The following is a 56,620-nucleotide window of genomic DNA, read 5'->3' as shown; positions in this document are numbered from 1 at the left end:
GGATGCCTGCTCGCGCAGGCGGCGCTGATCGAACGCGCGTGGCGCGACCTGAAAGCAGACTGGCACGCCGATGTCCGGCTCGTGCTCGGCGGCGGCGCGGCAAATGAAATCGCGGGCGCACTCGACGTGCCGTACACGCGACACGATTCCCTCGTGCTGTCCGGCCTCGCGCTCATCGCGCGCGACGCGACGGCGCGCCAGTCGTCTGACTGACCGATTCGATTGATGGACGGAGCAAAAGAATGCTGCGCTGGCTGATCGCCCTTCTGATTCTCGGCAACCTGCTGATGTTCGCGGTCATGCGCGGCATGTTCGGCCCGCTTCCCGCCGCGGGCGCGCGCGAGCCGCATCATCTGTTGCAGCAGGTTCATCCCGAAGCGCTCGCTACGCGACCGCTGAGCCCCGAAGAAGCGTTCGATCAGCCGCGCGTCGGCGGACCGGCGCCTGCCGCCAACGTGCAGTCCGCGCCGCTTGGGCAATAATCCCGCGAGCGCGAATCAGGACTGCGCGCGGACCTTTTTGAGCAGCGCGGTCGTCGATCGATCGTGCTCGAACGCGATGGCGAGCGCCTTGCCGCCCCAGCCGCGCACCAGCGCCGATTCGGCCAGCTTGTCCATGTCGTAGTCGCCGCCCTTCACGAGGACGTCGGGGCGCAACGCATCGATCAACTCCAGCGGCGTGGTTTCCTCGAACTTTACGACCCAGTCGACGCTTTCCAGCGCCGCGAGCAGCGCCATGCGATCGTCTTCGCGATTGATCGGCCGATCGTCGCCCTTGCCGAGCGTGCGCACGGACGCATCGCTGTTTACGCCGACGATGAGCGTCGCACCGAGCGCTTTCGCATCGGCGAGATAGCTCACGTGACCGCGATGAAGAATGTCGAAGACGCCGTTGGTAAACACGACGGGACCGGCAAGGGCCGGACGGCGCGCGGCGAGCGCTTCGCGCGTGATGATCTTGCGTTCGAAAATGGCGGACATGTCGGCGCTCGTTGCGATGTGCTGAAAGCGCGCATTGTGCCACGGCGCTTTAGACGCGAATCGAATCGATGCGGCCAGAAATGCAAACGGCCCGCCGGTTCTACCCGGCGGGCCGTTTCGTCGTCAAGGCGTGAAGGACTGAACGCTCAGGCCGGTTGCTCGGCCGCGCCGCCCGGCGCGGCTTGCAGACGCAGCGTCACTTCCTTGCGATAGCGATTCAATTCCTGCGCGGTCACGAACGAACGCTCGAACAAAATGGACAGGTTGTGCAGAATGCGCTCGACGACCTTCTTCTCCCAGCTGTCGTCGAAGCGGATCTGGTCGTCCAGCCAGCGTTCGAGCCATTCCGGATCGGGCAGGCGGGACTGCACGGTGTCGCGCGGGAAGAGCGCCTGATTCACATGCAGGTTGGTCGGATGCAGCGGCTTTTCCGTGCGGCGCGCCGACGCCATCAGCACGCCGATCTTCGCGAACGCCGCGCGCGCGGTGTCGCCCGCATTCGCGAGCGCCTTCTTCATGTAGCGCAGATAAGCGCCGCCGTGACGGGCTTCGTCGCGCGAAATGGTTTCGTAGATGTGCTTGATGACTGGTTCGGTGTGCCACTCGGCCGCGCGTCGATACCAGTGATTCAGACGGATTTCGCCGCAGAAATGCAGCATCAGCGTTTCGAGCGGCGGCGCCGGATCGAATTCGAAGCGCACCGCGTGCAGCTCTTCTTCGCTCGGGACCATGTCCGGCTTGAAGCGCCGCAGATATTCCATCAGCACCAACGAATGCTTCTGTTCTTCGAAGAACCACACGCTCATGAAAGCGGAGAAGTCGCTGTCATGGTGGTTGTCACGCAGGAACATTTCGGTTGCGGGAAGAGCGGACCATTCGGTGATCGCGTTCATCTTGATCGTCCTGGCCTGCTCGTCGGTGAGCAGGGACGCATCGAATTTGTCCCAGGGAATGTCCTTCTCCATATCCCAGCGGACGGATTCCAGCGATTTATAAAGTTCCGGATAAAGCATGGTGTTCATTGTCCACCCCTGATGCCACGTATGCGACGTTATATCTAATGACTTCGGCCGAGACGCGCGGAAAACCTGCACGCAAGCAGCCAAGCTTTCAATTTTACGCGGGATTCGGTCGGCCTAAGACTAAAAGCGACAACGAGCGCTCAAATTCGGCGCTGCGGCGACGCGTCGCGCCGCGAAAACACTGCACTTCCTTGTGCAAATGTTGCTGTTGTGCGTCTTGTTCTACCGTGGGTGAGGAGCGAAACCTGTGCCTGAGGTATGGTCGAATGGCGCCGATCCTGCCGCCGGAACTGCGCCGGCCGTGCAGTATGACGGACTCACATGACAGCGAAGCGCATGCCACGCGAATTCCGCGCCAATGCTCGCCGCAGCGAGCGCTTTTGATCATAGCATGGCCGATTGGCGCCAATCCGCGACAGTTTCATCGATCGGGGTCAACCCTGCGACGTAATGCACGCCGTCGTTGAACTTGCGGCGCAGCGCGGGGCTGCTTCCACCGACCCAGATGCGCACGTGCGGCGGCAGCAGGTTGCGCAGATCGGTCAGGCCGTTCGCGATGGACTGCGCCGGCAGCACCGCCGTGAACGACAGCGCGACGATATCGACCTTATGCGCCGCCACTGCATCGACGATATCGTGCAGCGGCGTCTGCAGGCCGAGCTGGACGCAATCGCAGTCGGAGAGCGTGAACATCGCCTCGGCCATCAGGATGCCGAGGCCGTGGCCTTCACCCGAGAGCGTCGTGAGCAGCACGCGCGGACGGCCGCCGCGCCCACGAACGGCGTCGGAAAGCGGGCGCATCAGCGTGCGCATCGCGGACTGGATCGCCTCGCTGAACAAATGTTCGTGATAGACCTGCAACGTGCCCGCCGCCCACGCATTGCCGACCCGCGCCGACAGCGGCGCCGCCACGTCCAGCACAAAGCGCTCGAGCCCGTCGCGCGTCGCGCGCTTCAGCAGCCCGAAGCGGAATTCATCGTAGGCGCTCGCGCGCAGCAACGAGATCAGATGATCGAGCTCCGCATCCGGCGCGTCCTGACCGACGCCCGAACTCTCGGCCAGTTGCTGCAACAGTTCGATCGATTGTCCAAGCACCTTGCTCGGCCGGTGGCCTGCATCGAGCAACCGCTTCACGAGCCGCAGCTTCGTGACCTGCTCCTGCGGATAGAGCCGCTCGCCGCCGGGCGAACGCATCGGCTGCGGAAAGCCGTATCGGCGCTCCCAGACACGCAGTGTGTCCTTCGTCAGACCAATCTCCTGAGCGATCGCGCCAATGCCGATTCCCGTGCTGCCTGACGGCGCAGCGCGCGGCGGGACGGGTTCCGGCAGTTCGGCGCCATCGGAAGCCGAGTCAGAGTCGAAGTCCTGTTCTGATGTATTTGTCATAGACAGATCGATTTTAAGACACGCGCTTCACTCGATGCAGGTTACGTGCCCGACCCGCATGGTGGACAAATTTATACGCCGTCGATGTTTCATCATAGACAAATTCGAAACGGACGTCGGTGCTGAGATACATTTCCGCACCACTGTGGATGCGGATGACACGAGACGCGGTTCGATGCAAATTTACGCATCGAAGGAAACGAAGGGCGTGCCCGACGGCGCGTTGCACGCCGCCGGGCAAAAAGATCAGACGGGTTTCTTGCGCGGCGCGGCCTTGCGCGCGGGCGCTTTCTTCGCGGCAGCCTCGGACTTGTCCGTGGCGTCGTTCGCCGCCTGGCCGGCGTCGGTTTCATCGGCGGCGGGTTGCTCGCCTTCCCCGCCCATCGCGTTGAGCGGGCCGGTCATGCCGGGCTGGAGCATGGCGAGATGCGCGAGCTGATTGAACTGCGATTGCAGCACGTTCCACCAGCCGGTCGGATCGAAGCCGGGCGGCGTTGCGGCGTCGCCTGGCGCGCCCTCGCCTTCAGCCGATGTCGCGCTCGCCGGCGCTTCACGCGCGGGCTCCTGCTTCGGCGCGTCCGCTTTCGCCGCGCCGCCCATCGGCCAGCCGGCGGCAACGGTCTTCTTGTTTTCCGCCGCCGCGCCCTGCGCGCTCTCGACCGACGATTGCGCATACGCGCCAAACGCCCGCAGCGTCGCGAGCGTCGCGCGCTGCACTTCCAGCGCCTGAATCGCCGATTGCAGCATGTTGAGATTGAGCTTCAGCCAGTGCTCGACGGCCCGCATGTCCGTCACGCGCTTGTCGAGTTCTTCGATATTGGTGAGCGGAGCGAGCATGTCGGACATCATCGAGAGCGAGGGACCCATGCCCTGCCCGCCGCCCGGCATCGCGGCGGCGAACGGATTCAGGCGCATCAGCTCCCACATCTTGCCCATCATGTCGGCCTGGCCGAATCCGGGAAAACCGGGAATCGTGTAGGGCGGCGTGCCGCCGGCGTTATCGGTCATTCGACTCTCCTTGTTTTCTTGCGTGTGAGGTTCGCGTGGCTCAGAACGGCGCGCCGCCCGGAAAGTCCGGCGCGCGCCGCTCGCGCAGCGAGCGCATGCCTTCGTGCACGTCCGGCCCGGCGAAACCCATGAATTCGAGCGCGAGCGAGGTATCGAATGTCGGCCCCGCCGAGCGCAGCCAGTTGTTCAGCGCGTACTTGGTCCAGCGGATCGCGGTTTGCGAGCCTTGCGCGAGACGATTCGCCACTTCGATCGCCTTCGGCATGAGTTCGTTCTCGTCGACGGCGAGCGACACGAGGCCGATGCGCTCCGCCTCCTCGCCGCTGACCGGCTCGCACAGCAGCAGATAGTACTTGGCCTTCGCCATGCCGCACAGCAGCGGCCACACGATCGCCGCGTGATCGCCCGCCGCGACGCCGAGCCGCGTGTGCCCGTCGATGATGCGCGCCGACTTCGTCGCGATCGAGATATCCGCGAGCAAACCCGCGACCAGTCCCGCGCCGACCGCGGGGCCGTGCATCGCGGAGACGATCGGCTTGCCGCAGTTGATCACGTTATAGACGAGATCGCGCGCCTCGCGCCATACGCGCGCGCGCACATCGAAGTCGTTCGCCATCTCCTCGACGAGCCCGAGATCGCCGCCCGCCGAAAAGCCCTTGCCTTCGCCGCGAATCAGCGCGACGCGCGTATCGGGATCGCGGTCGATGTCGCGCCAGATATCCGCAAGCTCGCGATGCATGTTGGCGTCGGCGGTGGAGAGGTTGCTCTTGTTCGCGCCCGCGCCGGGCATCACCACTTCGAGCACGCCGTGCGGATGGCGCCGCAACTCCAGCGACTTGTAGCTCGCGTAGAGGGAGAGATCGCTCATGATCCGGTTCAATCGAGAGTTAGCGCGGCTGATAGAGCCACTTGCCGTCGCGGATCTCGACCATCACGCGCGCGCGCTGGTCGAGGCCAATGTGATCGTTGGGCGTCATGTTGACCTGCCCGTTGGTGTCGGAAAAATTCTTCGTGCCTTCGAGCGCATCGCGCAGCGCGGCGCGAAATGCCGGCGTGCCGGGCGCGCCCGCCTTCATCGCGATCGGCACCGCGCGATTGAGCAGCATGCCTGCGTCCCACGCATACGAGCCGAACGCGGATACAGTGCCCGCGCCCTGCTTCGCTTCGTACAGTTTGATGTATTCGAGCGCGAGGCGCTTGGCCGGATGATCGTCGGGCAACTGCGCGGCGACGAGCACCGGGCTAGCAGGCAGGAACGTGCCGTTGCAGTCCGTGCCGCACACGCGCAGGAAATCGCGGTTGCCCACGCCGTGGTTGTGATAGACCTTGCCCTTGTAGCCACGTTGCGCGAGCGTCTTCGGCGGCAACGCGGCGGGCGTGCCGGCCGCGCCGACGACCACCGCATCCGGCTTCGCCGCGAGAATCTTGAGGATCTGCCCGGTCACGCTCGGATCGGTACGGTTGAAGCGTTCGTTCGCGACGACTTCGATCTTGTGCAGTTGCGCGAACTTCGCGACTTCGGTATAGAAGGTCTCGCCGAGCGCGTCCGCCTGACCGATATACGCGAGCGTCTTCACGCCGTGATTGCTGGCGTGCTCGGCGATCGCGGAGGCCATCATCGCATCGGTTTGCGGTGTCTTGAAGACCCAGCGGCGCTTGTCGTCGACCGGTTCGATGATCTTCGACGACGACGCGAGCGAGATCATCGGCGTTTGCCCTTGAGCGACGACATCGATCATCGCGAGCGAGTTCGGCGTGATCGACGAGCCGATGATCGCATCGACCTGATCCTCGCTGATGAGCTTCTTCGTCGACTGGACGGCTTGCGTGGTGTCGGATGCATCGTCGAGCACGATGTAATCGACGGGCTTGCCGCCCATCTCCTTCGGCAGCAGCGCCACGGTGTCACGCGCGGGAATGCCGAGCGACGCGGCCGGTCCCGTGAGCGACAGCACGAGCCCGATCTTCACGTGCTGCGCCGTCTGCGCGAAAGCCGCTGTCGTCGCGGCGAGCGTGAATACCGCGCCCGCCAGAAATGTCCACTTGCCTGCCGCCATCGATGTCTCCTTTTCTTTTGATCGTTTTATTGCTGCGCGAAGCAGCCCGGCAAAGTGTAAGGCGAGCCTTGCGCACGCCGCATCGGGCGAAACCCGTTCAGTGCTCCGGCTGGACGACCGCCTGATCGATCGCGCCGAAGATCGACTTGCCCTCTTCGTCGAACATCTCGATCTTCACGCTGTCGCCGAATTTCATGAACTCCGTCTGCGGCGCGCCGTGCTCGATGGTCTCCAGACACCGCTTCTCGGCGATGCAGCAGTAGCCGCGCTTCGTGTCCTTGTTCGAGATCGTGCCCGAGCCGACGATCGAACCCGCGCGCAGATTGCGCGTCTTCGCGGCATGCGCGATCAGTTGCCCGAAGTGGAACACCATGTCCGTGCCGCAATCCGGCTGGCCGACCTTCTTGCCGTTCCAGTGCACGATCATCGGCCGATGCACGCGGCCTTCGCGCCACGCGTCGCCGAGTTCGTCGGGCGTGACGGCGACGGGCGAGAACGCGGTCGCGGGCTTGCTCTGGAAGAAGCCGAAGCCCTTCGCCAGTTCGGCGGGAATGAGATTGCGCAGCGACACGTCGTTCACGAGCATCAGCAAACGCACGCTGCGCAGCGCTTCGTCGGGCATCGCGGCCATGTGGACATCGGACGTGATGACGGCGACTTCCGCCTCGAAGTCGATGCCATACGATTCCGTCGCGCACACGATGTCGTCCGTCGGGCCGATGAAGTCGTCGCTGCCGCCCTGGTACATCAGCGGATCGGTCCAGAATTCGGGCGGCATTTCCGCTTTGCGCGCCTTTCGCACGAGTTCGACGTGATTCACGTACGACGAGCCGTCCGCCCACTGGAACGCGCGCGGCAGCGGCGCCATGCAGGCCTTCGGATCGAACTGGAACGTGTTGCGCGCGCGGCCGAGGTTCAGCGCTTCGTAGACGTCCATGAGTTGCGGCGCGTAGAAGGTCCAGTCGTCGAGCGCGCGTTGCAGCGTCGATACGATTCCATCGGCGATGGCCGCCGAGCGCAGATCGCGCGAAACGACGATCAGTTGGCCGTCGCGCGTGCCGTCCTTCAGCGTGGCAAGTTTCATAGAGCGGTTGTTGGTGACTTGGGATGACGTTAAGGGAAATCTATTTTACGATGGTGAATCCCTCGGCTGTGCTTTCGCGCTTCATGCAATCGACCCAATCCGCTCTTCCCGACGACGAAGACAACCTCGACGCCACCGACGCCGCCGAGGAGAAAACGCGCTCCGGCATTCAATCGATCGAAGTCGGCTTCCGGCTGCTCGACGTGCTCACCAACGAGCCGCGCGCGATGATGCTGCGCGATCTCGCGCAGCGCGCCGGCATGAGCCCGGCGAAGGCGCATCGCTATCTCGTGAGTTTTTTGCGGCTCGGCGTCGCGTCGCAGGATCCGGTGTCGGGGCGCTACGAGCTCGGCGGATTCGCTTTGCAGATGGGGCTGGCGCGGCTTGCGCGCGTCGATGGCGTGAGGCTCGCGCGCATTGCGCTCGCGGAAATGCGCGACCGGCTCGATCAGACGGTCGGTATCGCCGTGTGGGGCAATCAGGGGCCGACCGTCGTGCACTGGATGGAATCGAGTCATCCGGCGAAGGCGTCGCTCAAGCTGGGCGACGTGATGCCGCTGCTCTCATCCGCGACCGGGCTGCTCTTCGCCGCTTATCTGCCGCGCAGCAAGACGCAGGCGATGCTCGACCGCGAACTCGCCGCCATGAAGCAGACGATGGCCGATGTCGAGCCGCTGCTCGCCGAAGTGCGCGAGCATGGCGCGGCGCGCGTCGAAGGCATGCTGCTGCCGACGGTCCACGCATTCTGCACGCCTGTTTTCGACTCGACGGGCGAACTGGCGCTGGGGGTCATCGCGCTCGGTCACGAAGGCACGTTCGATACGCGCTGGGACGGTGAAATAGATTCGGCTCTGCGCGAATGCGCGCGCGGGTTGTCGTATGAACTGGGGTACAAGGCCGGAGAGCGTTGACGGCGCTCGTCGATACGGGCGAGGAACATCGCTTCCATCGCGCGTGTCTTATGCGTTTCGCCTGACCCGCAACTCACGCCCTTCACCCCCGCACGATGCCACTGTTTCAGTTCCGCCGTCCTCGCCCCGCGTCGGGTGAGCCGCCCGATGCCGCTCCCGAATCCGCCACGCCGCGACGCTGGCCGCGCTGGGTGCTTGCCGTGCTGATCGTCGCGGGCCTGCACTGGAGCGCGATGCGGTGGATCGAACACAATCGGCAGCCGACGAACGCGCCGCCGGAGGCTCCGCCCGTGCAAGTGGAATTGCTGACGCCCAAGCCGATCGCGCCGCCCGCGCCGACGCCGCCCACACCGGCCGCTCCTGCGCCGAAGCCCGCCGCGCCCGCAGCCACGACGAAAGCGACGCCCGCGCCCGCTACGGTATTAACCGCGGCGACGCCGCAGCCGGAAGCGCCCGCCGCCGCGTCGGGCGTGGCGGCATCCGCGCCAGCACAAACGCAACCGCAAACACAAGCGCCCGCGGCGCAATCCGCAGCCGCATCGGGCGACAAGTTCAGTGTTCCGCCCTCGGGCGAGTTACGTTACGACACGCTCGTGAACGGCGTGATGAACCAGACCGGCACGATCCACTGGATCAACGACAGCCAGCATTACGAAATGGTCGTTTCGATCCCGTTGCCTTTTGTCGGTCCGTATGTGTATTCGAGCAAGGGGCATATCGACGGTTTCGGCATAGCGCCCGAACAGTATTCCGAACAGCGCGGCCGCCGCGCCGCCGACATCGCCATCTTCAATCGCGAGACGAAGCAGATCGTCTACACGAAGACGCCGCAGAGTCAGCCGCTCGCGGACGGCGGGCAGGACCGCTTCAGCGTCGTCATGCAGCTGGCGAGCCTCGTGCGCGGCGCGCCGGACAAGTACAAGCCGGGCGTCACGCGCCAGTTCAGCGTCGCGGACAACGATAGCAACGAGGTCTGGCCGATCGAAACCGTCGGTGATGAAACCGTGCAGGCGCGCGGCGGCTTCACGACCGCGCGCCATTTCACGCGCCTGCCGCGCAAGGAAGGCGATCGCCGCAAGCTCGACATCTGGCTCGCGCCGTCGATCGGCTGGCTACCTGTGCGGATTCTGCAAACCGAACCGAACGGCATGCAAATCGAACTGCTCTGGGCCGGCAATCTCACGCCGCAATCGCAGGCGACAGGACAAGCTGTCACGCCGGGCACGCAAGATGCGTCTGAGGATTCCGCGCCCGCTGCGCCCGAAACGCCCGAGTCGGACAGACCGTAACGCGGCCGTCGCACTCCGTGACACCGGGCACGACGAAGGCGCAGTCAATCGCAAACGCAGTCTTTCCGGAGCCGATATGCAGTTGACGATCAATCGCATCGATACACGCTATGTTCTCGACAACGAAGGCGGCGGCCCCTGGCTCGTCTTCGTCCATCAGCTTGCCGGCGATCTCTCCGTCTGGGACCAGATGGCCGGCTACTTCCGCCATGAGTTCACTGTCCTGCGCTACGACTTGCGCGGCCACGGCGAAACGGCGGTGTCGACGGATTCGTTCACGATCGACGACCTCGCCGACGATCTCGCACAGTTGCTCGACAAGCTGGGCGCGCCGTCGGCGCATGTGGTCGGGCTGTCGATCGGCGGAATGGTCGCGCAGAAGCTCGCGATCAACCATGCGGACAAAGTGGAATCGCTGACCGTTGTGGGCGCACCGGCCTTTATTCCCGAGGACGCACGTCCGACATTCGCGCAACGGGCAGCGTCCGTGCGCGAACACGGGACAGCGAGTATCGTGGAAGCGACGCTCGAACGCTGGCTCACGCCCGAATTCCGCAAGGCGCATCCCGAAGTGGTCGAGCAAATCGGGGATACGATCGCGCGCACACCCGCCGAGGGGTTCGCGCGCGCAGCGGAGGCGGTCAGCCGTTTCGATGCGCGAGACAAACTGGCCTCTGTGAAGAAGCGCACGCTGGTTGTCGCGGGCGAGCACGATGTTGGCACGCCGCGTGCTGCTTCTCGGGTGGTTGCAGACACGGTGCCGGGCGCGCAATTCGAATTACTCAACGCGGCGCACCTTTCACCGGTGGAGGAATCGCAACGCTTTTCCGCGTTACTAGCGGCCTTTTTACGCGATTCCCCCTGATTCTCCTGTTTTTGTTGCAGAAGAAAGCCTCGATACAACCGGCATCACATCGAGGCCACCCCTTGAATTCCAACCCAGTCGCTCCAACTAAGCGTCAGGATTGCCACGGAGCAAACGAGGAATAAGGAGTGTCGCCATGCAAATGATCTACAACAGCCCCAACTATTGCGTCGTCGAATTTCCACCGCAGGACAACCATCTCGCCATGAAGGCGGGCGGTTACGAGATCGTCGACAAGAACACGCAGCGGGAGATTTTCATCGACGGCGCGCTTGCCGCGAAGTTTCGCGAGCACGTGCAGCAGCTAATCTCGGAAGAGCCGTCGCTAGAGGATGTCGATGAGTTCCTCGGACAGTTCGATATCTTGATGAATCAACCCGTCGTGCTCCACTGATGCATGCACGCGCGCGGGCGGCTCGTCGCCGTTCGCGCCCGCCGCCGCGCGGACCTGCGGCCCAGGCGACACTCGCCGTTTCCCAAAGACCCCGCCCCGCAATGGCGGGGTTCTTTTTTGCCGGCATCGAACGCCATGCGCGCCCGCCCGCCAAAGGCGAGCGCCCCGCGCTGCGGCTACAATGTCAGGCTATTTCACCTTTGGTGCAGGCCTCGTCCGTCATGACCCAGAACGCCCTTCCGAAATCCCTCGCGCGCGCCTACACGCGCGGCGCCGCGCTGCCCGCCCTGCTGCAGAAACGCATCCTGATCCTCGACGGCGCGATGGGCACGATGATCCAGCGCTACAAGCTGGACGAAGCCGCGTATCGCGGCGAGCGCTTCAAGGACTACGGCCGCGACATCAAGGGCAACAACGAGTTGCTGTCGATCACGCAGCCGCAGGTCATCCGCGAGATTCACGAGCAGTATCTGGCGGCGGGCGCCGACATTCTCGAAACGAACACGTTCGGCGCCACGCGCGTCGCGCAGGCCGATTACGGCATGGAAGACCTCGCCGCGGAGATGAACATCGAGTCGGTGAAACTCGCGCGCGAAGCCTGCGACAAATATTCGACACCGGACAAGCCGCGCTTCGTCGCGGGCGCGATCGGACCGACGCCGAAGACCGCGAGCATTTCGCCCGACGTGAACGATCCGGGCGCGCGCAACGTCACGTTCGACGAACTGCGCGAGGCGTACTACGAACAGGCGAAGGCGCTGCTCGACGCAGGCTGCGACCTGTTTCTCGTCGAAACGATCTTCGACACGCTGAACGCGAAGGCCGCCTTGTTCGCGCTCGATCAGCTCTTCGACGATACCGGCGAACTCCTGCCCATCATGATTTCGGGCACCGTCACCGATGCATCGGGCCGCATTCTGTCCGGGCAAACGGTGGAAGCGTTCTGGAACTCGCTGCGTCACGCGAAGCCGCTCACTTTCGGCCTGAACTGCGCGCTCGGCGCGGCGCTGATGCGCCCGTACATCGCCGAACTGTCGAAACTCTGCGACACCTACGTGTCCTGCTATCCGAACGCGGGCCTGCCGAATCCGATGAGCGACACCGGCTTCGACGAAACACCGGACGTCACGTCGGGATTGCTGAAGGAATTCGCGACGGCGGGCCTCGTGAACATCGCGGGCGGCTGCTGCGGCACGACGCCGGAGCACATCGCGGAAATCGCGAAGGCGCTCGCGCAAGTGAAGCCGCGCGCCTTCCCCTCGCAGTATCGCGAGGTTGCGTAAAACAGCGCGCCTGACATCGAATCAAAGACCAAAGACACCATGACCGATCACACGATGCGTCTCTCCGGCCTCGAGCCGTTCAACGTCAACGACGGCTCGCTTTTCATCAACGTCGGCGAGCGCACGAACGTGACCGGCTCGAAGGCGTTCGCGCGCATGATCCTGAATGGCCAGTTCGACGAAGCGCTCGCCGTCGCACGGCAGCAGGTCGAAAACGGCGCGCAGGTCATCGATATCAACATGGACGAAGCCATGCTCGATTCGAAAGCCGCGATGGTGCGCTTTCTAAATCTGATCGCGTCGGAGCCCGACATCGCGCGCGTGCCGATCATGATCGACTCGTCGAAATGGGAAGTGATCGAAGCGGGCCTGAAGTGCGTGCAAGGCAAGGCGATCGTCAACTCGATCTCGCTGAAAGAAGGCGAAGACGCGTTCAGGCATCACGCGAAGCTGATCCGCCGATACGGCGCGGCATCGGTCGTAATGGCGTTCGACGAGAAAGGCCAGGCGGACACGTTCCAGCGCAAGACCGAAATCTGCAAGCGCTCCTACGACATCCTCGTGAACGAAGTGGGCTTCGAGCCCGAGGACATCATCTTCGACCCGAACATCTTCGCAATCGCGACGGGCATCGAAGAGCACAACAACTACGCCGTCGATTTCATCAACGCGACGCGCTGGATCAAGCAGAACCTGCCGCATGCGAAGGTGAGCGGCGGCGTGTCGAACGTGTCGTTCTCGTTTCGCGGCAACGATCCCGTGCGCGAGGCCATTCATACCGTGTTCCTGTATCACGCGATTCAGGCGGGCATGGACATGGGCATCGTGAACGCGGGCCAGCTCGGCGTGTATGCCGATCTCGACGCCGAATTGCGCGAAAAAGTCGAAGACGTCGTGCTGAATCGCCGCGATGACGGCACGGACCGTCTGCTCGAAGTCGCCGACAAGTTCAAGACCGGCGCCGCGAAGAAGGAAGAGAACCTCGAATGGCGCAATCAGCCTGTCGAGGCGCGTCTGTCGCACGCGCTCGTGCACGGCATCACGAATTTCATCGTCGAGGATACCGAGGAAGTGCGTCAAAAGATTGACGCCGCCGGCGGACGTCCGATCAACGTGATCGAAGGGCCGCTGATGGACGGCATGAACATCGTCGGCGACCTGTTCGGCGCGGGCAAGATGTTCCTGCCGCAAGTCGTGAAATCGGCGCGCGTGATGAAGCAGGCGGTCGCGCATCTGATTCCGTTCATCGAGGAAGAGAAGAAGCGTCTCGCCGATGCAGGCGCGGACGTGCGGCCGAAGGGCAAGATCGTCATCGCGACCGTGAAGGGCGATGTGCACGATATCGGCAAGAACATCGTGTCGGTCGTGCTCCAGTGCAATAACTTCGAAGTAGTCAACATGGGCGTGATGGTGCCCTGCGCGACCATCTTGCAGAAGGCGAAGGAAGAAGGCGCGGACATCATCGGGCTTTCCGGCCTGATCACGCCGAGTCTCGAAGAGATGGCCTACGTCGCATCGGAAATGCAGCGCGACGACTATTTCCGCGGCAAGCAGACGCCGTTGCTGATCGGCGGCGCGACGACTTCGCGCGTGCATACCGCCGTGAAGATCGCGCCGCATTACGAGGGGCCGGTCGTGTACGTGCCGGACGCGTCGCGTTCGGTGTCGGTTGCGTCGAGCCTGCTGTCGGACGAAGGCGCGGCAAAGTATCTCGATGACCTGAAGAGCGACTACGATCGCATCCGCACGCAGCACGCCAACCGGAAAGCGCAGCCGATGGTCACGTACGACGCGGCACGCGCCAACAAGACGAAGATCGACTGGAGCGCGTACACGCCGAAGAAGCCGACCTTCATCGGCCGTCGCATGTTCAAGAATTATGACCTCGCGGAACTGGCGAACTACATCGACTGGGGTCCGTTCTTCCAGACGTGGGATCTCGCGGGCCCCTATCCGGCGATTCTCAACGACGAGATCGTCGGCGAATCGGCGCGGCGCGTGTTCTCCGACGGCAAGTCGATGCTCTCGCGCCTGATTCAGGGCCGCTGGCTCACGGCGAACGGCGTAATCATGCTGATGCCCGCGAACACCGTGAACGACGACGACATCGAGATCTACACGGACGAATCGCGCTCGCAGGTCGCGATGACCTGGCGCAATCTGCGTCAGCAGAGCGTGCGTCCGGTTGTCGATGGCGTGATGCGCCCGAACCGCTCGCTCGCCGATTTCATCGCGCCGAAGGACTCGGGCGTGAAGGACTACATCGGCCTCTTCGCGGTGACGGCGGGCCTGGGCGTCGACAAAAAGGAACAACAGTTCGAAGCCGATCACGACGACTACAGCGCGATCATGCTCAAGGCGCTGGCCGACCGTTTCGCGGAAGCGTTCGCCGAAGCGCTGCACGCGCGCGTGCGCCGCGAACTGTGGGGCTATGCGTCGAACGAGACACTCGACAACGACGCGATGATCGCGGAGAAGTACGTCGGCATTCGTCCTGCGCCGGGCTATCCGGCGTGCCCGGATCACCTCGTGAAACGCGATATGTTCGAAGTGCTTCAGGCGGAAGAAATCGGCATGAGCGTGACCGAATCGCTCGCAATGCTGCCGGCCGCGAGCGTGTCGGGCTTCTACATCGCGCATCCCGACAGCACTTACTTCTCGGTGGGCAAGATCGGCGACGATCAACTCGCGAGCTACGCCGATCGCATGGCACTGTCGATCGCGGATGCCGAGCGCGCGCTCGCGCCGCAGCGCTGAAGGCGAGACAACATATGCCGCGCGTGATGGCGGAAATATGCACGGAACCGGCGGGAAAATTTTGGTTTCCGTAGACTTGTCAGCGCGAAAGGCCGTCGCCACGACGGCCCACGCAATCCTTTCGTCAACGGAGAAAGTCGCATGAAGAAGATGACGTCCGCCGTAACCGTAGCGATCGCCGCGGCTTTGCTCGCAGCATCGAGCTCCGCTGCTTTCGCGCAAGCGAGCAGCACTCAGGCGTCTTCCTACTCGCCGCCGCAGTCGGAGCACAAGAAGAAGCCGAAGAAGCCGAAAAAGCCGCATACGCCTGCGAAACCCGCCGGCGCGGAAAGCGGTCAGTCGCAGTAATTCGCAGCACCGCGACCGAAGCCGTCAGACGTTTCATCGGAAGAAAAAAACCCGCATCGGCGACGATGCGGGTTTTTTGTTTGCGAGCGCCGCTAATAGCGCGAATCAGACGCCCCAGAGAATGTCCGTGTTGTGCTTTTGCGCAAGGCGCAGCATGTCCAGGAACGGATAGGCGCGCTGCGCGAGCCCGATGGGAATCTCGTGCGGCTCGTGCCCTTCCTCGCCTTCGTGGAAATGGCCGTCGTGCTCGGCGCGCACCTTCTTGTCGGTGACGATGGCGGATTCGAGTTTCTGGATGGCCGAAGGCAGTTCTTCGTGAGTGATGACGCCGCGCTCGTTGAGCTGCTTGCCGATGATGCCGAGCAAGTACTCCGCGAGGTCTTCGAGCATCATGACATCCGGTGCGGCCGAGGTTTTGAATGTGATGAGCATGGCATGGTCCTTTTGTTTATGTTGGGTCATTGGCGGTTTGCAAACGAAACGCGCAGACGAGCCGGTCTCCCTGACAACATGACGACACCCTGATTCGACATATTAGCACCTGCTAAAATCCCCACTTTATGTGGTAGCCGATTCTGTTCGGCTGCGAACATCACATACCGGGGCCGACGCGCCGCAAAGTCGCCCGTCCGAGTCGATGCAGACGCCGGTAAGCGCCGCGTCAGCTCCCGCTCCACTGGATCACATTCAGCATGCTGCCCGCACACAAACACACCCTCGAAACGCTCCTCACCGACGCGGTCCAGCAGGTCGCGCAAGCCACTCAAGGCGCCAGCGAAGCGGCCTTCGTCACGCCTTCGATCGTCCTCGAACGACCGAAGGTCGCGGCGCACGGTGACGTGGCGTCGAATGTCGCGATGCAGCTCGCCAAGCCGCTGCGCGCGAATCCGCGCCAGCTCGCGCAGCAGATCGTCGATGCGGTGCTCGGCCTTCCGGCCGCGAAAGGTCTCGTCGAGAGCGCCGAAGTGGCGGGTCCCGGCTTCATCAATCTGCGTCTTGCAGCCACCGCGAAGCAAGCGGTGATCCCGGCCGTGCTGGGCGACGGCGCAAGCTTCGGCCGCTCGACGCGCGACGCGGGCAGGCATGTGCTCGTCGAATTCGTGTCGGCGAATCCGACGGGACCGCTGCACGTCGGCCACGGCCGTCAGGCGGCGCTCGGCGATGCGCTCTCGAACCTGCTCGGAACGCAGGGCTACGACGTGCATCGCGAGTTCTACTACAACGACGCGGGCGTGCAGATCGCCAACCTCGCCGCCTCGACTCAGTTGCGCGCGCGCGGCCTCAAGCCGGGCGATGCCGAGTGGCCGGAAGCCGCGTACAACGGCGAGTACATCGCCGACATCGCGCGCGACTACATGGCGGGCGAAACGGTCGCCGCGAAAGACGGCGAGCCGGTCAAGGGCAAGGGCGACGTCGAGGATATCGAAGCCATCCGTCATTTCGCGGTCGCGTATCTGCGTCACGAACAGGACATGGATCTGACCGCGTTCGGCGTGAAGTTCGACCAGTTCTATCTGGAGTCGTCGCTGTACAAGGAAGGCCGCGTCGAGAAGACGGTGGCGGCGCTCGTCGATGCAGGCAAGACCTACGAGCAAGACGGCGCGCTGTGGCTGCGCACCACCGACGACGGCGACGACAAGGACCGCGTCATGAAGAAGTCCGACGGCACGTACACGTACTTCGTGCCGGACGTCGCGTATCACGTGACCAAGTGGGAGCGCGGCTACACGAAGGTCATCAACATCCAGGGCTCGGACCATCACGGCACGATCGCGCGCGTGCGCGCCGGCCTGCAAGGACTCGGCGTCGGCATTCCGAAGGGCTATCCGGACTACGTGCTGCACAAGATGGTGACCGTCATGCGCGACGGCCAGGAAGTGAAGATTTCCAAGCGCGCGGGCAGCTACGTGACCGTGCGCGATCTGATCGAATGGTCGGGCGGCCTCACGCCGGGCCACGAGACCGCGCCCGACCAGATCGACGAAGACACCATCCGCCGCGGCCGCGACGCCGTGCGTTTCTTCCTGATCTCGCGCAAGGCGGATACCGAATTCGTGTTCGATATCGACCTCGCGCTCAAGCAGAACGACGAAAACCCGGTCTACTACGTGCAGTACGCGCACGCGCGCATCTGCACGATTCTGAACGACTGGAAGGACCGCTACGCCGGCGATATGTCGAAGGCGGCGCAAGCCGACCTCTCGCCGCTGTCGAGCGATCGCGCGATGGCGCTGCTCAACAAGCTCGCCGAGTTCCCGGAGATGCTCGCCCACGCCGCCGAGGAACTCGCGCCGCACGCGGTCGCGTTCTATCTGCGCGACCTCGCTGGCGAATTTCACTCGTTCTACAATGCGGAGCGCGTGCTCGTGGACGACGAGAAGGAACGCACCGCGCGCATCGCGCTGCTGGCGGCGACACGCCAGGTCCTCGAAAACGGTCTCGCGACCATCGGCGTTTCCGCTCCTCAAAAGATGTAATCGCCCGCTGCCCCGTTGCACACGCCGAAATTAGGAGTTTTCGGCGTGCGCGGACGGGAGCCTGGCGCAGGCGTGTCTTGACCCACGGCTATAATCGTCGCCCAACCAGAAGACTTTCTCGCAGGTGATTCATACGATGGCAAAACCACGCCGCACATCGAAGCAGTCGAAACAAACCGGGGGAACGTTTATCGGCATCGTGCTGGGCCTGATCGTCGGCCTCGCGATCGCCGTGATCGTCGCGCTATACATCACGCGCGCGCCCACGCCGTTCGTGGCGAAGGTCGCGCCGCCGTCGGAGGCGAACTCCGCGCCCGCCGCCGCGCAACCGTACGATCCGAACCGTCCGCTGCAAGGCAAGACGCCGGGCCAGCCGGTGCCGCAAGCCGCGCAGCCCACGCCGCCGAACACCGCGCCGGGCCAGACCAACAATCAGACGCAGTCGTCGGGCATGCTCGACGAGCCGCAGATCGTCGAAGTGCCGCCTTCGGGCACGACGGCATCCGCGCCGAAGACCGCGAGCACGACGCCCGCGAAGAAGCCTGAAGCCGCGCCGAACGCAACGAGCAACGCCACTGCCACGCCGCCGAAGGGCGGCTCGGCGCCCACGACGGCAAAGGCCACACCGCCCGCGCCCGGCGAGCCGAACACCGGCTATTTCCTGCAGGTGGGCGCATACAAGACGCAGGCGGACGCGGAGCAGCAGCGCGCACGTCTCGGGTTCCAGGGCTTCGAATCGAAGGTCACGCAGCGCGATGCGGGCGGCGTGACGTACTATCGTGTGCGCATCGGACCGTTCGCGAAGTTCGAGGACATGAATACCGCGCGTCAGCGCCTGTCCGACGCGGGCGTCGATACCGCCGTGATCCGTTTCTCGAAGCAATAACGCAACAAAGTGCCTGCGCGGCTGCAAGGCGGCCGCGCAAGCGCTTTGACATTTAAGCGTGGTTTAAGCGTCGTATGTCCCACTGACGAACCTGCTTTTGTTCCGTCGCGTATCCATTGCGTACCCTCTTCAATCATGAAAAAAATCTTTAGCGCGTTGGCTCTCTCCCTTGGCATCGCAGCCGCATCGATGAGCGTCGCGAGTTCGGCGATGGCCACGCCCGCCGCCGGCAAGGACTACACGGTGCTGCAGGCGGCTCAGCCGGTCGCGGCGCCCGCCGGCAAGGTCGAGGTCATCGAGTTCTTCTGGTACGGCTGCCCGCACTGCAACGAGTTCGAGCCGTACATCGAGGCATGGGCGAAGAAGCAAGGCCCGGACGTCGTGTTCAAGCGCGTGCCGGTGGCTTTCCGCGACGACTTCATCCCGCATTCGAAGATGTATCACGCGCTCGACGCGCTCGGCGTCGCCGAGAAGGTCACGCCGGCCGTGTTCAACGAAATCCACGTGAAGAAGAACTATCTGCTGACGCCGCAGGCACAGGCGGACTTCCTCAAGACGCAGGGCATCGATCCGAAGAAGTACATGGACGCGTATAACTCGTTCTCGACGCAAAGCGCGGTGCAGCGCGACGCCAAGCTCCTGCAGGACTACAAGGTCGACGGCGTGCCAACGGTCATCGTGCAGGGCAAGTACGAAACCGGTCCGGCGATGACCAACAGTCTGCCGGGCACGACGCAGGTGATGGACTTCCTCGTCCAGCAAGTCCGCGACAAGAAGCTGTAAACCCTGTTCGCGCCGGCATGACTGCAGTTCGCCTGAAGGTCTTCATCACCGGCGCATCGAGCGGCATCGGCCTCGCACTGGCCGAGGAATATGTGCAGCGCGGGGCCGTGCTCGGCCTCGTCGCCCGCCGCGCCGATTCCCTCGCGGCCTTCGCGGCCCGCCATCCTCAAAGCTCCATCTTGATCTATCCCGCCGACGTGCGCGACGCCGATGCGCTCGCCGATGCCGCGCGCCGTTTCATCGCGGAGCATGGCCCGGCGGATATCGTCATCGCGAACGCGGGCATGAGCCGCGGCGCGCTGACGGGTCACGGCGATCTCGACACCTTCCGCACCGTGATGGACGTGAACTACTTCGGCATGGTCGCGACGTTCGAGCCCTTCGTCGCGTCGATGACGGCCGCGCGGCGCGGCACGCTCGTCGGCATTGCGAGCGTCGCGGGCGTGCGCGGGTTGCCGGGCGGCGGCGCGTACAGCGCGTCGAAGTCGGCGGTGGCAAAGTATCTGGAAGCCTTGCGCGTCGAAATGCGGCCGCTCGGCGTGGCCGTCGTCACGATCGCGCCGGGTTACGTCCGCTCGGAGATGACCGCGCACAATCCGTATCGGATGCCCTTTCTCATGGACGCCGACCGCTTCGCCGCGAAAACCGCCGACGCCATCGATCGCAAGGTGCGTTATGCGACCTTTCCCTGGCAGATGCGTATCGCGGGCATGCTGATGCATGCGCTCCCGCGCTGGCTCTACGATGCACTCGCCGAGCGCGCGCCACGCAAACCGCGCGCGAGCGAGTGACAAAAAAACCGGCTGCGCAAAAACGCAGCCGGTTTTTCATTTGCGGATCGCCTGACCGGAATCGATCTCCGGTCAGGTCATCGGCACATCAGAAGGCAACGTAAGCCGGGTTGTTCGGCAACTCGTATCCGACATACACATGCCGGCCGAAGAAGAACGGCAGACCGAAGTCGAAGAAGTTCGACATGCTCAACTGGCCACCGAGGCTATTGAACGCGAACTTGTTCTTGCCCGAGGTCAGCGTACTTGCGTTGGCGAGCAGGAACGGCACGACGGCGCTGTTGCCTTCGGTGCCGACGATGGTCGTCGACAGCGACTGCTGCGAGCTCGGACAATAGAACGCGGTCGAACCCGAGCACTGCGGGAAACTATCCTGGAAGAAATTGCCGTTCGATCCCGTGTCGAAGAACGTTTTGTACGTCTTGCCCTTGTAGGTGCCGTTCAGGTCGCCGTACGGGTCCGTGCCGTACTTCGTCACGCCGCTTACCGCGTTGTTGCTCTGCGTGCCGATGCCGAATATCAGCACGCCGGTCGCACTGACCGCGCCGTTATCCGGAACCGGCGGCAACTGCACGATCACGCCGTTGTTGTTGACCGCGAACTTCGTGACGGGATTCGTCACCTGCTGCGCGAGCGGCACGGCGACGGGCGAGCAGTTCGCGCCGTTGCTGCACGCGAAGTACATCGCGTTGAGCGACGTGCTCACGCATCCGTTGCCGCAGTCGTATGTCTGCGGGCCGATGCCGAGAATGCCGTTCGCGCCGATGTCGCCGGTGGTGTTCTCGTCGTTGCCCGACGGACAGCCGTTATCGCCAGTCGGTGCCGCCGATGCGTTCAGGTCGCCGATGATCTGGATCGGCACCCTCGACGCGACTTCCGTACCCATCTTCACGTCGGCGGTGCGCACGGTGCCCCACGTGTAGCCGTCGGCGAAGCCAGCGCATTCGGCGAGCTGGCCGCCGTTCGATGCTTGCGAGACGGGCAGGCTGCCGAGCACGGACTGCGCCGCCGATCCGAGAATGCGCAGACCGAACGACGCCGTATCGACCTGAATGTTGTCGATCTGCTGACACACCGACGAGCCCGGCGCGCACACCGTCACCGAGACATTCGGGATATTGACGAAGCCCGCGACGCCGGTGTTGACGTTGATCGGCACCGCGTTCGTGCCGTTGGGCGCGATCGGCTGCGCGTTCGCGCTGCTGGTGCCGGAGCTGCCGCCGCCGGAGCCGCCGCCGGAACCGCCGCCCGACGAGCCGCCGCTGCTGGAACTGGAGTTGTTGTCGCCGCCGCCGCCGCAGGCCGCGAGCATGACGGACAGGCAGAGCACGCCGAGCCAGCGGGCGAAGCCGCCGCGTCGGGATGAAGAGAGGGCGGGATGGCCGAGTGTCGTTCGATGCATACTGAGTCTCCCGTCGCTTACTGGATATCGCTGGCGGATACGCCGGCGGGCAACGATTGCGGCAGATACGCGCTGCCCGCGAACGAGCCCATGTGACCGCCCGATTCCACGACGAGCCCGGAATCCTGCACGCTTACCTGCCCACGGCCGCCGCGCGCGGCGCGCTGCGCCTTCAGGCCCTGCTGATACTGCGGGAAATAGCTGCCGAGCAGGCTGGCGAGGTCCGGCACGCGCGGCCCGTGCCACGCGATGCCGAACACCACACCCTGCGCTGACAAATATTCGTTGATGACCGTGCCGCTCGCGAGCGTGGTCGTGAGAACGGTGTAGTTCGACGCCGATGTTGCCGGTGTCGACGATGCGTTCGACGCGCCGCTCGCGACCGCCGCCCGCGCGACTGCTGTCGTGGACGCCGTGGCGGCGCCTTGCGGCGCGCTCATTGGCTCGCCGCCGAGCACTGCGTAGGCGGGCGCCGTACACACGCTCAACGCGCCGGCGACGAACGCGAGCGCGCTTACAAGATGCCCATGACGGGATTGCTTCGGTGCCTTCACTGGGCCTCCTATCGGTTTTCGATCGGCCGCGCGCCCCTGCTCGCGACCGGCTCTTGACGATTGAGTGACAGATGCGCCACCGCATTTCGCCCCTGTTTTTTCGGGCGCGAATACCATCAGTATGCCAGCCGCGAGGAATAGTCCTAACGTTCGCAAGCGCACACAATAGAAAACGCGGAGGGCAATGGTATGCCCTCCGCGTGTCTTTGTAACGCTGAGTACGTCGAAACGACGACTACTTGCAAGCGCCTCAGAAGCCGAGGCTGGCGAGCAGATCGTCCACTTGCGATTGATCCTGCACGACGTCGCTGCGCCCTTCCGGCTTGATCTGCGGCCCGTTGAGCAGGCTTTCCGGACTGCCGGTCGCCGACGACATCAGCGCCGCCGCCGATGCAGCGAACTGCTCGCGCCGCTCCGGCGCGATGTTTTCGAGCAGCACACCCAGCAATTGCTGCTCGATCAGATACACGACGTCCGTAATCTTCTTGATCACCTGCCCGGTCAGATCCTGGAAGTCCTGTGCGAGCATGATTTCCAGCAACTGCGCGTTGGTCGCCTGGGTCCGCTCCGGCACGCTCTGCAGGAACGTGCGCGTTTGTGCGAGAAGTTCGCCCGCCTCGCCCTGCGCGAGCGGCGCGTCGTACCATTTGGCCCAGCGCGCGTCGAGCGACTGCGCTTCTGTCTGCATCGCTTCCTGCATCGGCTTCGCGAGCTCGATCGCGTTGAGCGCGCGCTCCGCCGCCTGCTCGGTCATCGTCGCGACATATTTCAACCGGTCGCGCGCGTCGGGCACGGCTTGCGCGGCGGCTTCGACCTGCTTGTCGAGGCCGAGCTCGCGCATCGAGTCGCGCAGCGTGCGCGTGAGCTGTCCGATGCGCGCGAGGATGCGGTCGCTCGATGGATCGGCTTCAGCTTCGGCAACCGCGGCTGCCAGTTCAGTGGTCAGATCGTTCACGATCAGCTCCCGGCTTTGGCCATCTTCTCGAGAATCTTGGTGAGCTTCTCGTCGAGCGTGGCGGCCGTGAAGGGCTTCACCACATAACCGTTCGCGCCCGCTTGCGCCGCCGCGATGATGTTTTCCTTCTTCGACTCCGCCGTCACCATCAGCACCGGCAGATGCGAGAGCGCCGCGTCCGCGCGGATCTGCTGCAGCATCGAAAGGCCGTCGAGGTTCGGCATGTTCCAGTCGGTGATCACGAAGTCGAAGCCGCCGCCGCGCAGGCGTGCGAGGCCGGCCGCGCCGTCTTCGGCTTCATCGACGTTGCCGTAGCCCAGCTCCTTGAGCAGGTTACGCACGATACGGCGCATCGTCGGAAAATCGTCGACGACGAGGATCTTCATGTTCTTGTCCATCATTACTCCCTTGAGTTCTCATGCGGCGGCGCCGCTCAATCCAAAAAGTTCAGACGCGCTGCACGCGTTCGCCCATCGAGGCAAGCCGCGCCATGACGCGCCTGCTCATTTCAGAGAGCGGCGCGACTTCGCTTGCGCCGCCCATTGCAATTGCTTCGCGCGGCATGCCGAACACCACGCAACTCGCTTCGTCCTGCGCGAGCGTGTAGGCGCCCGCCTGCTGCATGTCGAGCAGACCGGCGGCGCCGTCGCGGCCCATGCCGGTCAGGATCACGCCGATGGCGTTCTTGCCCGCGTGCTGTGCCGCCGAGCGGAACAGCACGTCCACCGATGGCCGATGCCGGTTCACCGGCGGCGCGTCCGACAGATGCGCGACATAGTTCGCGCCGCTTCGCGCGAGCACCAGATGCGCATGGCCCGGCGCGATATACGCGTGGCCCGGCAACACGCGCTCGCCGTGCTCCGCTTCCTTCACGGTGATGCGGCACAGCCCGTTCAGGCGCTGCGCGAACGACTTCGTGAAGCCCGGCGGCATGTGCTGCGCGATCAGCACCGCGGGCGCGTCGGGCGGCAGCGGCACGAGCACTTCGCGGATGGCTTCGGTGCCGCCCGTCGATGCGCCGACGATCACGAGCTTCTCCGTCGACACGAGCGGGTTGTTGAAATGCGGCGCCGGCTTGTGCGCTGCATGGGTCTGCGTCTGCGCGACGTGGCTCACCTGCTTCACGCGCGCACGCGATGCGGCGCGCACCTTGTCGGCGAGCTTTTCGGCGTAGTCGAGCATGCCGTCGCGAATGCCGACCTTCGGCTTCGTGACGAAATCGACCGCGCCGAGTTCCAGCGCGCGCAGCGTGATTTCATTGCCGCGCTCGGTCAGCGACGACACCATCACGACCGGCATCGGCCGCAGGCGCATCAGCTTCTCCAGAAAGTCGAGCCCGTCCATGCGCGGCATTTCGACGTCGAGCGTGAGCACGTCCGGGTTATGCAGCTTGATCAGTTCGCGCGCGACGAGCGGGTCGGGCGCGGTTGCGCACACGTGCATGTCGGGCTGCGAGTTGATGATCTCGGTCATCAGGCTGCGCACGAGCGCCGAATCGTCGACGCACAGCACCTTGATTTTCGGCGCGTGGCTGAGTGTCATGCTTCCTCCACGGTCTTCATGCGCGACGTGAACAGTTCCACGCGCGGGCGCTTCACGTTCGACGCATTCGTCGTGAACAATTCCGCGCGCGGCTTCGCGGCCGTCGCGTTCGACTGAAACAGTTCGACACGCGCACGCGCCTTCGCGAGCCGCTCGGCGCGCTCTTCGGGCGAGCGCTGCACGAGCGCCTGCTCGCGCTCGACCACGATCGGATCGTGCGCGGTCTTCAGCTTCTTGACCATCACCTGACCGGATCGCGGCATGAACGCGACCTTGCGCGGATGCATGCCCTGCAAATCCTCGGCGACGATACGAATCTTCTCCAGCGCGAGATAGCGCCGCACGAACTCCGAATTGCGATCGCCGATGTTGATGGTCGTCATGCCCGCGAGCACCGCGCCGCCGCCGAACACCTTCGCTTCGAAACGCTCGCGTCGTCCGCCGCGCTTGATGAGTTCGTTGATGAGCACTTCCATCGCGTAGGCGCCGTAGCGCATCGAATCGGACGATGCATGCGACGCGTCGGAGCCGTCGTCGGGCAGCATGAAGTGATTCATTCCGCCGATGCCCGCCGTGCGGTCGTTGATGCACGCCGCCACGCACGAGCCGAGCACGGTGACGAGCACCATGTCTTCGCTCGTCATGTAGAACTCGTTCGGCAGGAGCTTCACGCCCGGCTTCTTGAAATGGTTGTCGAAATAGAGGTTCGACGCGATCGGCAGTCCGCTCATGCCGCCTCCCCTGCGAGCGCGCGCTGCGGCTTGCCCGTCTGCTTCAGGTCGCGCGACAGCTCGTACACGGTCTGGCCGCGCAGCCTGAACGCCTGCGACACATACGTGAAGTTCTCCGAATGACCCGCGAACAGCAGCGCGCCCGGCTTCATCAGCGGCTCGAAGCGCGAGAGCACCTGCCCTTGCGTCGGCTTGTCGAAGTAGATCATCACGTTGCGGCAGAAGATCGCGTCGAACGGGCCTTTCACGTCGTAGCGCGCGTCCGTCAGATTGACGCGGCCGAAGTTCACCATCGCGCGCAGTTCCGGGCGCACTTTCACGAGACCCGCGTGCGAACCCGTGCCCTTCAGGAAGAAGCGCTTGAGACGCTCGACGGGCAATGCCTTCACCTGATCGAGCGAATACACGCCTGCTTCGGCCTTCGCGAGTACCTGGCTGTCGATGTCGCTCGCGAACACCGTGCACTGGCGCGCCGCATGCTCGCCGAGCGCTTCGACGAGCGTCATCGCGATGGAATACGGCTCTTCGCCGGTGGAAGCCGCCGAGCACCACACCGAGAACGGCTGCTGCCGGCGCTTCACGAATTCCGCGAGAATCGGAAAGTGATGCGACTCGCGAAAGAACGCGGTGAGATTCGTGGTCAGCGCATTGACGAACGCTTCCCATTCGGCGTTGTCGTCGTTCGTTTCGAGGCGATCGAGATACTGCCTGAACGTATCGATGCCGCAGGCGCGCAGACGGCGCGCGAGCCGGCTGTACGCCATGTCGCGTTTGTGGTCCGACAGCGAGATGCCCGCGCGCCGATGAATCAGCTCGCGAATGCGGGCGAAGTCCGCTGCCGTGAATTCGAAATCGCGCTCGACTTCCGGACCACGCACACTGGCGCCCAGGTCGATACGCGGGTTGCGCGTTGCCATCATGATGTTTCGTGCTTCCTTGACACCCTTAGCGGCGCCCGATGTGGCGCGTTCTTCGCGCTCGACCCTGCGGACTCGCGCATGCCGTGCGTTTCGATGAAACGCCGGCTATCGATCGTGATGCGCGATGCCCACATGGTCGTGTTCGTTTCCGGATTCGGTTAGAAGGTTTCCCAGTCGCCGTCGGCTGCGACCGTCGCCTTGGCGCGCGGCGCGGGCGCGGGCTTCACGGCGCTCGCCGGCTTGACCGCCGGATTGCTCGCGGCCTTGCCTGCTTCCTTGATAACGGCCGCTTCCGGCGCAACTTTCGCGTTCTGAGCGGACTTCGCGTGCTTTTCGGCTTTCGACGCAACCGCAGCCGAAGAAGGCTCGATGCGCGCAGCCGGCGCCGACGCCTTGATGCGCGCCGCTGCCGTCGATGCGCTCGCGCGCACCGGCGCCGCGGTTTCCAGACGCCATTGCGCGACCACGTCCTTCAGTTGACGCGTCTGCTCTTCGAGCGATGCCGCGGCAGCCGCCGCCTGCTCGACGAGCGCGGCGTTCTGCTGGGTCACGCTGTCCATCTGCGTGACGGCGCGGTTGACCTGCTCGATGCCGTCGGATTGCTCCTCCGACGCCGCGCTGATCTCGCCCATGATGTCCGTCACGCGGCGCACCGCCTGCACGATTTCGCCCATCGTCTGACCGGCGCGCGCGACGAGTTCCGTGCCGCTGTCGACCTTCGCGGTCGAATCGCCGATCAATGCCTTGATTTCCTTCGCCGCCGCCGCGCTGCGTTGCGCGAGCGAGCGCACCTCGCCCGCGACCACCGCGAAGCCGCGGCCTTCCTCGCCCGCACGCGCCGCTTCGACGGCCGCGTTCAACGCGAGAATGTTGGTCTGGAACGCGATGCCTTCGATCACGCCGATGATGTCGACGACCTTGTTCGAGCTCGACGCGATCGCGTGCATCGTCTCGACGACCTGCTCGACGACTTCGCCGCCCCGCGACGCGATATCCGACGCGCTCACCGCGAGCTGGCTCGCCTGGCGCGCGTTGTCGGCGTTCTGCTTCACGGTGCTCGTCAGCTCTTCCATGCTCGACGCCGTTTCCTGCAGCGACGCCGCCTGCTCTTCCGTGCGCTGCGACAGATCCGTGTTGCCGCTCGCGATTTCATGCGCGCCGACATCGATCGATTCCGCGCCGCGATGCACCGAGCCGACCATCGTCGTCAGGTTGCCACGCATGCGCTCGATGCCCGCGAAGAGGCGGCCGATTTCGTTGGTCCGGTCCGTATGCGCGGACTGCGTGAGATCGCCGCGCGAGATGCGGTCGAAGTGATCGACGGCATCGTTGATCGGCTTCACGATCAGGCTGGAGAGCGCCATGCGCGTGCCGATGAGCATCAGCACCGCGAGCACGAGCACCGCGCCGATCGTCATGTTGAGCGCCGCGATATGCGAGGCCGTGCTCGCGCGCGACGTCTCCGCGTGCTCCTGATGCGACGCCACCGCCGCCGTCACGGCCTGATCGAAGGCGACGAACATCGGGCTGATCTTCGTGTCGGCGATCGCGTGATACGCGGCCATGTCGTTCGCGCGGATCGCGGCGAATTCCGGCTCCACGCCGGTCTTCACGAGCGCGTCGCGCTGGGCGACGAGCGCGTCGAAGGTTTCCTTCGGCAGCGTCGGTTTCGGCGTGTCGAGATAGACCTTCCAGTTTTCATTGCTCTTGTCGAGCAGATACTGGCCGCGATCGATCGCCTTCTTCGCTTCTTCCGTGCTGCCCGCCTCGGCGAGCGAGCGCACGCGGTCGAGCGTGATGCGCGAGCGCAGCAGATACGACGACGTTTCCGAGAGCGCGCGCATCGCGACCAGGTCTTCCTGCGCGAGCGATGAGAGCGACGCGTTGGCGGAATTGAGCCCGGCGAGCGCGAGCGCGCCGATCAGCGCCGCGCATCCGGTGAACAGCAGGCCGACGAGCGTGAGCGTCGTGCGGATCGACAACTTCTTCAGCATGGCTTCTTTCTCTTCGCTCGTTATGCGGCAACGGAGTCGATCAACTCCATCTCGCGGCTCGTCATGAGCTTTTCGATGTCCATCAGGATCAGCATGCGGCCGTCGACCGTGCCGAGACCCGTCAGATATTCCGTCGCGAGCGTGCCGCCGAATTCGGGCGCGGGCATGACCTGCTCCTGCGCGAGCGTGAGCACGTCCGACACGCCATCGACCACCATGCCGACCACGCGATGCGCCACATTCAGGATGATCACGACGGTCTGGTTGTCGTACTCGACGCGGCCCAGATTGAACTTGATGCGCATGTCGACGATCGGCACGATGATGCCGCGCAGATTGATCACGCCCTTGATGAACGCGGGCGCATTCGCGATGCGTGTAACGTTGTCGTAGCCGCGAATTTCCTGCACCTTCAGGATGTCGATGCCGTATTCCTCGGCGCCGAGCGTGAACACGAGGAATTCCTGTCCGGCCGCTTCGGCGTGACCCGCATCACGTCGCGAAGGCGCAGCGGTATGAATCGTTTGAACGTCTGCCATGAATGGCTCCTTCGTTGTTAGTGAGAGTGCGCGCCGTGCTGTGCGCGCGATTCGCGGTTGAGCGCGGCCACGTCGACGATCAGCGCGACACGACCGTCGCCCAGGATGGTCGCGGCGGAAATGCCGTGCACCTTGCGGTAATTGGTTTCGAGGTTCTTCACGACCACCTGCTGCTGGCCGACGAGTTCGTCGATCAGCATCGCGAAGCGGCGACCTTCGGTCTGCATGATCGTGACGATGCCCTGCGTCGGCTCGGTGCGCGCGCCTTCGACATCGAACACGCGATGCAGCGCGACGAGCGGCAGATATTCACCGCGCACGCGCACGACGCGTTCGCCGTTCGCGACCGTGTAGATGTCTTCCGCGACCGGTTGCAGCGACTCCATCACGAAGTTCAGCGGCAGAATGAAGATCTCGTTGCCGACCTTCACCGACATGCCGTCGAGGATCGCGAGCGTGAGCGGCAACACGATCTTCGTCGTCGTGCCCGCGCCCTGGCGCGACATGATTTCGACGTGGCCGCCCATCGACTGGATGTTGCGCTTCACCACGTCCATGCCTACGCCGCGGCCGGAAATATCGGTCACCTGTTCGGCGGTCGAGAAGCCCGGCATGAAGATGAGCTGCCAGACTTCCTCGTCGCTCATCGATTCGGAAACCTGCATGCCCTGCTTCTGCGCCTTCGCGAGAATCTTGTCGCGGCGCAGGCCGGCGCCATCGTCGCTCACTTCGATCACGATGTTGCCGCCGTGATGCGCCGCCGACAGCACGAGCTGGCCGGTGGTCGACTTGCCCGCCGCGCGGCGCGCTTCCACGGTTTCGATGCCGTGATCGAGCGAGTTGCGCACGAGGTGCGTGAGCGGATCGATGATGCGCTCGATCAGGCTCTTGTCGAGCTCGGTCGCCTGACCGAACGTGACGAGTTCCACTTCCTTGCCGAGCTTGCCGGCGATATCGCGCACGAGGCGCGGGAAGCGGCTGAATACGTAATCCATCGGCATCATGCGGATGGACATGACGGCCTCTTGCAGGTCGCGCGCGTTGCGCTCCAACTGCGCCATGCCGTTGAAAAGACGGTCGTGCAGAGCGGGATCGAACGTGCTCGTGGTTTCCGCGAGCATCGCCTGCGTGATGACGAGCTCGCCCACCAGATTGATGAGCTGATCGACCTTCTCCACGCCGACGCGAATCGAGCTGCCTTCCGCCGATGCGGCCGCCTGCGGCCGCGCCTTCTTGTCGGCGTCGCTTGCCGCGGATTTCGTCGGTTGGGCAGCGGACGGGACCTGCAAGCCCGCCGCCGCCGCCGATTCTTCTTTCACTGCTTCCTTGCCAGCCGCGGATGCGGGCGCTGCATGCGCCTGCGATTGCTTCGGCTCTTCGTGTAGCGTGGGTTGCACTGCCGGTATTGCTGGCGCTGCTTCGGCGGATTGCGCCGCCGCGTCGCCACGGCCGATCGCGATCTGCTTTTCATCGATCACGAAACAGCACACGGCGACGATATCGTCGGCCGGGACGTCCGAGTCGAGCCAAACCACATACTCGGCGTCCGTCTTCTTTTCTCCGACGATGCTTCCCAGATTCCCCAGCTCCTCGATCAGAGTCGCCAGGTCCTTCTCGCCCACCCCCCGTAGCGTAATTTTCAGGTGGGGTCCTGCATCCGCCGCCAGCGCGCCGGTGTGTCCCGGCGTCGCATCGGCAGCGGTTCCCGCATGTGTCGATACATCGGTGAGTTCGAATGCGCCGTCCCAGTTGCCGTCGTCCTCGATCACGTCCGCCGCCTGTGCGATCACGTGCGCGGGCGGCGCGTTCGGGCCTTCATAGGCGGGCGCGACGTCCGGCTTCGCCGCGTTCTTCGCCGTACCCGGCAGCGAGGGCGGCTCGATCTGGCCCGGCTGGCCGCCTTCGGCCTGCTCGTTCTTCAGGCGCTCCAGCTTCGCGCAGATCGCCGCGGCCGCGGCCGCATCCGGCTCCGTGCTCGCGCGATAGGCGGCGAGCTGATCCGAGAGCACGTCCTTGGTCGCGAGAAACGTGTCGATCATGTCGCGGCGCAGGACGAGCTCGTTGTTGCGCGCCCGGTCCAGCAGCGATTCGAGGATGTGCGTCGTCTCGGTGAGCGCGGTGAAGCCGAACGTGGCCGCGCCGCCCTTGATCGAATGCGCCGCGCGGAAGATCGCCGCGAGGTCTTCCGGGTCCGGATTCGCGATGTCCAGAACGAGCAGCAGTTGCTCCATCTGCGCGAGCAGTTCATCCGCTTCGTCGAAGAAGGTTTGATAGAACTGGGTAATGTCGAGTGTCATGCTTGAGTCACCGTCGGCGCGTGCGTGCGCGGGTTGTCTTTTGCTTTCGCTTCAGTGCTGCGTGTCTTCCGAGAGCGCGGCGACCAGTTCGGTCAGCAGGTCCGGATCGAGCGGCTTCTCGATCCAGCCCGTCGCGCCCGCCGAGCGCGCCGCGTCCTTGAAGGGCTCGCCGCCTTCGGTCGTGAGGACCAGGATCGGCGTCGCCCGGTAGGCGTGGTTCGCGCGCAGCGCCACGATCAGATCGAGTCCGCTTCTGCCCGGCATGTGCTGGTCGGTCAGAACCAGGTCGAAGCGCTCCGCGAGCGCCCACTCCAGCCCTTCGTCGCCGTCCGACGCGACGGTCACTTCGTAACCCGCCGTCGCCAGCGTCGCCGAGAGGATTTGCCGCATCGCGGCTGAATCGTCGATTGCCAGAATGTTTTTGATCATGTTTGTCTCTTGCCGTGATGACGGTCGAAACGTGCCGAGTCTTGAGCCTGTTTTTCGAGCAATTTGCTCATTGCGCCGCGGGCCGGGCCGCGATGCCAGGGATGAGCTGGCCGAGCGCAGTCGCCGGCGCGCCTTGCGCGTCCGTGCCGTTGTCGAGCGTCGCGCCCGGCGAGCCGTCGTCGCGCAGCATCGACATTTCCGTCTTGCGATTGAGCACGATGACGCTGATGCGCCGGTTCTCCGGATCGAGCGGATCCTTCTTGTTCAGGTTCTGCGTCGACGCGAGCCCGAGCACGCGCATCACTTTCGCTTCGTCCATGCCGCCCGCGACCAGCTCGCGCCGCGACGCGTTCGCGCGGTCCGCCGACAGCTCCCAGTTGCTGTAACCCTTCTCGCCGCCCGCGTACTTCACGGCGTCGGTGTGTCCCTGCACGACGATGCGGTTCGGCACGTCGTTGAGCGTCTTGCCGATCTCGCGCAGGATGTCGCGCATGTAGGGCTGCACGGCGTTGCTGGAGAGCGCGAACATCGGGCGCTTCTGCGTATCGACGATCTCGATGCGCAAGCCCTGTTGCGTCGACTCGATGCGGATCTGCTGCTTGAACTGGCGCAGCGTCGGATTGGCCTCGATCGCGGCCATGAGCTTCACCTGCAGATCATGCAGGCGCACCTGCTCGCGCCGTTCGAGCTCGCCTTGCGCGGCCTTGAGCAATTCTTCGTCGTTGTTGGACGAGGCGCGCTGCGCGAGCTGCGTGCTGCCGTCGGACCTGCGCGCCGCGCCCGCTTCGTTGCTGGAAATATCGCGGCCGCCGCCGATGAGAATGCTGTTGTCCATGCCGACGGACTTGCCGCCGACCATCGCGGCCTTGAGCGGCATGTTGAAGTACTCGGCGATGCCGCGCCGCTGCACCGGCGACGTCGACGAAAGCAGCCACATCAGCAGGAAGAACGCCATCATCGCGGTCATGAAGTCCGCGTAGGCGAGCTTCCACGCGCCGCCGTGATGCCCCTTCTTGCCGGCGACGATGCGCTTGATGAAGATGGGCCGTTCGCTGTCGTTGCTCATCGCTGTGCTCCGGTCACTTCGACTTGACCCGGCGCACGTGTTCTTCCAGTTCGGAGAACGACGGACGTTCCGTCGAGAACAGCACCTTGCGGCCGAACTCCACCGCGATCGCGGGCGCGTAGCCGTTCAGGCTCGCGAGAATGGTCACCTTGATGCACTGGAACATCTTGGTCTGCTCCGCGACGCGCTGTTCCGCGACATTCGCGAGCGGCCCGATGAAACCGTAGGAAAGGAGAATGCCGAGGAAGGTGCCGACGAGCGCCTGCGCGATCATCTCGCCGAGAATCGCGGGCGGCTGATCGGCGGAGGCCATCGTGTGCACGACGCCCATCACGGCCGCGACGATGCCGAACGCGGGCATCGCGTCGCCGACCTTGGTCAGCGCATGCGCGGGCGCCTCGCCCTCGACGTGATGCGTCTCGATCTCCTCGTCCATGAGGCTTTCGATTTCGAACGCGTTCATGTTGCCGCTGACCATGAGGCGCAGATAGTCCGTCAGAAATTCGACGATATGGTGATCGTCGAGAATCTTGGGGTACTGGCTGAAGACCGGGCTCTTCGCCGGATCTTCGATATCCGCTTCGAGCGCGAGCGTGCCTTCCTTGCGCGCCTTCGCGAGCAGCACGTAGAGCAGGCCCATCAGCTCCATGTACATGCTCTTGTCGTACTTCGCGCCCTTGAAGAGCGTCGGCAGAACCTGAATGGTCGCCTTGATGGTCTTGACGTTGTTGCCGAGGATGAACGCGCCGACGCCCGCGCCCGCGATCATCAGAATCTCGACCGGCTGCATGAGCGCGCCAAGGTGCCCGCCTTCGAGCGCGTAACCGCCGAAAACGGACAGCAATGTCACGAGCGATCCAACGAAAATCAGCACAGTCGAGTCCTCACGTTTTGATGCGGTAAGACCGCCGTTAAGTGGTTTACGGCACTCGACTGAAAAACTTTGGGGGCAAATCCGCGTGGACGGCAAACGGTAAACCCCGTGTGGCAGCGGGCCGTGCCGGAAGTGCGGCGTCAGGCCGCGATGCCTGGAGCGCGCTCCGCCGCGCCGGACGATGCGATCGCCTTGCGGGTCTTGCCCGCGCGCGACGGCGGCTGGCACAGGCCGCAGACATAGCCCGCGCGCAGCTCGTACGCGTGCGCGACGAAGCGTCCGCCGCAGCGCGTGCAGGCGTTGGTCTGCAGCATCCCGGATTCGAAGTAGCGCACGAGTGTCCACGCGCGCGTGAGCGAGAGGACGGGTTCGTCGCCGTGCATCTCGAGATGTTCGAGGTACAGGCGGTAGCTCTTGACGATCGTCTGAATGGTCGACTTCACGCCGCCGTGCGTATCGACGAAGCGATAAATCGCGTGAAACAGCGACGAATGGATATTCGGCTGCCAGGTCATGAACCAGTCGGTCGAGAACGGCAGCATGCCCTTCGGCGGCGACGCGCCCTTCAGCTCCTTGTAGAGCTTGATGAGACGGTCACGCGAGAGGCTCGTTTCCGCTTCGAGCAACTGCAGCCGCGCGCCCAGTTCGATCAGCTCGATCGCCAGGGTGATTTCGCGGACTTCCGCGACCACGCTTTTTGTCGCCATCGGGTTGTCGCGTGGTTCAGCCGATCTGCTCGACGGGACCGTCGGCCAGCAGGATCGCCGCGTGGGCGTGCGCGAGCGCCGCGCTCTTGTCCTTGTCGGCGAGTGACGAGAGGAGCGTGTGATCGTCGAAACGAAAGCGGCACAGCAAATGGCTCGACGACGCCACTTTCACCGCCTGCGCAAGCGTCAGCGAGGTCAGCACCTGCGCGACCTGCGCGGAAAGCCCGAGGCGGTACATCGCCGAAACGCGGTCTTCCTGAAGGAGCCGCTGTGCGAGGAGCAAGTACGACAGATTCACCTCGCGGATTTCCGCGAGCGTACTCGTATTGCTGATCGTCATGTTTTTCCCCGAATCGATACTTGGCTGGTCAGGCCCGGCGGGTGAACGTTTGCTCGAATTCGCAAAGGACAGGCGAATGCGGCCCCGCGCGCGTTGTCTGGTCTCGATTCGATTGTCGCCGATGCCCGCGGCCGCGCCTGTCGGACAAACCTTCCGACGCAACGACGGAGTTTCGCGAAGATTCGTGTAGGAATATTTCTTACACGCCCACGCCCTTCGCTTGCCGATCGGCAGACATAAGTTATCGGCAATTATTCGTCTGACTTAATGCCGGCGTTTCGGCTTTTCGCTGTGGGCCGCGTCGGACCGTCAATTGCTGCAATGTTCGGCCCGCAGGACCGCAAATTGCTTGTAACAACCCCGCGGCGTGTTCCACGCTTCAAATCCGTCTACATCATCTTTTTTGGTGCAATTTCTGACTTCGTAACAGCACATGTTTCGCGCTGTAACAACGATAAGCGATTGAAAAATGACGTGAAATGCCGCTCTCGATCCCGATAATGGGCAGTAAGGGATAACCCGGTCGCGATGTTTTTCATCTCCGGGCCGATCTCGGGCGGCGTCTACACCACACGCGGCCCGCCCGAATGGCATGTGTTGAGCGCTCGACCGGAGCGTGACTGCAATGCCTCACCTACATGGAGAGTCACGTTATGCGAATCGCACAAATTGCACCGTTGCACGAAGCAGTTCCTCCGAAGTTTTACGGCGGCACTGAACGCGTCGTGTCTTATCTGACCGATGCGCTCGTCGAGCTCGGCCACGATGTAACCTTGTTCGCAAGCGGCGATTCGCAAACCAAGGCGACGCTCGACGCGGTGTGGCCGCGTGCGTTGCGTCTCGACCCGACCGTGCGCGATGCGCTCGCGCCGCACATGCTGCTGCTCGAAACCGTCCGCCAGCGCGCGCACGAGTTCGACGTGCTGCACTTCCACCTCGACTACATGCCGTTCCCGCTGTTCACGCAGATGGATACGCCGTTCGTGACGACGCTGCACGGCCGTCTCGATCTGCCGGAACTGCAGCCGATCTTCAACACGTTCACGAAGGCGAACGTCATTTCGATCTCGGACAATCAGCGTAGTCCGCTACCGCAGGCGAACTGGCTGAACACCGTTTATCACGGTCTGCCGAGCGAACTGCTGACGCCGCAGCCGCACAAGAAGCCGGAATATCTCGCGTTCCTGGGCCGCATTTGCCCGGAAAAGCGTGCCGATCTCGCCATCAAGATCGCGGCTCAAAGCGGTCTGCCGCTGAAGATCGCCGCCAAGGTGGACAAGGTCGACCAGGAATACTTCAAATCGACGATCGAGCCGCTGCTGTCGCAGGCGCATGTCGAGTTCATCGGCGAGATCAATGAGGCGCAGAAGCCAGAATTCCTGTCGGGCGCGAAGGCACTGCTTTTCCCGATCGACTGGAACGAGCCGTTCGGCCTGGTGATGATCGAGGCGATGGCCTGCGGCACGCCGGTGATCGCGTTCAATCGCGGCTCGGTGCCGGAAGTGATCGATCACGGCGTGACGGGCTTCATCTGCGAGGACGTGCAGGGCGCGGTCGGCGCGCTGCAACGACTCGATGAACTCTCGCGTACGGAAATTCGCGCGCAGTTCGAACGCCGCTTCAGCGCGCACACGATGGCGCAGAACTACGTCGAGAGCTACACCGCGATGCTCCAGGCCGCGAAGCGCCCGGTGCTGCGTCAGGTTGCGGTGGGGTAATCGTCATACCGCTCGCCTGATTTCAAGTCGCATCGAATACCGCCCGCTTGCCGGGCGGTATTTTTTTGCGCGCGCCGTTCGCGCGCTTCGCACTTTTTTGCGCACCCTATAAAGAACAATCCGAAGTTTCGTTTCGATGCCCGTGAATTGAGAGCTGATCCACCATTTTTGACAGTTCGCCAGAGACTCCGCGCTTAAACTCCGCTCCGCGAGCGCATCACGCGTTCTTGTTTTAAATCAATGGCTTTTCAATTTTTTCACGAAGGCAGGATCATGCATTTGTCGAAGCGTCTCGGCGCTGAAGTTTTCGGTACTTTCTGGCTCGTGCTGGGCGGCTGCGGAAGCGCCGTGCTCGCCGCGGCCTTTCCTCAACTCGGCATCGGATTCGCTGGCGTTGCGCTGGCGTTCGGTCTCACGGTGCTGACGATGGCCTATGCCATCGGACACGTTTCCGGTTGCCATCTGAATCCGGCTGTGAGCATCGGTCTCGCGACGGCTGGCCGCTTCCCGGTGCGCGATCTCGTGCCGTACATCGTCGCGCAGGTTATCGGCGCGACGCTCGGCGCATGGGTCATCTACCTGATCGCGACGGGCAACCCGAGCTTCGACTTCACATCGAGCGGGTTCGCTGCGAACGGCTTCGGCGAGCACTCGCCGGGTCATTTCTCGATGGTGGCGGCGCTGGTCTGCGAAGTCGCGATGACGTTTTTCTTCCTGTTCGTGATCCTGGGCGCCACCGACGACCGTGCGCCGAAAGGCTTCGCGCCGCTCGCAATCGGCCTGTGCCTGACGCTCATCCACCTGATCTCGATTCCGGTCACCAATACGTCGGTGAATCCGGCGCGCTCGTCGAGCCAGGCGTTCTTCGTCGGCGGCTGGGCGCTCGATCAACTGTGGATGTTCTGGATCGCGCCGATCGTCGGTGCGATTCTCGCGGGCCTGCTGTATCCGGCTCTGACGCGCCAGAAGTAAGCGTCGGCGGCAAATAAAAGACGGGCGCTACATGCGCCCGTTTTTGTTTTCACGCTACGCCGCGCATTCGAATGATTAAAAGCGCGCGACAAATGTAATGCCGAATTACGCAGCATGCTTATGAATTGTTGCGAACCCAATTTCCTGCACACAGAGCAAGACGCGGAAGGGCCGTCCGACAAGGCTTCCAACGATGTCACCCGCCCAGCTTCCCTTTCCACCGCCCTTACGCCGCCCTTGCACACCGTAACAAGTCCTCGAAGCATGTAAGACGGCGGACGCTTACATTGAACTCATGCGACACACGTCGCCTTAAAGGAGAAAGACAATGAAGCGCATCGTCACCCAAATGCTCGTCGCGACCGGCCTTGCAATCGGTGCTGTCGGAGCGGCTCAGGCTCACAGCGATCTGCACATCGGCGTATCGCTCGGCGCGCCGGCTTATGTGGCGCCGGCTCCGGTGTACGTGCGTCCTGCGGCGCCTGCGTATCGCGCGCCGTACTATCGCCATGAGGAACCGCGCTGGCACGGTGGCTACGGCCACGATTACGGCCGTTATAACCGCGCGGGCTGGAACCACGGCGGCTACGGCAACAACTGGGGCCATCGCGGATAAGCGATAAACGGGCTGCCGGCAAATCCGGCGGCCCGTCGCGCCCGACGCTCAGTCGGGCGTCTGTCCCGGCGACGCCAGTTCGTCGCGAATGCCGAACAGCTTGCGCAACTGATGCGCAACGCCCGCTTCGAAGTTGTTCCCGACGCGCGGCACGTCTGGCAGACGCTTGATGAGGTCCGGATTGGCGTTGTTCATCATGAACGGATGCCCGGCGGTTTCGAGCAGATCGATATCGTTCATGTTGTCGCCGAACGCGACGCACTGCGCGGTATCGACATCGAGCCGCTCCAGCACGAAACGCAACGCCCGCCCTTTCGATACGTCGGACGTCATCACTTCCAGACAATCCGGCAGCGAATACGTGACGTAAAGCGAGTCGCCGAATTCGCGCTCGAGATTCGCGGCGGTTTCCTTCAGATCCGCCGGCTCACCGATATACAGCACTTTCGCGATGTTCACGCCGTCATGCTCGCGCAAATCCATCACCTCGTACTTGAAGCCCGAATCCTGGTGGAATACCAGCAGCTCGGGCGCGTGGCGATCGATGAGCCAGGCGTCGTCGGCGAAGAGATTGACGATCACGCGGCCGTGCGCGCCCGCGAGTTCCGGCTGCACGAGACGGCGCACCGCGGCGGGATCGAGGTCGCGCGAATAGATGCGCTCGTCGCCGGGCGCATGCACGCGCGCGCCGTTCGACGTGATCAGATAGGCGTCGACGCCGAGCAGATCGCGAATTCCGGCGACGTCACGGTAATGCCGGCCCGTCGCGATGATGATGGGCACGCCGCGCTCCGCCAGCGTGCGCACGGTTTCGGCGGTGAAGAGGTCCAGCTGGTGGTCGCTGTTCAGAAGCGTACCGTCGAGATCAGTAGCGATGACCGAGTACATGACTGCCTTTGTGGTGCCGCAAAGCTCGTTATTTTATCGCGCCGGGCTGCCGGCAGCCCCGAATGCGCACGCCGCGCGCCGCGCCAGTTCGAGTGCGCCCGCTGCCGAATCCGCGCGCGGCGCCCGCACCCGCTCCCGCAACACGGCGGGCACGAACGGTTCGTAAGGCTCGGCAAGTCCGCCGCACAGCGCGACGGGCAGCGCGCCCGCCGTATCGAGCGCCGCGACCAGACGCTCGATTTCGAGCGCCGCGCGCTTGAGCAGCCGCGCCGCGACCGGATGATCGTGGAACTCGAACACGGTCGGCGCGAGCGTCGCGTATCCGGTCTGGTTCGCGGCGCAAAGCCACACGACGAGGCTGTCTCGATCCGTCGCGCCGGTGCGCGCGAGCAGCGCACGCGACCATCCGTCTTCGGTCGCGCGGCCGTCGAGTACGCGTTGAAGATGAACGACCGCGCGCAGGCCGAGCCATGCGCCGCTGGCTTCGTCGCCGCTCGGGAAGCCGTAACCGCCCGCGATGCGGCACACGCCCGCCTCGTCCAGCGACGCCGCGATGCTGCCCGTGCCGAGCGCGACGATCACGCCGGATGCGCCGCCATGCGCGCCGAGCACGGTCGTGTAGGCGTCGCTTTCCACGCGCAACCCGCACACGTCCGGCGCACACGCGTGAAAGGCCGCGAGCCAGTCCGCGTTGTTCACGCCCGCCAGTCCGCAGCCGAGCACGCAGTTGCGCCAGTCGAAGGGCAGCGCGGCTGCGTCGAACGCTTGCCGGCACGCATCGCCGATGGACTGCCACGCACGTTCGACGCCGAGCCCGAGTCCCGACGGTCCGCCATTCGCGCGTGCGAGCTCGGTGCCGTGCGCGTCCGCGAGGACGACGCGGGTGCCGCTTCCGCCGCCGTCGATGCCGAGCAGGAAGCCGTTGAATTCCGATGTCGAGAATGTAGTCATGGGCGCAAGCTTACCGGTGGCCACGGCGCGCGCCAATTGGCCGAATGGCAGAGGTGGCGCGTCGCGGACGTTCGGCTATGCTGACGCGATCCAAAAAAACGACGAGGACTCGCAATGGCAGACACCGACCACACCCGCTGCGCCTGGGCCACGACCGACGCGATGATCCAGTACCACGACGACGAATGGGGCGTGCCTTCGCGCGACGACCAGCATCTGTTCGAAATGCTGATTCTGGAAGGCGCGCAAGCCGGCCTCTCCTGGTCGACGATCCTCAACAAGCGCGAGGGTTATCGGACGCTTTTCGCGGGCTTCGACATCGACAGGGTGGTGCGCCTCACCGAGAAGGACATCGAGCGCATCGTGCTGGACGCGCGCGTCGTGCGTAACCGGGCGAAGATCGAGTCGGCGGTGCTCAATGCGCGCGCCGTGCAGCAGATCCAGCAGGAACACGGCTCGTTCGCGGACTTCGTCTGGTCTTTCGTCGATGGCAAAACCATCGATACACCGCGCGATGCCGCGAACCCCACGCCCGCATCAACGCCCGAATCCGACGCCTTGAGCAAGGCGCTCAAGAAGTACGGCTGCAAGTTCATCGGCACGACCATTTGCTACGCCTTCATGCAGGCCACCGGTTTGGTCAACGATCACGCCGTCGGTTGCATATCGCGAGGAAAACCTAAGACAAAAAGGCAGACCGCCGCCAAATCCACACGCTGAAGACATTCGTATGCGGGAAATTTTTGCTTTTTGGCAACACGTCTGAGTACAAAATACGTCTCCTGGCGTAAACACCTATAGAAGCCGATTTTTTTGCAGTGAAGCACGCGCAATGCCCCGAATTGCAAGGCTTTTTGCCGGGTTTTCCGCACTGCACGAACGTACGAGCCGTGTAAAAATGGCGTCCTCGCGTGCGCTGGCGCACCTTTTTACCGGACCGAACCGTTATAACTGACGGTGTACGGATCGTTCACTGAGTGTAGAAATCCGACGCGAGCCAGTCCGGGAAACCGCCGTGCTCGATGCAGTGTCCGAGCGGCGAAGCGTTCATTCAGGTTGCGCCACATTCGCAACGACGCCGCCGCTCCGGTAAGCAGGTGCAGCTTCTCGAAAACTCAAACGCACGGCCGCTGCGCAGGGGCGCAGGGGAGATGATCATGAAAAGCTTGAACTTCCTGACCCATCAGGAGATTTTCAACGGCGCGGTACAGCATCTTTTTGTGCAAGGGCAAGCGGCTTTGCTGCCGCAGGGCGGCGGCGCGTATCGCGGATACTGCGGCGGCTGTCCTGTCGGCAGCTTCATCAAGCCGCGCGACTACATCACCGCGATGGAAGGCGTGCCCATTCGCTTTATCGCGAAGCCGCCAGAGCAAGTGCCGGCGTACATGGATGTCGGCGTCGCGGCGCTCAGGCGCGCGCTGCTTCGTGCGCGCATCAACGTGTTCGATCCCAATACCGTCGAATTGCTCTCCTGTCTGCAGAACGTGCACGACGTCTTCGGCAAGTGGGAGTGGCGCGAGCGTCTGACGTCGATCGCGCGTCAGTTCGGGCTGTCCGCCGAACTTCTCAAAACGGCTGCGTGATATTGCAGGTGCTGTGATGTTGAGCCCCATTACGATGTTGAGCCCGAAGGAGATTTACGAGCGCGTCAGCGAGCACTTGCTGACGCAGCGCGCGGTGTCCGAAGACGACAACGGTTCGTGCCGGCTCCGCAGTCCGGAAGGTCGCAAGTGCGCGATCGGCTCGCTCGTGCGCGACGAGCTGTACGAGCCCGAGCTGGAAGGCGTCGGCATTTCGTACTATCGGCATGCGCGGGACGGACGGCTGTTGCGCGCGCTCTACGCATCGAACGTGAATGCCTACGATCCGAACATCATCGATCTGCTGATCGAGCTCGAGGAAGTGCACGATTACGCCGATATCGACGAGTGGCCGGAACTCCTCGCGGCGCTCGGAAAACGTCACGCTTTCGTGTGAGACCCGCAACAGCGTAGTTCGAAGCACAAACAAAACGGCGGTGCGCCCATACGGGGTCGCACCGCCGTTTTGCCATGCGGACGAGAATCCGAAAACTCTCGCCGGCCAGAGACGCTTAGTGCATCTTCTTCGGCAGCATCTGGCTGCGCAGGCGCTTGCGCAGACGCGCGACAGCGGCTGCCTTCTTGCGCTTGCGCTCGGTGGTCGGCTTTTCGTACGACTGGCGCTCGCGCAGTTCGGCGATGAGGCCATTGCGCTCGATGGTGCGGCGGAAACGCCGAATCGCGACATCGAACGGCTCGTTTTCTTTGAGGACGATAGTGGTCATGTAAATCCTGAGTTTGCTAAACGTATTTTCAAGCGCGCGACGATAGAGCTGCCGCGCCCCGGCACTCCGATCGTCCGCCGGACATGAAATGGCGCGGCGGACACGAGCAAAGCGGCCACGGAGGCCGGAAAAGAGATCGTTGGGATTCAGCCGCCAAAGCGGCATGCGCTTTCGAAGGAACCACACGAACGCGCGTTTCGGAGCCGTTCGCCGCTGCTTGTTGACGTTGTCATTCTCAGCGGCGAAGGCAGGAAATCGGGCACATTTCTCGATTCGGGCGCGATGTTACCAGAACACCGCACCACTGCCAACTCCCCCCGATCCATCCAACCCATTGATGCAACAGATTTATTTCTGCCACGCGCTGGCTTCGTCGAGGAGCTGGATGTCGTCGGTGGCGAGTTGCAGGCGCGTCGCGGCAGCGAGGCTTTCGAGTTGCCCGACCGACGTGGCGCTGGCGATCGGCGCCGTCACGCTCGGACGCGCGATCATCCATGCGAGCGCGACGGTCGCGGGCGTCGTGTCGTTGCGCTTCGCGACTTCGTCGAGCGCATCGAGAATCCTGAAGCCGCGCGCGTTCAGATATTTTTCGACACGCGAGCCGCGCGCCTTGTGCCGCGTGTCTTCCTTCGACCGGTACTTGCCCGACAGAAAACCGCTCGCGAGCCCGTAATACGGCACGACCGCGATCTTGTGCTGTTGCGCCACCGGCTCCAGACCGGTTTCGTAGCCTTCGCGATCGTAGAGGTTGTATTCCGGCTGAAGGATCTGATACGCCGGCAGGCCCGACTCCTTCGCGATCGCAAGCGCTGTATCGAGCCGCTCGCCCGTGTAGTTCGACGCGCCGATCACCCTCACCTTCCCCGCCTTGATGAGCTTCTGATACGCGTCGAGCGTCTGATCGAGCGGCGTGTTCTCGTCGTCGTAATGCGAGAAGTAGACGTCGATGTAATCGGTCTTGAGACGCCGCAGCGAATCGTCGACGGCCGCCGCGATGTTCGCCGCCGCAAGCCCCGCGCGCGTGCCGAGCTTGCCGACTTTTGTCGCGAGCACGACCCGATGCCGCTTGCCGCTTTCCTTGAACCACTTGCCGATGATCGTCTCCGATTCGCCGCCCTGATGCCCCTCGATCCAGGCGGAATAGACGTCCGCGGTGTCGATGAAATTCAGGCCGTGGTCGACGAACGCGTCGAGGATCGAGAACGACGTGCGCTCGTCGGCAGTCCAGCCGAATACGTTGCCGCCGAAGACGAGCGGCGCGATCTTCAGGTCCGATGTGCCGATGCTGCGTGTCTGCATGTGTGCTCCGAATGCGCGAAAAGAACGGACCGAAAAGCATACGCGCGAAACCGGCTCCTTGCTGGGCGAGCGTTCGCAGGCTTACGACCGCATTCATTACACAAATCGTTTGCGAAGGGCTTAAGTTTTTTTCGTGGGGCCCGATAACCACAAGTAGGCGGCCGGCTATCACCGAGCGCAGGACCGCCAGGCAACACTCGGTGCCAAAGCCAAAGCCAAAGCCAGACAAAGTCTCCCAGGAGAGCAAAAATGATCGGTATCAATAGCAATATCAATTCGCTGGTTGCCCAGCAGAACCTCAACGGCACGCAAAGCGCGCTGTCGTCGGCCATCACCCGCCTGTCGTCCGGCAAGCGCATCAACAGCGGCGCGGATGACGCAGCCGGCCTCGCGATCGCCACCCGCATGACGGCGCAGATCAACGGCCTGAACCAGGGCGTGTCGAACGCCAACGACGGCGTGTCGCTCGTTCAAACCGCAAACAGCGGTCTGTCGCAAATCGCCGACAACCTGCAGCGTATTCGTCAGCTGGCTGTTCAGGCTTCGAGCGGCTCGCTCTCGACGTCGGACCAGGCTGCACTGCAACAGGAAGTGACGCAGCGTATCAGCGAAATCAACCGTGTTTCGTCGCAAACGACGTTCAACGGCAAGAGCCTTCTCGATGGCTCGGCAGGCAGCCTGTCGTTCCAGGTTGGCGCGAACGTCGGCCAGAGCATTTCGGTTGATCTGTCGAGCGCGAACGTGTCGGCTACGGCACTCGGCACGCCGTCCAAGGGCACCACGCTGGGTACGATCGACGGCTTGTCGCTGGGCACCAACGGTGCGTACACCACCGGCGGCACGATCACTTCGGTGACCGTGAAGGCCGACGGCAGCGGCGGCTTCACCTACGAGGACAACGCCGGCAATGCGTTCACGGGCTCGAACTTGTTCAGCTCCACGACGGGCGGCAACTTCACGCTCAACGGCGCAGCATTCAGCGGCGGCTCGGCTCCGACCTCGGGTACCCAAGTCACGGAAGTGGCGACCCTGAAGACGGCCGCATCGGTTCCGAACATCAACAGCATCGACGTTTCGGCAAGCGGTGGCGCAGCATCCGCGATCTACTCGGTCGACAACGCTCTCGCGACGATCAACACGCTCCAGGCAAGCCTGGGCGCCACGCAGAACCGCTTCTCGTCGGTCGCGTCGGCTCAGTCGGCTCAGGCGACCAACCTGTCGTCGGCTCAGTCGCAGATCATGGACGCGAACTTCGCGCAAGAAACCGCGAACCTGAGCAAGGCGCAAGTGCTCGAGCAAGCCGGTATCTCGGTTCTGGCGCAAGCCAACTCGATGCCGCAGCAAGTGCTGAAGCTCCTCGGCTAAGCAACATCGCAGATGCAGTAAGCGGCGCGCGAATTACTTGAAACGCGCGCCGTTCATGACGAAACGTCGCAACACAGAAGCAACGAAGCAGCAAGTCAGCGCACCGGGAGCTCGTCTCCCGGTTCGCGTTTGCGGAAAACCCAGCGTTTTTCGCCCACATTCAGACAAACGCCACACGCAACGAACGGAGTACACATGACCACCGTAGCCACGACCTCCACATCGGGCACCACTGTCGATCCGAACAGCGCCGTACAACAGGCTGCGCAGTCGATCATCAGCGGTTCGACGAATTCGACGATGGACGTGAACTCGCTCGTTTCGGCGCTCGTCAATGCGAAGGTCGCCGGACAGACCGCCGCGCTCACCAACAAGCAGACAGCCGACAACACGCAGCTCACCGCGGTCGGTTCGCTCAAGTCTGTCCTCTCGCTGCTGCAAAGCTCGCTCTCGAAGCTGGCCGACGGCACGTCCATGTCGTCGTTCACCGCGACTTCGGACGGCAAGGGTCTCACGGCATCCACCACCACCGGCGCGGTAGCAGGAAGCTATGCGGTCAACGTGACGAACATCGCGTCGGCGCAGTCGCTGACGTCCGGCGTCTTCTCGACGACGGACAATCTCGGCTCCGGCACGATGACCATCAAGGTCGGCAACAAGCAAAGCACGATCACGCTCGACAGCAGCAACAACACGCTCTCGGGCATCGCTAACGCGATCAATTCGGCGTCCGACAATCCGGGCGTCACGGCAACCATCGTCAACGGCACGGACGGCGCGCACCTCGTGCTGCGCTCCTCGTCGACGGGACTCGCCAACGCCATCAACATCGGCGTCACGCCGGACGCCAGCTCCACCAATTCGCCGATCAACAAGCTCGCGGTCACCTCGTCGACCACGACGACCGATCCCGCCCCGAACGATCCGAACAGCACGATCACCGTGCCCGAGCACACGACCATCGACGGCACGAATGGCTGGAAGCAGACGACCTCGGGCGTGGACGCGCATCTGACGGTCGCGGGCACGGCGATCACGAGCGCGTCGAATTCGATCAAGGGCGCGATCACCGGCCTCAACATGTCGCTCACGTCGGACTCGGTTGGCACCACGCAGAATCTGACGATCGGTCAGGACATCAGCGGTCAGAAGACGACGATCGACGCATTCGTTACGGCGTACAACAACTTCATCACGACGGCGGCGTCGCTCACGTCGTACGACTCGACGGCCAGCTCGCAAGGCGCGCTGCTCGGCGACTCGATGATGAACGCGATCAAGAACACGATTTCGAGCACGATCAGCAAGGGCATCGGCAGTGGGACCAATCAGGTGAACCTCGCGTCCATCGGCATCACGTTGCAACCGGACGGCACGCTGAAAACCGATGAAGACGCGCTGACCGATGCCCTCACCAATAGCACCAGCACGGTAGCCCAGCTGTTCAATTCGAGCAACGGCGTCGCGGCGCAACTGAACACGAGCCTGACGAGTTATCTTGCGACGGGCGGCCTCATCGACACCCGCACGACGGCCCTGAACGCCGACCTGAAGAGCATCTCGGATCAGCAGACGCAGCTCACCTCGTACACGCAGCAGTTGACCACTCAATACAACACGCAGTTCACGGCGCTCAACACGCTGATGTCGCAGATGCAGACTCAGTCGAGCTACCTGACGCAGCTGTTCGGCGGCACCAACAGCGCGGGCGCAATGGCCACGAACGCGAAGTAAGCGCGAATACCGGAGTCGAACATGAACCAGTACGAATTGATCCAGCACGCCTGGACACTGACCGAGGCCATCGAAGCCGCTGTCGCCGCGGAGGACTGGGTGAAAGCGGCCGAACTCACGCAGGCGCGCACGCCGCTCGTCATGCAGATCGGAGCGGAGCAGTCCGCCGACGCGCTCGTCATCATCCGCAAGATTCAGGCGAGCATCGAGTCGATGATGTCGCAAGTGCAAGAGGCGAACGTGCTGCTCTCGACCGGCTATCGCCTCGCGATGGACAAGGCAAATGCCGCTGGCCGATATCACCAGGCGGCGCGGTTCTGAACGTCACTGGGCGCGGTGCGAGGTCGAATCGGGCACGGTGATCGCGCCCCGCTGCCAGTCACACTCGTCTCGTGAATTGGCTCGTGTTTGCCCTCCAGTTCGACGCTTTGTCCGCGCAAGACCCTCGCTAGAATTTTGCTACACAGGTTACCCGTTTTCGGGCGACCGCCAACTAGCGAAACGGTCGAGGGACGCAGATGTCGCAATACGAAGCAGCCGAAAAAATGCATCAGTATTACCGGGATGTCTTCACCCGGGAATTCTCCTTTCCGGCGATCGGCAACCTGCCGCGGGAACTCGTCCAGACGGCGCTGAATTCGTGCGATACCGCCGCGCTCGCCGAACATCTGATGCCCGTGCACTCCGGGCTGCCGGCAAACAAGGACGCAGCGCTCAAACTGATGCTGCTGCTGATCTCGCAAGCGAACCTGGCGTTCGACGCTTCCCGCGACGGACTGCAAACGCCATTGCAGCGTCCGCTCGTCGATGCCATCAAGACCGGTGTCGATCGCGTGCTGAGCCTCGATCCGACCGAGCAATATGTCGTGATCGCCGCTCAGTTGCTGTATCGGCTCGGCGAAATCGAAGCGATGATCGCGCTGCTGAACCAGGTGCCCATGCTGGTCGAGAAATCAGCGACGCTGCAAATGATGATGTCGATGGTCTCGACGATCGCCGGCGACTACGAAGCAGCGCTGCCGTTCCTCGAACGACTCTTTGCGGCAAACGTGCAGGCGCGCAATCCGACGGTTTCGCTGATGGGCATGGCTTGCGCCTACAAGCTGGGCGAGCGTCCGACCGATCCCGTCGATTTCTCGATTCTCACCGCGCCGGTCGCCGCGCACGCTCCGTTGCCTTCATTGAATTGGCTCATCCGGCCTGAGGCCGGTGTGCGAAGCCGCCCGACCGCTCTGATCGCGTGCGATGAAAATTACTTCTTCGCGCATGCGCTCGCGCTGATCGGTTCGTTGCGCGAAACCAATGCAGAAGAACTGTGCGTTCACCTGCATCTCTACGCCCCGAATCCGAGTGTTCGCGCTTATGTGACGCAACTGTACGAGCGCTTCCCGGAATTGACGATCACCGCGACGTTCGAGGAACCGACCTGGGTAAAGGAAGGAGCGAACGTCTATTTCGCGTCGCGCCGCTTCGTGGTCGCGTCGCAATTGCTCGAGATGCTTAACGCGCCAGTGATGGTCGTCGACGCCGATTGCCTGTTCCGCAAAAGCTGGCGGAAGTGGATTGCCGAGCACGATCTGCATGCCGATGTGATCACCACCGACCTGCCGTTTGCGCCGTTCTGGGAGAAAGTGCCCGGCGGCTTCGTCTATCTCGCCCCGACGGAAATCAGTCGCCGCTATATCAGTCTGGCTGCCGCTTTGATCCAGCACAATCTGGCTCAGCACAATCGACTGTGGTTTCTGGATCAGATCGGTCTCTCGGTTGCATTCGACGAAGTGCTGGCCAATGCACCCGCCGGGTCGTGGCAAGGCGGAAAGAAGCTGTTCGATATCAGCCATTCGGATGATGCGCTGACCTGGGTCGTGACGACGGTCAAGCACTCGAAAGGTCGCTATCACGACTACAAGCGTTCCGTGCTGGAGCGGCAAGGCTGGCTATCCTGGAACACGCCCGGCGATATTTTCCAGATCCTCAGCGAGCGCACCCAGAAGGTCGATTTCATTCAAGTTGGCGCAATGGATGGCAAGAGCTATGACCCGATTCATCCTTACGTGAAGCAATTTGGCTGGAAGGGCATCCTCATCGAACCGCTCCCCGACATGATGGTCCAACTCAAGGCGAACTACGCCGGGACCAACGGACTGATCTTCGAGAACGTGGCGATCGCGGAACAAGCTGGCAGTTTCCCCTTGTACCGGGTTACACAGGAGACCATCCGCAAACATAATCTGCCGCATTGGCTCGGCGGAATGTCGACCTTCAGCGACACGAAACTGAAGGATTTTGAGGACTACGTCGAAGTTCAGATGGTCGAGGGATTGCCGTTGCGCGCTGTCCTCGATCGCAACGCGGTGTCGCACATCGACGTTTTGCAGATCGATACGGAAGGGTTCGATTACCGGGTATTCCGGCAATTCGATTTCACGGCATATCGTCCGAAAGTCATCAATATCGAGGTCGTGAACCTGTCGCAGGAAGAACATGCCGCGCTCGCGAGCGATCTCGTCGATCAGGGATACATCTTCTTCTACTACGAGATGGATCTAATGGCCGTCGATCTGCGATTCTTCGATGCAGCCTTGCCTGAGAAATTGACGATCGCCGAAGCGGAAGCCCTGGCTTGAATCGTTGACGCGCGCCAGTAGCGGCGCCGGTCGATCGGGCGGAGCAGACGGGCGCGGATGTGAATCCGCGCCCGTTTTCCGTTTACTCGCAGCCCTTTCCTCCTTGCCCGACGGCAGCGCTGCAAAACCTGCTCGTCGCGGGATCGCCTACAATCAATGACCCCTCGACAAAGTCGGCTCACACGCCATGGGTTATCTGAATTTCTCCCTCGATCTGGAGTGAACAATGGAGCGCATCGCAATCTATGGTTGCGGAGGTTCCGGCCGGGAGCTTCTGCCTCTGGCAAGAACTCGCGCCAGCCTTTCCGACGTCCCGCCGGATATCGTCTTCGTGTCAGACACGGCATGCGAAATCGGCACGGAAAAGAACGGTGTAGCCGTGATCTCGTTCACTGACCTCATCTCGTCCCGGCATAGAGACCGTGAGGTAATCGTGTCGCTCGGCTCGTCACCGGCGCGCCGATCCATCGTGGAACGCTGTGAGCGCGAGGAGCTGGTATTCGGGACGCTGGCTGCATCGACATACGTCTGTCAGGATGACGTGCAGGTGGGTGAAGGCGCCGTGTTCTGCGACTTTTCCATGTGCAGATCGAATGTGAGGATCGGTCGCCACTTCCAGTGCAACACCTATAGCTACGTGGCGCACGACTGCATCGTCGGCGACTTCGTCACGTTCGCGCCACGGGTATCGTGTAACGGGCGCGTCGTCATCGAGGACGACGTCTATATCGGCACCGGAGCCGTTCTGAGGCAGGGCTCGCCCGACAAGCCGCTGCGCATCGGAAAAGGGGCGACCGTCGGCATGGGCGCCGTCGTCACGAAAGACGTTCCGCCGGGTGTCACGGTCGTCGGAAATCCGGCTCGCCCGCTCGTGCGAAAGAAGGCTTGAGCGGCGGCCGGCACGAATGGCGCCGAGCATGAAGACTCGCCTGGGTCGCCTCAATGACGAAAGCCGCGGCGACTTCCCGTCTCCCGCGGCCATTCGAAACTACATCGACAAGCTCGTGCAATCGCTCAACCGTCGATCGGACTTCCGGTTGCGTCGATATGCGCAGCGGGCAGTCCGTCACACCATCGTTGCCACATCGTTCTGAATGCACGAGAGACGCCTTCGGCAACCACATCCGGCTGGAACACGGCCGACTGACGGCAGCGATCGCGCAGGCCCAGCCTGATTTCGTTGAGCGTGGCAAGCTCGCCCACGGTCGATACGGCCAATCGAACAAAATCGTCCTGATCTCGCGCGACGAAGCGATCGAGCCCGACATGCGCCGTCCATGCGGTCGAGGCGCGGCTGACGAGCGAGTCGCCGACCATCGTCAATGTCGGCACGCCCATCCACAGCGCGTTGAGCGTGGTGGTCGAAGCCGAATACGGAAATGCATCGAGGCACATGTCGACCTGATGGTGCTGCTGCAAATACACGGAGACGCTCGATCGCTGCCGGAACGCAAGCCGATATTGCGATATGCCCGCGTCGGCGAACCATTTGGTCACCCTCGCTTCATCGGACTGGTCACCCTCTCTGCGCATTGCGCCGATGAGCATCCTGGAATTCGGCACCGCATGCATCACTTTCGCCCAAAGCGCAATCACGTCCGGGCGAAGCTTGTTGATGCGGTTGAAGCTGCCGAAGGTGACATATCCATTGTGGAGTGCCGGCAAGAGGTTGACTGGCGGGCTGTTCTCCGCGGGGATGAACGGTCCGATCGCAGGCAGATGCACGATCTTTTCGGTGAGTTGACCGGACACCAGTTCAAGCGGCGCGAAAAAGCGATCGGCGAGGTAATAGTCGACCGTCGACAGCCCTGTCGTTGCCGGATAACCAATCCAGCTGGCCTGAATCGGTGCGGGTTTGCGGACGAAGGACAGCAGCCGGTTGCGACCGGTATGGCCCGACAGATCGACGAGAATGTCGATGCCGTCGGTTTGAATCGTGCGCGCGAGCTGCTCGTCGGACATTCTCGAAACCTGACGCCAGTGCGAAGTACAGGCGCGGAACCGCTGGGTCGTCGCGTCCTCGACCGTGTGGTTGTAGTAGATATAGGTTTGAATGCTCGAGTCGTCGGCCATGCTCTTCAGCACGGGCAGCACGTAAGACGCCACCGCGTGAGTGAAAAGGTCGCCCGAGACGAAACCGACCCGCAGGATTCGGCCGGGGGATCGATCGATTTGACGCTTCAACTGGAGCTTCGGAATCGATGCCTCGTGGTGATGTGCGAAGTTCCGATGCTCCGCGAGCAAGGCGCCCTGATCGATGTCCGTTTGATGCACGAGGCAGAACAGCAGATTGCTGTGGGAAGCGGCGTCGCCGGGGTTGACCTCGACTGCACGGCGCAGATGTTCTGCCGCCTCGGACATCATGCCGGCCTCGAGCATCAGCATCCCGAGCGTCCCGTGGTTTCCCGATGAGGACGGCGCCAGTTCGATGGCCCGGCGGCACGAGGCCACGGCATCGTGGAACCTTCCCAGGCCACCCAGCGCAATGCCCATGATGCGGTAAGCTTCAGCACGGTCCGGAGCGCTTTCCAGAATGGTCCGGCACTCGCTTTCCGCGGCGCCGTGCTGCCCCAGAACCACGAGTGTATCGGCGAGCAACACCCGAGTCTGAATGTCGCCCGGTTCCAGTTCGATCGAACTTTTCAGCGGCGCGACGGACTCGCCATGCCGGCCATCGCGATTGAGCGCAACACCCAGGCAACGCCACGCACTTCCGTCCTGCGGATAGCGCTGGGTCATGGTGGACGCGGCTTTGGCAGCGTCCCCGAACTGGCCTTTGTTGAACAAAGCCGAAAAGTGATTGATCTCGCGCGTCGAAGGGCGGCGGATTCCTGTCGCGCCAACTTTCCTGACCTTGGTATCGACGACCGGCGCCGGAGTCGGCGCGGCGGCAGGCACGAAGCTCACTTCGACCGCACCCGTCATACGTCTGATCAGGTGGTCCGCCAGGGGTCCTTCGAGTCCGTGCTTCTGACCGATTTCGAAAGCGATCCAGGCCGCCGACACCTGCTTGTCCTCGATCAGCGCGTTGACGTAGGCGAACCAGTACTGACCGTTCTGCGGTATTGCCCCGATGCTCGCTTCGAAGTGAGGCAGCGCCCTGGACGGACTGCCGGTTTGCACGTACAGCGTCCCAAGATGAAAGTTCGCGTCCGGCTGACCGGGCATTGCCGCCAGAATGCCGAGATACAGACGCTCGGCCTCGCCGTGCTCGCCGTTTTGCTGATGCTGCAGCGCGGTTTTCAGGGCGACGACGATATCCTGTTCGGACGGAGATGCAAGGGCGACGGCTTCGGCGAGCGACAGATGGCTATTCATGATGTTCTGTGTTACTTGGAATACCGCAAGTGTGCGGTCTAGGCATCAACGTTCATCTCCGAAGATGACGTCAGAAGGGGGCGTTGTTCGACCTATGACCTAAGCGCGGTCATCGGTGTCGCGCGGCTCAGCAGCTCTCGATGACCTCGACGATCCTGTCGATATCTGCCTCGGACAGCCCCGGGTAAATAGGCAGGCACAGCACCTTGGACGAGGCATCCGCCGCGCAAGGCAAGTTGCTTCGATGCGCTGACGGCAGTCCCCGATACATCGGGAAATCGGAGATCAGCGGATAGAAGTAGCGACGGACGATGATTTCCTGTTCGCGAAACTTGTCGTAGAGCGCGTCGCGGCTCAGCGGAAAGTCGGCATCGACTTGAATCGGGAAATAGGAATAGTTGGCCACCGTTTCGCCGCTGTCGCCAAGGCATCGGATACCTCGAACCTGACTTAGCAGCCTGCGATACGTCGCGTCGATTTTCTTGCGCGACTCCAGCGCGGCGTCGATGTGCTGAAGCTGCAGCATGCCGAACGCGGCGTTCACCTCGCTCATCTTGCCGTTGATTCCCGGCGCCACGACCGTGACTTCATCCACGAAACCGAAGTTCTTCAGATGATCGATTCGCTGTTTCGTTTTCGCGTCGGGACAGATGATCGCGCCGCCCTCGAACGTGTTGAACACCTTCGTCGCATGAAAACTGAGTACGGAGAGGTCGCCGTGCTGCAGCACACTGCCCGATTCGGTGCGCACGCCAAAGGCGTGGGCCGCGTCGTAGATGACCTTCAGGTTGTAGTTGTCCGCGATTTTCTGAATCGCTTCGACGTCGCAGGGATGGCCGTAGCAATGCACGGGCATGATTGCGGTCGTCTGCGGCGTGATCGCTTCCTCAATCCTCTTCGGATCCAGATTCAACGTGTTCGGATCGATATCGACGAACACCGGCTTGATGCCGTTCCAGAGCAGAGAATGGGCCGTCGCGACGAACGAGTACGGCGTCGTGATGACTTCACCGGTAATGCGGTGCGCCTGCAGAGCAGTGACGAGAGCAAGCGTACCGTTGGCGAACAGCGAGAGATACTTCACGCCGAGATAGTCGCATAGCGCCTGCTCAAGCTGGCGGTGAAACGGTCCACCATTGGTCAGGATCTTGCTCGACCAGATTTCCTGCAAATAAGGCAGGAACTCCGCGAGCGGCGGCAGGTGCGGCTGGGTGACGTAAATGCGTTCGTCGGTCCGTGGAGGAACGGCGCGAAGTTGTACGCTGGCGGACATATGGGTTTCCTGTCGGACCGAAGATGAGTGTCCGTCAAATTATCCGTTCGACGACCGCGATCCAAAGCCCGGAGATGAGGCGGGAAACCGTGCTACTTCCGGCAATGGCCCCCCGGGGCCGGCTGCGCTCGATCCGCCAGATTAAACGCCACGCCCTAAAGTTTTTTCTTTTCACGCCGATAACACTTCCAAGAACAACAAGAACAACGCGCCGATGTCCGGCGCGCTGCTTCGCTCTTGATGCCCGCTTCGGCGGGCATTTCTTATTTCTCAGCGCCCGAGCGTCAACGCGAGATACGCCGCGTACAGCACGCCATTCCCGAGCAGCGCCCACAGCACGACGCCATTGTCTTTCGCGTTGAACCGCAACCACGCCGCCGCCGCGAGCGTGATCAGCACGCCGGTCAGCACCTCGATCCGCGGCTCCCACGGCGTCAACATGATGCCGATTCCCGGCAGCAGCGTCCCTTGAAACACCATCGCCCCGGTGATGTTGCCGAACGCGAGCGTGTCCTTCCCTCTGCGCGCCCACATGATGCTGTTCACCTTCTCGGGCAATTCCGTGGCGATCGGAATGATGATGAGCGACAGCAGCAGCGCCGAAATCCCCAGCGCATGCGACACGCCCTCGACGCCGTGAATGAATCCCTTCGCGCCGCCGACGAGCAACACGATGCCGACGAGAAACTGCAGCATGATCGTGCCGAGCGACGTCTTCAGACCGAGACGCGACGCGAACAGGGCCTCGGGCGCTTCCGTTCCATGCCCGCCTTCGACGAGCTTCGCCGAAGCCCTGAACGTCGAAATCACATAGACGACATAGACTCCAACCAGCCCGGCCGCAAACAGCGCACGCACCTCCCACGCATGATGCGGCACGAACATCGCGGCGCACGCGATCAGGAACGCGCACAGGAAGAAGTTGAGATCGCGTGTGAAGCCGCTGCGCTCCGGCGTGATCCGTCCACGCAAGCCGCGCGACTTGAGAATCGCGACCGTCATCAGGCAAGTGGAAAGGGTCGCGAGCATGAGCGGCGCACCGAGAATCGCGCCGACGCCGATCTCTTCATTGACCGCACGGCTCGATGTACCGCCGAGCAATGCGATGATAGGCACCGTCGTCTCAGGCAACGCCGTGCCGACCGCCGCGAATAGCGATCCGGTCACGCCCTCGGAAATGCCGAGCCGTTCGCCGAGATGTTCGAGCGCATTCGTGAAAAGCTCCGAGGCGACCAGAATGATCGCGAGCATCAACGCGAGTTCGAGGAAGAGCATCGTCATGCGGCACCTCGCATCGAAACATGCGACAGGCGCGCAAGCGTGCGCGAGAGACAGGGATGTTGTAGTTGTGGGGACACGATGATTCCACGGCCGGACGTCAAGCGAACCACGATGCGCCACGCGCCGTCCGACCAAGAACGACATAGCGCATCGATGGTCTCGCCAAACCGTTCTGGTCGAACGCGCCACGGCAGCAGAGCCGAGGATGTTGACGCGTTCTCCTTCGCTCACGAAGGAAGGCTACTCCCCAAAGACGGCGCAAGTTTAGCCTGCTGCGCCCGGTTTGGGCAAGCCGCGCATGTGCGGCAGAGAAATGTCATGAATATGCGTATGCCGATCGAATCGTTGTCGGCGCACGATGCATTCGCTAATCTAGCCGCGCCGGGCGCGTCGCTTGCTGCGTGCGCGCCATGCTCATCCACGAACAAAAATGAAGATCGGGAGATCTCATGCGCCTGAAATTTTTTGCCGCAGCCGCCGCAGTGGCATGCTTCGCCACGCCGATGCTTGCGCTGTCCAAGCCGCTTACCGTCTGCACCGAATCGAGCCCGGATGGCTTCGACGTCGTGCAATTCAATTCGCTCGTGACGACCAATGCGTCGGCGGATGTCATCTTCAATACGCTCGTCTCCTACGACGAAGCCACGAAGAAGGTCGCGCCCTCGCTCGCGGAAAAGTGGGACGTGAGCAGCGATGGCCTGACCTACACGTTCCATCTGCGTCCGAACGTTCAGTTTCAGACGACCGACTATTTCAAGCCCACGCGTCCACTCACCGCCGACGACGTCGTCTTCACGTTCGAGCGCATGCTGTCGGACAGCAATCCCTGGCACAAGGTCGCGGGCGCGAGCGGCTTTCCGCACGCGCAATCGATGGGTCTCGTGAAGCTCATCAAGGCCGTATCGAAAGTCGATGACCACACCGTGAAATTCGAGCTCAACGAGCCGAACGCGACCTTCGTGCCGATTCTCACGATGGGATTCGCCTCGATCTACTCGTCCGAGTACGCCGACAAGCTGCTGAAGGCGAACCAGCAAAACGATCTGAACAGCAAGCCCATCGGCACCGGGCCGTTCGTGCTGAAAAGCTATACGAAGGATTCCGTGATTCGCTACGACGTCAATCCGGCGTACTGGGGTCCGAAGCCGAAGATCGACCGCCTGATCTACGCGATCACGCCGGATGCGTCCGTGCGCGCGCAAAAAATCAAGGCGGGCGAATGCCAGATCACGCTGTCGCCGAAGCCGCAGGATGTGCTCGACGCGAAGAAGGACAAGTCGCTGAAAGTAAGCGAGGCGCCCGCGTTCATGACGGCGTTCGTCGCGCTCAATACGCAGAAGAAGCCGCTCGATAATCCGAAGGTGCGTCAGGCGATCAACATGGCTTTCGATCGCACGACGTACATGAAGACCGTGTTCGACAACACGGCCACGCCCGCGGTGAATCCGTATCCGCCGAATACGTGGAGCTACGACAAGAACGTCACGGCGTACAAGTATTCATCCGCCGATGCGAAGAAGCTGCTCGCCGACGCGGGCTTCCCGAACGGTTTCGATACGACGATCTGGGTGCGCCCGAATGGCAGCGTGCTGAACCCGAATC

Annotated in this window: 55 protein-coding genes and 1 riboswitch (2 of these 56 only partly in view); of the genes, 25 read left to right on the top strand and 30 right to left on the bottom strand. The window is 63.1% G+C overall.

What is annotated here, in order from left to right:
• Nucleotides 1–213: the end of a type III pantothenate kinase gene (locus tag PQR08_RS18125; RefSeq protein WP_408162027.1), read on the top strand. It extends 600 nt beyond the left edge of the window; 213 of the gene's 813 nt are visible here — the last part of the coding sequence; its start codon lies beyond the left edge, outside the window; its stop codon occupies nt 211–213.
• A 29-nt stretch (nt 214–242) separates the two neighbouring features.
• Complete coding sequence (locus tag PQR08_RS18120; protein WP_035497494.1) at nt 243–482, top strand: hypothetical protein; 240 nt, start codon at nt 243–245, stop codon at nt 480–482.
• Nucleotides 483–497: 15 nt separating this feature from the next.
• Here the strand turns inward: PQR08_RS18120 and rfaE2 are convergent, their stop codons facing one another.
• The 7 genes from rfaE2 to PQR08_RS18085 all read right to left on the bottom strand — a co-directional run bounded on the left by rfaE2 (nt 498) and on the right by PQR08_RS18085 (nt 7,537).
• A complete protein-coding gene (gene rfaE2 / locus PQR08_RS18115) occupies nt 498–980 on the bottom strand; it encodes a D-glycero-beta-D-manno-heptose 1-phosphate adenylyltransferase (protein WP_408162025.1) in 483 nt (160 codons plus the stop codon).
• 146 nt (nt 981–1,126) lie between these two features.
• Nucleotides 1,127–2,002: a ferritin family protein gene (locus PQR08_RS18110; RefSeq protein ID WP_035497492.1), complete on the bottom strand. Its 876-nt coding sequence runs from the start codon at nt 2,000–2,002 to the stop codon at nt 1,127–1,129.
• Between the two features lie 384 nt (nt 2,003–2,386).
• Nucleotides 2,387–3,388 carry a MerR family transcriptional regulator gene (locus tag PQR08_RS18105; protein ID WP_408162023.1) on the bottom strand — a complete coding sequence of 334 codons (1,002 nt, stop codon included), beginning with the start codon at nt 3,386–3,388 and terminating at the stop codon, nt 2,387–2,389.
• 246 nt (nt 3,389–3,634) lie between these two features.
• Entirely contained in the window at nt 3,635–4,396 is a 762-nt protein-coding gene (locus PQR08_RS18100; protein WP_408162021.1) for a PhaM family polyhydroxyalkanoate granule multifunctional regulatory protein, read from the bottom strand.
• Nucleotides 4,397–4,436: 40 nt separating this feature from the next.
• Nucleotides 4,437–5,264, bottom strand: a complete 828-nt coding sequence (locus PQR08_RS18095; RefSeq protein WP_035497923.1) for an enoyl-CoA hydratase/isomerase family protein — start codon at nt 5,262–5,264, stop codon at nt 4,437–4,439.
• A 19-nt stretch (nt 5,265–5,283) separates the two neighbouring features.
• Nucleotides 5,284–6,453 (bottom strand): ABC transporter substrate-binding protein, encoded by a 1,170-nt coding sequence (locus PQR08_RS18090; protein ID WP_408162019.1) that lies wholly within the window; start codon nt 6,451–6,453, stop codon nt 5,284–5,286.
• A gap of 97 nt (nt 6,454–6,550) precedes the next feature.
• Nucleotides 6,551–7,537 carry a fumarylacetoacetate hydrolase family protein gene (locus PQR08_RS18085; RefSeq protein WP_408162017.1) on the bottom strand — a complete coding sequence of 329 codons (987 nt, stop codon included), beginning with the start codon at nt 7,535–7,537 and terminating at the stop codon, nt 6,551–6,553.
• Between the two features lie 83 nt (nt 7,538–7,620).
• On the opposite strand from PQR08_RS18085, the gene PQR08_RS18080 reads away from it, so the two are divergent.
• From PQR08_RS18080 to PQR08_RS18050, 7 genes are all read left to right on the top strand, one after another.
• Complete coding sequence (locus tag PQR08_RS18080; protein WP_408162015.1) at nt 7,621–8,448, top strand: IclR family transcriptional regulator; 828 nt, start codon at nt 7,621–7,623, stop codon at nt 8,446–8,448.
• Nucleotides 8,449–8,543: 95 nt separating this feature from the next.
• Nucleotides 8,544–9,737: a DUF3108 domain-containing protein gene (locus PQR08_RS18075; RefSeq protein ID WP_408162013.1), complete on the top strand. Its 1,194-nt coding sequence runs from the start codon at nt 8,544–8,546 to the stop codon at nt 9,735–9,737.
• 76 nt (nt 9,738–9,813) lie between these two features.
• Entirely contained in the window at nt 9,814–10,602 is a 789-nt protein-coding gene (locus PQR08_RS18070) for an alpha/beta fold hydrolase (RefSeq protein WP_187608703.1), read from the top strand.
• Between the two features lie 136 nt (nt 10,603–10,738).
• On the top strand, nt 10,739–10,996 hold the full coding sequence (locus tag PQR08_RS18065) for a BTH_I0359 family protein (protein ID WP_035497483.1): 258 nt from the start codon (nt 10,739–10,741) through the stop codon (nt 10,994–10,996).
• Nucleotides 10,997–11,217: 221 nt separating this feature from the next.
• Nucleotides 11,218–12,279 (top strand): homocysteine S-methyltransferase family protein, encoded by a 1,062-nt coding sequence (locus tag PQR08_RS18060; protein WP_408162010.1) that lies wholly within the window; start codon nt 11,218–11,220, stop codon nt 12,277–12,279.
• 15 nt (nt 12,280–12,294) lie between these two features.
• Entirely contained in the window at nt 12,295–15,036 is a 2,742-nt protein-coding gene (gene metH, locus PQR08_RS18055; RefSeq protein ID WP_408162060.1) for a methionine synthase, read from the top strand.
• A gap of 141 nt (nt 15,037–15,177) precedes the next feature.
• Nucleotides 15,178–15,384 (top strand): hypothetical protein, encoded by a 207-nt coding sequence (locus PQR08_RS18050; protein WP_035497479.1) that lies wholly within the window; start codon nt 15,178–15,180, stop codon nt 15,382–15,384.
• A 105-nt stretch (nt 15,385–15,489) separates the two neighbouring features.
• Here the strand turns inward: PQR08_RS18050 and PQR08_RS18045 are convergent, their stop codons facing one another.
• Entirely contained in the window at nt 15,490–15,816 is a 327-nt protein-coding gene (locus PQR08_RS18045; protein ID WP_187608707.1) for a DUF1840 domain-containing protein, read from the bottom strand.
• A 260-nt stretch (nt 15,817–16,076) separates the two neighbouring features.
• On the opposite strand from PQR08_RS18045, the gene argS reads away from it, so the two are divergent.
• From argS to PQR08_RS18025, 4 genes are all read left to right on the top strand, one after another.
• Nucleotides 16,077–17,861: an arginine--tRNA ligase gene (argS, locus tag PQR08_RS18040; protein ID WP_408162008.1), complete on the top strand. Its 1,785-nt coding sequence runs from the start codon at nt 16,077–16,079 to the stop codon at nt 17,859–17,861.
• Nucleotides 17,862–17,997: 136 nt separating this feature from the next.
• Nucleotides 17,998–18,747, top strand: coding sequence for an SPOR domain-containing protein (locus PQR08_RS18035; protein WP_035497475.1), 750 nt, complete (start codon nt 17,998–18,000; stop codon nt 18,745–18,747).
• 135 nt (nt 18,748–18,882) lie between these two features.
• Nucleotides 18,883–19,530 carry a thiol:disulfide interchange protein DsbA/DsbL gene (locus PQR08_RS18030; RefSeq protein WP_408162006.1) on the top strand — a complete coding sequence of 216 codons (648 nt, stop codon included), beginning with the start codon at nt 18,883–18,885 and terminating at the stop codon, nt 19,528–19,530.
• 17 nt (nt 19,531–19,547) lie between these two features.
• A complete protein-coding gene (locus PQR08_RS18025; protein ID WP_408162004.1) occupies nt 19,548–20,321 on the top strand; it encodes an SDR family oxidoreductase in 774 nt (257 codons plus the stop codon).
• 88 nt (nt 20,322–20,409) lie between these two features.
• On the opposite strand, the gene PQR08_RS18020 is transcribed toward PQR08_RS18025, so the two are convergent.
• The 15 genes from PQR08_RS18020 to flhD all read right to left on the bottom strand — a co-directional run bounded on the left by PQR08_RS18020 (nt 20,410) and on the right by flhD (nt 34,665).
• Nucleotides 20,410–21,723 (bottom strand): DUF3443 domain-containing protein, encoded by a 1,314-nt coding sequence (locus PQR08_RS18020; RefSeq protein ID WP_187608711.1) that lies wholly within the window; start codon nt 21,721–21,723, stop codon nt 20,410–20,412.
• Between the two features lie 17 nt (nt 21,724–21,740).
• On the bottom strand, nt 21,741–22,277 hold the full coding sequence (locus PQR08_RS18015; RefSeq protein WP_238209580.1) for a DUF2844 domain-containing protein: 537 nt from the start codon (nt 22,275–22,277) through the stop codon (nt 21,741–21,743).
• A 250-nt stretch (nt 22,278–22,527) separates the two neighbouring features.
• The gene (gene cheZ / locus PQR08_RS18010) at nt 22,528–23,232 is read right to left on the bottom strand and encodes a protein phosphatase CheZ (protein ID WP_187608713.1); all 705 of its coding nucleotides are present in this window, start codon (nt 23,230–23,232) and stop codon (nt 22,528–22,530) included.
• A gap of 2 nt (nt 23,233–23,234) precedes the next feature.
• On the bottom strand, nt 23,235–23,630 hold the full coding sequence (gene cheY, locus PQR08_RS18005; RefSeq protein ID WP_187608782.1) for a chemotaxis response regulator CheY: 396 nt from the start codon (nt 23,628–23,630) through the stop codon (nt 23,235–23,237).
• A gap of 49 nt (nt 23,631–23,679) precedes the next feature.
• Nucleotides 23,680–24,774, bottom strand: coding sequence for a protein-glutamate methylesterase/protein-glutamine glutaminase (locus tag PQR08_RS18000; RefSeq protein ID WP_187608714.1), 1,095 nt, complete (start codon nt 24,772–24,774; stop codon nt 23,680–23,682).
• Complete coding sequence (gene cheD, locus PQR08_RS17995; RefSeq protein ID WP_035497467.1) at nt 24,771–25,505, bottom strand: chemoreceptor glutamine deamidase CheD; 735 nt, start codon at nt 25,503–25,505, stop codon at nt 24,771–24,773. The genes PQR08_RS18000 and cheD overlap by 4 nt, the downstream gene beginning before the upstream one ends.
• Complete coding sequence (locus PQR08_RS17990) at nt 25,502–26,425, bottom strand: CheR family methyltransferase (protein ID WP_404978735.1); 924 nt, start codon at nt 26,423–26,425, stop codon at nt 25,502–25,504. Before PQR08_RS17990 ends, cheD begins: the two co-directional genes overlap by 4 nt.
• Before the next feature lie 158 nt (nt 26,426–26,583).
• Nucleotides 26,584–28,419: a methyl-accepting chemotaxis protein gene (locus tag PQR08_RS17985; protein WP_408162000.1), complete on the bottom strand. Its 1,836-nt coding sequence runs from the start codon at nt 28,417–28,419 to the stop codon at nt 26,584–26,586.
• Nucleotides 28,420–28,439: 20 nt separating this feature from the next.
• A complete protein-coding gene (gene cheW, locus PQR08_RS17980; RefSeq protein ID WP_035497463.1) occupies nt 28,440–28,958 on the bottom strand; it encodes a chemotaxis protein CheW in 519 nt (172 codons plus the stop codon).
• A gap of 17 nt (nt 28,959–28,975) precedes the next feature.
• Nucleotides 28,976–31,255 (bottom strand): chemotaxis protein CheA, encoded by a 2,280-nt coding sequence (gene cheA / locus PQR08_RS17975; protein ID WP_408161998.1) that lies wholly within the window; start codon nt 31,253–31,255, stop codon nt 28,976–28,978.
• A 51-nt stretch (nt 31,256–31,306) separates the two neighbouring features.
• Nucleotides 31,307–31,684 carry a response regulator gene (locus tag PQR08_RS17970; protein WP_035497461.1) on the bottom strand — a complete coding sequence of 126 codons (378 nt, stop codon included), beginning with the start codon at nt 31,682–31,684 and terminating at the stop codon, nt 31,307–31,309.
• A gap of 67 nt (nt 31,685–31,751) precedes the next feature.
• Entirely contained in the window at nt 31,752–32,750 is a 999-nt protein-coding gene (gene motB, locus PQR08_RS17965; protein WP_250482940.1) for a flagellar motor protein MotB, read from the bottom strand.
• A 13-nt stretch (nt 32,751–32,763) separates the two neighbouring features.
• Nucleotides 32,764–33,624, bottom strand: a complete 861-nt coding sequence (motA, locus tag PQR08_RS17960; protein WP_035497459.1) for a flagellar motor stator protein MotA — start codon at nt 33,622–33,624, stop codon at nt 32,764–32,766.
• A 140-nt stretch (nt 33,625–33,764) separates the two neighbouring features.
• Nucleotides 33,765–34,331: a flagellar transcriptional regulator FlhC gene (gene flhC, locus PQR08_RS17955; protein ID WP_408161996.1), complete on the bottom strand. Its 567-nt coding sequence runs from the start codon at nt 34,329–34,331 to the stop codon at nt 33,765–33,767.
• 16 nt (nt 34,332–34,347) lie between these two features.
• Entirely contained in the window at nt 34,348–34,665 is a 318-nt protein-coding gene (flhD, locus tag PQR08_RS17950) for a flagellar transcriptional regulator FlhD (RefSeq protein WP_187608783.1), read from the bottom strand.
• Between the two features lie 659 nt (nt 34,666–35,324).
• Between flhD and PQR08_RS17945 the strand changes: the two genes are divergently transcribed.
• From PQR08_RS17945 to PQR08_RS17935, 3 genes are all read left to right on the top strand, one after another.
• Nucleotides 35,325–36,389, top strand: coding sequence for a glycosyltransferase family 4 protein (locus PQR08_RS17945; RefSeq protein ID WP_187608720.1), 1,065 nt, complete (start codon nt 35,325–35,327; stop codon nt 36,387–36,389).
• Between the two features lie 273 nt (nt 36,390–36,662).
• On the top strand, nt 36,663–37,361 hold the full coding sequence (gene aqpZ, locus PQR08_RS17940; protein WP_035497452.1) for an aquaporin Z: 699 nt from the start codon (nt 36,663–36,665) through the stop codon (nt 37,359–37,361).
• A gap of 328 nt (nt 37,362–37,689) precedes the next feature.
• Entirely contained in the window at nt 37,690–37,977 is a 288-nt protein-coding gene (locus PQR08_RS17935; RefSeq protein WP_035497450.1) for a hypothetical protein, read from the top strand.
• Nucleotides 37,978–38,025: 48 nt separating this feature from the next.
• Here the strand turns inward: PQR08_RS17935 and PQR08_RS17930 are convergent, their stop codons facing one another.
• Together PQR08_RS17930 and PQR08_RS17925 are read right to left on the bottom strand one after the other, a co-directional pair.
• Nucleotides 38,026–38,865, bottom strand: coding sequence for a Cof-type HAD-IIB family hydrolase (locus PQR08_RS17930; RefSeq protein WP_408161993.1), 840 nt, complete (start codon nt 38,863–38,865; stop codon nt 38,026–38,028).
• Between the two features lie 33 nt (nt 38,866–38,898).
• Nucleotides 38,899–39,816: a glucosamine kinase nucleotide-binding domain-containing protein gene (locus PQR08_RS17925; RefSeq protein ID WP_408161991.1), complete on the bottom strand. Its 918-nt coding sequence runs from the start codon at nt 39,814–39,816 to the stop codon at nt 38,899–38,901.
• Between the two features lie 114 nt (nt 39,817–39,930).
• On the opposite strand from PQR08_RS17925, the gene PQR08_RS17920 reads away from it, so the two are divergent.
• From PQR08_RS17920 to PQR08_RS17910, 3 genes are all read left to right on the top strand, one after another.
• A complete protein-coding gene (locus PQR08_RS17920) occupies nt 39,931–40,536 on the top strand; it encodes a DNA-3-methyladenine glycosylase I (protein WP_408161989.1) in 606 nt (201 codons plus the stop codon).
• 437 nt (nt 40,537–40,973) lie between these two features.
• Nucleotides 40,974–41,399 (top strand): hypothetical protein, encoded by a 426-nt coding sequence (locus PQR08_RS17915; RefSeq protein ID WP_187608724.1) that lies wholly within the window; start codon nt 40,974–40,976, stop codon nt 41,397–41,399.
• 16 nt (nt 41,400–41,415) lie between these two features.
• Nucleotides 41,416–41,793, top strand: coding sequence for a hypothetical protein (locus PQR08_RS17910; RefSeq protein ID WP_238285369.1), 378 nt, complete (start codon nt 41,416–41,418; stop codon nt 41,791–41,793).
• Between the two features lie 115 nt (nt 41,794–41,908).
• Here the strand turns inward: PQR08_RS17910 and rpsU are convergent, their stop codons facing one another.
• Together rpsU and PQR08_RS17900 are read right to left on the bottom strand one after the other, a co-directional pair.
• Complete coding sequence (gene rpsU, locus PQR08_RS17905; protein ID WP_008351904.1) at nt 41,909–42,121, bottom strand: 30S ribosomal protein S21; 213 nt, start codon at nt 42,119–42,121, stop codon at nt 41,909–41,911.
• 348 nt (nt 42,122–42,469) lie between these two features.
• On the bottom strand, nt 42,470–43,420 hold the full coding sequence (locus PQR08_RS17900; protein ID WP_408161987.1) for an aldo/keto reductase: 951 nt from the start codon (nt 43,418–43,420) through the stop codon (nt 42,470–42,472).
• A gap of 249 nt (nt 43,421–43,669) precedes the next feature.
• Between PQR08_RS17900 and PQR08_RS17895 the strand changes: the two genes are divergently transcribed.
• The 5 genes from PQR08_RS17895 to PQR08_RS17875 all read left to right on the top strand — a co-directional run bounded on the left by PQR08_RS17895 (nt 43,670) and on the right by PQR08_RS17875 (nt 50,035).
• Nucleotides 43,670–44,785 carry a flagellin gene (locus PQR08_RS17895; protein WP_408161985.1) on the top strand — a complete coding sequence of 372 codons (1,116 nt, stop codon included), beginning with the start codon at nt 43,670–43,672 and terminating at the stop codon, nt 44,783–44,785.
• A gap of 195 nt (nt 44,786–44,980) precedes the next feature.
• Nucleotides 44,981–46,519, top strand: coding sequence for a flagellar filament capping protein FliD (gene fliD / locus PQR08_RS17890; RefSeq protein ID WP_371880313.1), 1,539 nt, complete (start codon nt 44,981–44,983; stop codon nt 46,517–46,519).
• A 21-nt stretch (nt 46,520–46,540) separates the two neighbouring features.
• Entirely contained in the window at nt 46,541–46,840 is a 300-nt protein-coding gene (locus PQR08_RS17885) for a flagellar protein FliT (RefSeq protein WP_371880314.1), read from the top strand.
• A gap of 197 nt (nt 46,841–47,037) precedes the next feature.
• Nucleotides 47,038–49,146: an FkbM family methyltransferase gene (locus tag PQR08_RS17880; protein ID WP_408161983.1), complete on the top strand. Its 2,109-nt coding sequence runs from the start codon at nt 47,038–47,040 to the stop codon at nt 49,144–49,146.
• Between the two features lie 226 nt (nt 49,147–49,372).
• Nucleotides 49,373–50,035, top strand: a complete 663-nt coding sequence (locus PQR08_RS17875; protein ID WP_408161981.1) for an acetyltransferase — start codon at nt 49,373–49,375, stop codon at nt 50,033–50,035.
• Between the two features lie 125 nt (nt 50,036–50,160).
• Here PQR08_RS17875 and PQR08_RS17870 read toward each other — a convergent pair whose 3' ends face one another.
• The 3 genes from PQR08_RS17870 to PQR08_RS17860 all read right to left on the bottom strand — a co-directional run bounded on the left by PQR08_RS17870 (nt 50,161) and on the right by PQR08_RS17860 (nt 55,018).
• The gene (locus PQR08_RS17870; RefSeq protein ID WP_408161980.1) at nt 50,161–52,464 is read right to left on the bottom strand and encodes a tetratricopeptide repeat protein; all 2,304 of its coding nucleotides are present in this window, start codon (nt 52,462–52,464) and stop codon (nt 50,161–50,163) included.
• Nucleotides 52,465–52,591: 127 nt separating this feature from the next.
• Nucleotides 52,592–53,737, bottom strand: a complete 1,146-nt coding sequence (gene vioA, locus PQR08_RS17865; RefSeq protein ID WP_371880318.1) for a dTDP-4-amino-4,6-dideoxy-D-glucose aminotransferase VioA — start codon at nt 53,735–53,737, stop codon at nt 52,592–52,594.
• Between the two features lie 270 nt (nt 53,738–54,007).
• A complete protein-coding gene (locus PQR08_RS17860; protein WP_238209548.1) occupies nt 54,008–55,018 on the bottom strand; it encodes a sodium:calcium antiporter in 1,011 nt (336 codons plus the stop codon).
• 93 nt (nt 55,019–55,111) lie between these two features.
• Nucleotides 55,112–55,281: riboswitch (yybP-ykoY riboswitch) on the bottom strand.
• A 186-nt stretch (nt 55,282–55,467) separates the two neighbouring features.
• Here PQR08_RS17860 and PQR08_RS17855 point away from each other — a divergent pair.
• Nucleotides 55,468–56,620, top strand: the 5' portion of a protein-coding gene (locus PQR08_RS17855) for an ABC transporter substrate-binding protein (RefSeq protein WP_408161978.1). 443 nt of this gene lie beyond the right edge of the window; 1,153 of the gene's 1,596 nt are visible here — the first part of the coding sequence; the start codon lies at nt 55,468–55,470; the stop codon falls past the right edge of the window.

It is taken from the genome of Caballeronia jiangsuensis (genome assembly GCF_046030135.1).
Lineage (GTDB): Bacteria > Pseudomonadota > Gammaproteobacteria > Burkholderiales > Burkholderiaceae > Caballeronia > Caballeronia jiangsuensis.
This window is presented reverse-complemented; position numbering and strand designations above follow the sequence as displayed.

Bases quoted from the DNA above. Each gene is read 5' to 3' on its own strand.
- PQR08_RS17935 (WP_035497450.1), top strand. From the start codon at position 37,690: ATGAAGCGCATCGTCACCCAAATGCTCGTCGCGACCGGCCTTGCAATC.
- cheA (WP_408161998.1), bottom strand. From the start codon at position 31,255: ATGACACTCGACATTACCCAGTTCTATCAAACCTTCTTCGACGAAGCG.
- cheW (WP_035497463.1), bottom strand. From the start codon at position 28,958: ATGGCAGACGTTCAAACGATTCATACCGCTGCGCCTTCGCGACGTGAT.
- PQR08_RS18045 (WP_187608707.1), bottom strand. From the start codon at position 15,816: ATGCTCATCACATTCAAAACCTCGGCCGCACCGGATGTCATGATGCTC.
- PQR08_RS17895 (WP_408161985.1), top strand. From the start codon at position 43,670: ATGATCGGTATCAATAGCAATATCAATTCGCTGGTTGCCCAGCAGAAC.
- PQR08_RS17970 (WP_035497461.1), bottom strand. From the start codon at position 31,684: ATGATCAAAAACATTCTGGCAATCGACGATTCAGCCGCGATGCGGCAA.
- PQR08_RS17875 (WP_408161981.1), top strand. From the start codon at position 49,373: ATGGAGCGCATCGCAATCTATGGTTGCGGAGGTTCCGGCCGGGAGCTT.
- PQR08_RS17860 (WP_238209548.1), bottom strand. From the start codon at position 55,018: ATGACGATGCTCTTCCTCGAACTCGCGTTGATGCTCGCGATCATTCTG.
- PQR08_RS18120 (WP_035497494.1), top strand. From the start codon at position 243: ATGCTGCGCTGGCTGATCGCCCTTCTGATTCTCGGCAACCTGCTGATG.
- PQR08_RS17885 (WP_371880314.1), top strand. From the start codon at position 46,541: ATGAACCAGTACGAATTGATCCAGCACGCCTGGACACTGACCGAGGCC.
- PQR08_RS17985 (WP_408162000.1), bottom strand. From the start codon at position 28,419: ATGCTGAAGAAGTTGTCGATCCGCACGACGCTCACGCTCGTCGGCCTG.
- PQR08_RS18105 (WP_408162023.1), bottom strand. From the start codon at position 3,388: ATGACAAATACATCAGAACAGGACTTCGACTCTGACTCGGCTTCCGAT.
- PQR08_RS17920 (WP_408161989.1), top strand. From the start codon at position 39,931: ATGGCAGACACCGACCACACCCGCTGCGCCTGGGCCACGACCGACGCG.
- fliD (WP_371880313.1), top strand. From the start codon at position 44,981: ATGACCACCGTAGCCACGACCTCCACATCGGGCACCACTGTCGATCCG.
- PQR08_RS18025 (WP_408162004.1), top strand. From the start codon at position 19,548: ATGACTGCAGTTCGCCTGAAGGTCTTCATCACCGGCGCATCGAGCGGC.
- PQR08_RS18100 (WP_408162021.1), bottom strand. From the start codon at position 4,396: ATGACCGATAACGCCGGCGGCACGCCGCCCTACACGATTCCCGGTTTT.
- rfaE2 (WP_408162025.1), bottom strand. From the start codon at position 980: ATGTCCGCCATTTTCGAACGCAAGATCATCACGCGCGAAGCGCTCGCC.
- PQR08_RS18110 (WP_035497492.1), bottom strand. From the start codon at position 2,002: ATGAACACCATGCTTTATCCGGAACTTTATAAATCGCTGGAATCCGTC.
- PQR08_RS18085 (WP_408162017.1), bottom strand. From the start codon at position 7,537: ATGAAACTTGCCACGCTGAAGGACGGCACGCGCGACGGCCAACTGATC.
- cheY (WP_187608782.1), bottom strand. From the start codon at position 23,630: ATGGACAAGAACATGAAGATCCTCGTCGTCGACGATTTTCCGACGATG.
- PQR08_RS18060 (WP_408162010.1), top strand. From the start codon at position 11,218: ATGACCCAGAACGCCCTTCCGAAATCCCTCGCGCGCGCCTACACGCGC.
- aqpZ (WP_035497452.1), top strand. From the start codon at position 36,663: ATGCATTTGTCGAAGCGTCTCGGCGCTGAAGTTTTCGGTACTTTCTGG.
- vioA (WP_371880318.1), bottom strand. From the start codon at position 53,737: ATGTCCGCCAGCGTACAACTTCGCGCCGTTCCTCCACGGACCGACGAA.
- flhC (WP_408161996.1), bottom strand. From the start codon at position 34,331: ATGGCGACAAAAAGCGTGGTCGCGGAAGTCCGCGAAATCACCCTGGCG.
- PQR08_RS18075 (WP_408162013.1), top strand. From the start codon at position 8,544: ATGCCACTGTTTCAGTTCCGCCGTCCTCGCCCCGCGTCGGGTGAGCCG.
- PQR08_RS18035 (WP_035497475.1), top strand. From the start codon at position 17,998: ATGGCAAAACCACGCCGCACATCGAAGCAGTCGAAACAAACCGGGGGA.
- PQR08_RS17990 (WP_404978735.1), bottom strand. From the start codon at position 26,425: ATGATGGCAACGCGCAACCCGCGTATCGACCTGGGCGCCAGTGTGCGT.
- rpsU (WP_008351904.1), bottom strand. From the start codon at position 42,121: ATGACCACTATCGTCCTCAAAGAAAACGAGCCGTTCGATGTCGCGATT.
- argS (WP_408162008.1), top strand. From the start codon at position 16,077: ATGCTGCCCGCACACAAACACACCCTCGAAACGCTCCTCACCGACGCG.
- PQR08_RS18020 (WP_187608711.1), bottom strand. From the start codon at position 21,723: ATGCATCGAACGACACTCGGCCATCCCGCCCTCTCTTCATCCCGACGC.
- PQR08_RS18070 (WP_187608703.1), top strand. From the start codon at position 9,814: ATGCAGTTGACGATCAATCGCATCGATACACGCTATGTTCTCGACAAC.
- PQR08_RS17870 (WP_408161980.1), bottom strand. From the start codon at position 52,464: ATGAATAGCCATCTGTCGCTCGCCGAAGCCGTCGCCCTTGCATCTCCG.
- PQR08_RS18095 (WP_035497923.1), bottom strand. From the start codon at position 5,264: ATGAGCGATCTCTCCCTCTACGCGAGCTACAAGTCGCTGGAGTTGCGG.
- PQR08_RS18080 (WP_408162015.1), top strand. From the start codon at position 7,621: ATGCAATCGACCCAATCCGCTCTTCCCGACGACGAAGACAACCTCGAC.
- PQR08_RS17925 (WP_408161991.1), bottom strand. From the start codon at position 39,816: ATGACTACATTCTCGACATCGGAATTCAACGGCTTCCTGCTCGGCATC.
- PQR08_RS17910 (WP_238285369.1), top strand. From the start codon at position 41,416: ATGTTGAGCCCCATTACGATGTTGAGCCCGAAGGAGATTTACGAGCGC.
- motB (WP_250482940.1), bottom strand. From the start codon at position 32,750: ATGAGCAACGACAGCGAACGGCCCATCTTCATCAAGCGCATCGTCGCC.
- PQR08_RS17880 (WP_408161983.1), top strand. From the start codon at position 47,038: ATGTCGCAATACGAAGCAGCCGAAAAAATGCATCAGTATTACCGGGAT.
- PQR08_RS17930 (WP_408161993.1), bottom strand. From the start codon at position 38,865: ATGTACTCGGTCATCGCTACTGATCTCGACGGTACGCTTCTGAACAGC.
- PQR08_RS18050 (WP_035497479.1), top strand. From the start codon at position 15,178: ATGAAGAAGATGACGTCCGCCGTAACCGTAGCGATCGCCGCGGCTTTG.
- PQR08_RS18000 (WP_187608714.1), bottom strand. From the start codon at position 24,774: ATGACACTCAGCCACGCGCCGAAAATCAAGGTGCTGTGCGTCGACGAT.
- cheD (WP_035497467.1), bottom strand. From the start codon at position 25,505: ATGAGCGGACTGCCGATCGCGTCGAACCTCTATTTCGACAACCATTTC.
- PQR08_RS18090 (WP_408162019.1), bottom strand. From the start codon at position 6,453: ATGGCGGCAGGCAAGTGGACATTTCTGGCGGGCGCGGTATTCACGCTC.
- PQR08_RS17915 (WP_187608724.1), top strand. From the start codon at position 40,974: ATGAAAAGCTTGAACTTCCTGACCCATCAGGAGATTTTCAACGGCGCG.
- PQR08_RS18065 (WP_035497483.1), top strand. From the start codon at position 10,739: ATGCAAATGATCTACAACAGCCCCAACTATTGCGTCGTCGAATTTCCA.
- PQR08_RS17900 (WP_408161987.1), bottom strand. From the start codon at position 43,420: ATGCAGACACGCAGCATCGGCACATCGGACCTGAAGATCGCGCCGCTC.
- PQR08_RS17945 (WP_187608720.1), top strand. From the start codon at position 35,325: ATGCGAATCGCACAAATTGCACCGTTGCACGAAGCAGTTCCTCCGAAG.
- PQR08_RS18030 (WP_408162006.1), top strand. From the start codon at position 18,883: ATGAAAAAAATCTTTAGCGCGTTGGCTCTCTCCCTTGGCATCGCAGCC.